The organism is Nocardioides zeicaulis (assembly GCF_042432345.1).
GTDB lineage: Bacteria > Actinomycetota > Actinomycetes > Propionibacteriales > Nocardioidaceae > Nocardioides > Nocardioides zeicaulis.
Window position 1 is genome coordinate 921,846 of record NZ_JBHLXH010000001.1, and the last position, 55,755, is coordinate 977,600.

Below are 55,755 nucleotides of genomic sequence, written 5' to 3' on the forward strand. Positions count from 1 at the left end.
TACGCCCGTCGACGGGCCCCGTCGGCCGGTCAGAACCAGTTCATCGGGTCGACGGCCTTGCCGTTGGCCATGACCGTGAAGTGGAGGTGGCAGCCGGTGGACCAGCCGGTGGAGCCCTCGTAGCCGATGACCTGTCCCTCCTGGACCTGGTCGCCGACGCCGACGGTGTAGCTGGTGGCGTGGTTGTAGATCGTCGCGACGCCGACGCCGGCCATCGCGCCGTTGTCGATGATCAGGCGGTGGCCATAGACGTCGCTCCAGTACGACGACACGACCCGGCCGGGCGCGGCGGCGCGCAGCGGGGTGCCGCAGCCGCCGCCGAAGTCGACGCCGTCGTGCAGTCCCCAGTAGTGGTAGATCGGGTGCTCGCGGTAGCCGAAGGGCGAGGTGACGTAGCCGTCGACCGGCTTGAGGAGCAGCCCCGTCGAGGACCCGCCGGCCTGCGAACGGGCGTGCGACCGGGCCTGGGCCCGCTGGCGGGCCAGGGCGCGGGCGGCGCGCCGCTTGAGCATCTCCTCGATCCGCTGCTGCTGGGTGAGGTGCTTGCGGAGCTTCTCGGCGTCGTGGGCGCGGGCCTTGCGGGCCTCGCCCTGGGCGTCGCGACGCTCGACGACGAGCTGGACGACGGAGTCCTTGGCGGCCTGCTCCTCGGCCGCGAGCTGCTGCATCAGCACGAGGTGGTCCGCGGCGGCCTGGCGCTTGGCAGCGACGTCGTCGCGGGCCGCGGCGACCTGGTCCTCCTGCACCTCGAGGAGCACCTCGGCGGCCTTCAGCTCGTCGTACGCGCGGGCCTCCTGGCCGACGATGACGTCGCGCACGCCGTCGCGGCGCGTGAGCTCCTCGGTCGACTCGGCGTCGATGAGGGAGGAGAAGGCGATCAGCTCGGGGTCGCCCTCGGAGTACATGTCGGCGACCGTCGAGGCAACCTTCTGGCGCTGGGCCTCGGCGTCGGCCTGGCCCTGCGTGAGCGCCGCCTCGGCGGCGGCGAGGTCGGCCTCGGCCTGCGCGAGCTCGGCCTGCATCTCCGCGTCGCGCTCCTGGGCCACCTCGACCTTGCCGCGGGCGGTGGCGAGCTCGGTCTTGGCGGTGACGAGCTGCTCCTTGGCGGCGTCGAGGCGGGCGGTCGCCCTGGACAGCTGCGCGCTCGACTCGTCGAGGTCGTGGCGGGCACCGCGGACCTGCTGCTGGACGTGCTTCTGCTTGTCCTTGAGGTCGTCGGCAGCCTGCGCGACGGCGAAGGAGGAGACGCCCAGCGCCGTCGCCAGGACCATGGAGGTGGCCAGGCGACGGTGAGCGGCACGGGGGAAGGGACGCACCGGGGAAGCCTTTGCGTTGGGGAAGCGGGGAAGGTTCGCCTCCCCCGGCCCACGGGCCGGCGAAGACGGGACGACGCTAACCCGCGCAGGTCAGACTTTGAGGTATTTCCGCGTCAGCACGAGTGTCGGGAGCAGCGTGAGCAGCGGACCGAGGACCGCCACCGACGCGGCGGCGAGCCAGAACTCCGGCATGCCGATCCACGGGACGAACTTCAGCCGGTTCTGCGAGAGCTCATCGATGCCGAAGTACATGAAGCCCGACAGCGCCCCGACGGCCAGCGCGACGCCGATGAGCGCGGTCACCAGCGCCTCGAGCAGGAACGGCAGCGCGATGTAGAGGGTCGAGGCACCCACCAGGCGCATGATGCCGATCTCCTTGCGCCGCGCGAAGGCGGCGAGTCGGATCGTGTTGGCCACCAGCAGCAGCGCTGCGAAGACGAGGAACGCCGCCGTGCCGAGCGCCACCCACTGCAGCATGTTGATCGACTCGAGGATCGGCGCCACCTGCTCGCGCATGTCGCGGACCTTCGACACGCCGTCGAGGCCCTTCACCGCGCTGGTGATGCCCTCGTACTCCTCGGGGTCGTGGAGCGTGATCCAGATCGTCTGCGGCATGTCCTCGGCGGTGATGGCCGGGTTGTCGCCGGAGAAGAGCTCGTCGCCGTAGAGCTCGCGCGCCTTGTCGAGGGCCTGCTCGCTGGACTCGAAGTGGTAGTCGGCCACCTCGGGGTTGTCCTCGACGACCGCCTCGATCTCGCTCTTCTGCGCGTCGGTGACGGCGTTGGGGCACACCGCGCTGCTGTCGTTGACGCGGCACAGGTAGACCGTGATCTGGAGCTGGTTGCCCCAGTGGTCGGCGGCCTTGGCCGCCTGCTGGTTGAACAGCACGCCGAGGCCGACGAGCGTCAGCGAGACGAACAGGGTGAGCACGACCGCGAGGTGCATCGACAGGTTGCGGCGCAGGCCCTGGCCGAGCTCGGAGGAGACGTAACGAAGCTGCATGAAGAGGTGGCTCTCGATCTGCTGTCGCGGGGGAAGGTCAGTTCTGGTGGCCGTAGACGCCCTGCGCCTGGTCGCGCACGACGTGGCCGTCCTCGAGCTCGATGACGCGCTTGCGCATCTGGTCGACGATGCCGGCGTCGTGGGTGGCCATGACGACCGTGGTGCCGGTGCGGTTGATGCGGTCGAGGAGCTTCATGATGCCGACCGAGGTGGTGGGGTCGAGGTTGCCGGTGGGCTCGTCGGCGATGAGGATCATCGGCCGGTTGACGAAGGCGCGGGCGACGGCGACGCGCTGCTGCTCGCCACCGGAGAGCTCGTCGGGCATCCGCTCGCCCTTGCCGCTGAGGCCGACCAGCTCCAGCGTCTCGGGGACGACGTCCTTGATCTCCTTGCGCGACTTGCCGATCACCTGCAGCGCGAAGGCGACGTTCTCGCTGACCGTCTTGTTGGGCAGCAGCCGGAAGTCCTGGAAGACCGTGCCGATGTCGCGGCGCAGCCGCGGCACCTTCCAGCTGGCCAGCCGGTTGATCTCCTTGCCGGCGACGTAGACGCGGCCCGCGGTGGGCCGGTACTCGCGGAGCACGAGGCGCAGGAAGGTGGACTTGCCCGAGCCGGAGGAGCCCACGAGGAAGACGAACTCGCCCTTCTCGACGTCGACGGAGACGTTGTCGAGCGCCGGGTGGGGGTGCCCGGGATAGCTCTTGGTGACCTTCTCGAAGCGAATCACGGCGTCGAGGCTACGTCAGGGGTGCACGGGATCTGGGAATCCCGGCCGCGCTGCAACCTGTGAGCCCGGTGACGCGTGTTGGCTGGGTGACGGCGTCCTCGCAGGGGCGCCCTGACAGGGGGACGTGCATGCGCGACGGGGCAGGGGCGGACTTCGCCGACTTCTACGCGGCGACGTGGTCGCGCACGCTGGCGGTGACGTACGCCCTCACCGGCGATCGCGGCGTCGCCGAGGAGCTGGCGCAGGAGGCCTACGTCAAAGCGTGGTCGCACTGGCGCACGGTGTCGGCCTACGAGCAGCCCGGCGCGTGGGTCCGGCAGGTCGCCACCCGCCTCTCGGTGAGCCGCTGGAGGCGCACGAGGGTGGCCGCGACCTGGCTGTCCAGCACCCGGCCGGAGCCCCCCGTCGAGCCTCACGACGAGACCACCACGGCCCTCGTCCGGGCGCTGCAGCAGATCCCCGAGGCCCAGCGCCGTGCTGTCGTCCTCCACCACCTCGCCGACCTCCCGGTCGACGAGGTCGCCCGCATCGAGCACTCCCCCGTCGGCACCATCAAGGCCCGGCTCTCCCGCGGACGCGCCGCCCTCGCCCTCCTGCTCACCGACGAGCCGAACGGAGCCCACACCCATGCCTGAGCACGAGCACCTCGACCGCGCCTTCGCCGCGCTGTCGGCCGACCTCGCCCACTCCCCTGCCCCCGGCGCCGCCGCCGCGATCGCCACGGCCCGACGCCAGCGGCGTACGCGGGTCGGTGCTGTCGCCCTCATCGCCGTCGTCGCGCTCGGCAGCGGGCTGACCTTGACCCAACCGCGACCCGACCCGGATGGCATCGCCGCCGACGGAGGGTCCGCGCCCCTCGACGCAGCCTCGCTCGAGGCGGCCACCGCGGGATGGCTGGACGGCTGGAGCCCCGAGCGGACGATGGACGAAAGCTTCAGCCGGTCGGGCTGCGACGCCATCGACGCCAGTCCCCTGTCCACCGAGGCGGGGAACACCGTGCTCTTCCTCGACGACGCGAGCGCCACCATCCGGATCGCGGGGTTCCCCGACGGCGCCGAGCTCGGCCGGTCGTGGGACTACACGGTCGGTCGCATCGCCGAGTGCGACGGGCTAGGGACGCCGGACCAGGTGCCGGTCGACGGTGTGTCCGTCCTCCACTGGCGCGTCGCGATGCCCGACGTCGAGGGCGCGAGGACCACCGACGTGTGGCTGGCGAGGGACGGCCGGCGCACGGGACTGGTCGAGGTCGTCACACCCGGACCGGCCGCGCCCGCCGACGCGGTGCGCGGCGTCGCCGAGGCGCTCCTGGCCGGCGTGCGGGACGGATGGACGGAGTCCGGCGCCCAGCCGACCACCCCCAGCCCGATGAGGGGCCGGCTGCCGGAGTGGCGTGACGTCGATCTCGTGGGAGCGCTCGCCGGCTGGCAGTCGCCGACGAGGCGCGCCGCGACGACCTCGCCCAACCTCCTGTGCCTCCACGACCGGCTGGACGGCCACGCGGCAGGCGTCTCCGCCGGCGGCTCCCCGCACGGGCTGTCCTACCGTGTGGCGGGCTACCTCGACCCCGCCGACGCACAGGCCAACGTCGGGCTCGTCCTCGACCAGCTGCGCGCCTGCACCTCGTCGGAGGTGGAGCTCCGGACCCTGCCCGGGGGCGTGCACCTCGCGACGTACGACACCGGCGGCCCGGAGCCCTTCAACGCGCTGTGGGTCGTCGCCGAGGGTGATCGAGCCGGCATGGTGGCCGTCGAGCGGGCGGACCGGCCGCTGCCGGCGGACGTGGCCGCGGACGTGTCGGACGCCATGCTGCAGATCCTTCGCACGCCCTGGGAGTGACTCGGCGAGGGGCGTGTCGGGTCGCAGGGCGTCCTCAGACGACCCGGGCCCGGTCAGCCCGGCATGGCCTCCACCGCGTCCTTGGCCTCCTTGAGACCGACGCCGGTGCGCTCGCGGTAGACCTTGATGGCCTGGACCTTCTTGCCGAGCCGCACCAGCTCCTGCACCTCCGCCAGCCACGCCTGCGCATCGGGCGCTGCCGCCACGCCTGCGGGGGCGACGGCGTACGACGAGTCGCCGCCGGCAGTCAGCGCGGCGAGGCGTGCCTCGAGGGTCGCGACCCGGCGCTCGAGCTCGTCGATACGGCGCCGGTCACCGCTGCTGTCGAGGGCACCGACGACCTCGGGCTTGCTGAAGAGTCCCATGGACCGGAGCCTACGGCGCGCTCCGCCCGGTGGTCCGTGTCAAATGGGTCGTCCCGGACGCCCGAGGGCAACCCGATTGATACGGACTACCCGGGGACGAGGACTCCCGGGGGGACGAGGATCAGGCCTCGACCTTTTCCGCCCCGCGGCGCCAGCGGATGCCGGCCTCCATGAAGTCGTCGAGGTCGCCGTCGAAGACCGAGGACGGGTTGCCCGACTCGTGGCCGGTGCGGAGGTCCTTGACGATCTGGTAGGGGTTGAGGACGTAGTTGCGCATCTGGTCGCCCCAGCTCGCGGCGACGTCGCCCTTGAGGTCCTTCTTGAGCGCGGCCTCCTCGGCCTTCTTCTTCGCGAGGAGCTTGGCCTTGAGCACGACCATCGCGGACGCCTTGTTCTGCAGCTGCGACTTCTCGTTCTGGCAGGACACGACGATGCCGGTGGGGATGTGGGTCAGGCGGACCGCGGAGTCGGTGGTGTTGACCGACTGACCGCCGGGACCGCCCGAGCGGAAGACGTCGACGCGCAGGTCGTTCTCGTCGACCTCGACCTCGTCGGTCTGCTCGAGGACCGGGACGACCTCGACCGCGGCGAAGGAGGTCTGGCGCCGGCCCTGGTTGTCGAACGGGCTGATCCGCACCAGGCGGTGGGTGCCGGCCTCGACCGACAGGGTGCCGTAGGCGTAGGGGGCGTGGATGGCGAACTCGGCGGACTTGATGCCCGCCTCCTCGGCGTAGGAGACGTCGTAGACCTCGACGCCGTACTTGTGCTGCTCGGCCCAACGCGTGTACATCCGCATCAGCATCTCGGCGAAGTCGGCGGCGTCCACGCCACCGGCGCCGGAGCGGATCGTCACGATCGCCTCGCGCTCGTCGTACTCGCCGTTGAGCAGGGTGCGGATCTCGAGCGACTCGACGGACTTCTTGATGCGGCCCAGCTCGGCCTCGGTCTCGGCGAGCGTGTCGGCGTCGCCCTCCTCCTGCGCCATCTCGACCATCAGGGAGAGGTCCTCGATGCGGGACTCGAGGCCGGTGTAGCGGTCGAGCTCGCCCTGGAGCGCGGAGAGGCGACCGGTGATCCGGGTCGCGCTCTCGACGTCGTCCCAGAGGTCGGGCGCGGCGACCTGCTCGCCGAGGTCGGCGATCTCCTCACGCATGCGGTCGATGTTGAGCACCGAGCCGATCGTCGCCATGGTCGCCTGGAGCTGCTTGATCTCTGCGTCGTAGTCGATGCCTGCCACGAGAGCCAAGCCTACGGGTTGACCCGTGGTGTCCGCTGATCGGCGGCGCGGACCGCAGGGCGCCGCACGACGAGCAACGGCGGACACCGCCGGGCCTGTGATTCCCGGTGGTGCCCGCCGCTGCGGACGGTGTGCCCCGCGTCAGCGGGTGCAGAGGACCTCGGGCGTGCCGACCGCGACGGTCGCGGCGGTCGGGGCCGCCGAGGTGGTGGCGTCGATCTTGAGGCGGAAGACGCCGGTGAGGTCGGTGGTCTCGTCCGCGACGATCGTGCCGACGGCCAGGGCGTGGTCGACGAGCGTGGTGCCGTCACCGCTGACCTTGACGGTGCCGATCGCGCCGGTGACGGACTCGTCGGTCAGCGCGTAGGTGGCGCGCATCGAGGTGCACTTGCGGCCGAGGGTGTACTCGATGCTCGACGGCGTGCCGGCGGTGGTGGTGGCGAGGCTGCTGCCGTAGTACTCCGCACCGATGTTGACCCCGGCGATGCCGACGTTGGTGGCGACCGCCTGGCGGTTCGCGAGCTTCTCCCAGCGGTAGACCTCGACCTGCACGGGCTTGCTGAGGCCCTTGGCGAAGCCGTTGGAGGCGGGCTTCAGGACGCGGTACTCACGCGAGCCGGGCGTCGACGGCTTGTCGGTGAGCTTGTAGGTGCCGTTGTTCTTGACCTTGGCCTCGCCGGTCGCGGTCCACTTCTTCTTGGTGCCCACCCGCTGCTGGAGGACGACCTTCTGGCCGGCGGCCTTCGGGGTCACGCGGCCCTTGACCTTGACCGTGGTCTCCTTGGCGATCGCGGTGTCGGTGCTGGCCTTCGCGGTCACGGAGTAGGCCGTCGCCTTCGCCTTGGCGTGCGCGGCCGGAGCAGCGGTGGAGGTCGCCGTGAAGGCGAGGGGGCTGAGGGCGAGGGCCGCGGTGGCGGCCCAGGTGAGGGTGCGGTTCATGGGAGTCCCCGTCGTCGTGTGGTCGGCCGTTGCGGCCCGTACGGACAGGGAGACGGAGGGACTGCCGGAAAAGTTGTCGCGGATCTAGCATCGCTCCATGAGGCTGGTCGAGCGGGACGAGCAGCTCCGCGCAGCGGCGGCGTACCTCGTCGACGCGGCCGCCGGCCACGGCCGCCTGGTGTACGTCGGCGGCGAGGCCGGGGTGGGGAAGACGAGCTTCGTCGAGACCGTGGCGGCGCAGGCCCACGCAGTCGTCGCGACCGGGTGGTGCGACGGGTCGGCGACCCCGCCGCCGCTCGGGCCGCTCACCGACATGCTGCCCGACCTGCCGGAGGGGTTGTGGCCAGCCGGCGCCTCGCGCTCGGAGGTGTTCGCGCGCCTCCTCTCCGCGCTGCGTGCGCCTGTCGACGGGGCGCCGTACCTGCTCCTGGTGGAGGACGCCCACTGGGCCGACGAGGCCACGCTCGACCTGGTACGGCACCTCGCCCGTCGCATCCACGCCTGCCGCGCGCTGGTGATGGTGACCTATCGGCCCGAGGACACGATCGACGGCGACGGGTTGAGGGTGCTGCTCGGCGACACCGCGTCGGCCGCCGGCACACGGCGCATCGACCTGTCACCACTCACCGCCGAGGGCGTCGCTGCGCTGGCCGCCGAGCACGGCACGACCGGGCGCGAGGCAGCCGAGCTGCACGCGGTGACGGGTGGCAACGCCTTCTTCGTCACGGAGGCCCTCGCCACGCGGGACGCGCTGCCCCGGACCGTCCGCGACGCCGTGCTGGCCCGGGTGGCGCGCCTCGACGAGGACGGCCGTCGTGCGCTGGAGGTGGTGGCCCTGGCCGGCTCGCGCGTGGAGGCCGCGCTCGTCGGCCGCCTGCTGCGAGGCGGTCTGTCCGCGCTGGACGTCCCGCTGGCGCGCGGCCTGCTGCGCCGGTCGGGCGACGACGTCCTCTTCCGGCACGAGCTCGCCCGCCTCGCCGTCCTCGACGAGGTCCCGCCCGGCCGGGCGGTGCACCTGCACCGCTGCCTCCTCGAGGCGCTGACGGCTCGCGACGTCGACCCCGCCCGGCTGGCGCACCACGCCGAGGCTGCCGGTGACGGTCCCGCCGTCCTCGAGCACGCGCGTGCGGCTGGAGCCGGCGCGTCCGCGCTGGGTGCCCACCGGGAGGCCGTACGCCAGTACGAACGGGCCGTCCAGCACGCGCACGACCTGCCCGTCGGCGAGCAGGCACGGCTCTTGTGGGACCTCGGCTACGAGTACTACCTGACCAACCGCATCGAGGAGTCCCTCGACGCGGTCGCCACGGCACGTGGCCTGTGGGACTCCCTCGGCGACACGGTCCGGGTGGGGGACGCGTGGCGGTGCGGGTCGCGGCTGCACTGGTTCGCCGGCCGCACCGACGAGGCTCGCCGCTGTGCCGACACCGCCGTCGAGCTCCTCGAGGGCACGGCGTCACCGGAGCAGGCGATGGCCCTGAGCAACCGCGCCGGGCTGTCGATGCTCGCGACGCAGCTGGCGCCGACCCGGGAGTGGGGTGCCCGGACGCTCGCGGTGCTCGACAGCCTGCCAGAGGGGACGGCCCAGGACGCGCGGGTGCACGCCCTCAACAACCTCGGGACGATCGAGGTCACCGCCGGCGACCTCGCCGAGGGCACCAGGATGCTCGAGCAGTCGCTCGCCGGCGCCCGCGCCGCCGACCTGCAGGAGCACGCAGCCCGCGCGTACTGCAACCTCATCTCGACCGCCGTCGCCCAGCGTCGGCACAGCGATGCGTTCCGATGGCTCGACGAGGGCCTGTCCTACTGCATGGACCGTGACCTCGACGCGTGGACGACCTACCTGCTCGCACTCCGGTCACGGCTCCACCTCGACCGGGGCTCCTGGACCGAGGCCCGCGCGGACGCCGTCGAGGTGCTGCGCGGCGGCACCAGCGCGGTCGGCTCCCTCGAGCCGCTGCTGGTCCTTGCGCAGCTGGACGTCCGGTCGGGCACCGGCTCCCCCGACGAGGCGTTCGCGCGCGCGCTGGAGATGGCCGAGTCGATGGGTGAGGCCCAGCGCGTCGGACCGACAGCGGCGGCGCGGTGCGAGGCAGCATGGATCCACGGTGACGACGAAGGGATCGCCGCAGTCACCGCCCGGGCGTGGCCGCACGTCGAGGCGGTGGACTGCCCCTGGCACCGCGGCCAGGTCGCCACCTGGCTGCCGCCCGACGTGGACGCCGGGCTCCCCCTGTCGGCGCCCTACGCCCTCGAGCGCGAGGGACGCTGGGAGGAGGCCGCCGCGCTGTGGGTCTCGCTCGGGTCACCCTTCGAGCAAGCGCTCGCGCTCGCCCGCAGCGGCCGCGTCGACCTCATCACGGAGGCGGTACGGCTCTTCGCCCGGCAGGGTGCGACGGCTGCCGCGGCCCGGGCACGTACGTCGTTGCAGGCGCTGGGCGCGCCCGTCCCGCGCACGACCCGCGCGAGCAGGCACCCCCACGGCCTGACCCCCCGGGAGCAGCAGGTGCACGAGCTGGTGGCACGCGGGATGAGCGACGCGGCCATCGCCGAGGAGCTGGTGATCTCCCGCCGCACCGCGGAGCACCACGTGGCGGCGGTGCTGGGGAAGCTCGGGGTCAGCCGGCGCCAGCTCACGGGCGCGGACCGGGGCTGAGGTGACCACCGACCCGTAGGTGCCCACGTTGTTCTGGGTAGTCACTACCGATGTCCGCCGCGGGCTCGAGGAGGTCCACTGGTCGGGTCAGCAAGAACTCGACCGGAAAGGTTCACTCCCATGCCGCTCTTCATGGACGTCCACTCGCTCGGCGAAGGCGTCACGATGGACGACGTCGCCAAGGCCCACCAGGCCGACCTGGCAACCCAGGGCCCGCACGACGTGAGCTACCAGCGCTACTGGGTCGACGAGGAGAAGGGCCAGATCTTCTGCCTCGTCGAGGCGCCCAGCGCCGACGCGGCCGCGACCGTCCATCGTGAGGCGCACGGCCTCGTCGCCGACCACATCTTCCAGGTCCAGGAAGGCGTCTGAGCGCTGCTCGACGGCCGGTCGACCCGTGCCGGCCGTCGAGCGACTCAGCGGACCAGCGCGCCGGCGTGCGGCGGCAGCGTCACCGTGCCGGCGTCGAGGCGCACCCCCGAGGGCGTCTCGAAGAGCACCTCGGCGGCGTCGACGTCGAGGCTGACCTCGGTCTCGCCGGCGTTGACGAGCAGCACGACGTCGCTGCGTCGCAGGGTGAACAGCCGGCCCTCGACCGACGCCGACAGCGAGGCGAACGACGGGTCGGTGAGCTGGGGCAGCTCGCGCCGCAGGCGTCCGAGGCGGCGGTAGCAGTCGAGCACGACCGCGTGCCGGCCCTGCCCGAGCTCGTCCCAGTCGAGCCGGGAGCGCTCGAACGTCGCGGGGTCCTGCGGGTCGAGCACGTCGTCGGGGTCCCAGCCCATCTGCTCGAACTCCGCGATGCGGCCCTCGGCGGTCGCCTTGCCGAGGTCGGGCTCGGGGTGGGAGGTGAAGAACGCGAACGGCGTCGAGGCCGCCCACTCCTCCCCCATGAACAGCATCGGCGTGAAGGGGCCGGCGAGGGTCAGCAGCGCGGCGCACGCGAGCTGGTCGTCGTCGAGGTGCTCGGCGAGCCGGTCGCCGCGGGCGCGGTTGCCGACCTGGTCGTGGTTCTGGTTGGCCACCACCAGCCGCCACGTCGGCATGTGCTCGGTGTCCACCGGGCGGCCGTGGTCGCGGCCGCGGAAGGAGGAGTACGTCCCGTCGTGGAAGAAGCCCTTCTCGCAGACCTTCGCGAGGGCCTCGAGCGGCTCGAAGTCGGCGTAGTAGCCGGTGGTCTCGCCGCTGAGCGCGACGTGGACGGCGTGGTGGAAGTCGTCGCTCCACTGCGCGTCGAGGCCGCGGCCGCCGCCCTCGCGGGGCGTGACCATGCGGGCGTCGTTGAGGTCGGACTCGGCGATGAGGGTGAGCGGGCGCCGCTGGTGGGCCGACAGCGCGGCGGTCTCGATCGCCATCTCCTCGAGCAGGTGCACCTCGGAGGTGTCGCTCAGCGCGTGCACGGCGTCGAGCCGCAGCGCGTCGACGTGGTAGTCCTCGAACCACATCCGCACGTTGTCGAGGATGTAGCGGCGCACCTCCGCCGACCCCTCGCCGTCGAGGTTGACCAGGTCGCCCCAGGTGTTGCGACCCTCCTTGAGGTACGGCCCGTACAGCGGCAGGTAGTTGCCCGACGGGCCGAGGTGGTTGTGGACGACGTCCTGCACGACACCGAGCCCGCGGGCGTGGCAGGCGTCGACGAAGCGGCGGTAGGCGTCGGGACCGCCGTAGGGCTCGGCGACCGCGAACCACGCGACGCCGTCGTAGCCCCAGTTGTGGGTGCCGTTGAAGGCGTTGACCGGCATCACCTCGACCAGGTCGACGCCCAGGTCGACGAGGTGGTCGAGCCGCTCGACGGCGGAGTCGAGGGTGCCGCCGGGGGTGAAGGTGCCCACGTGGAGCTCGTAGATGACGGACCCGGCGAGCTGGCGGCCGGTCCAGCCGGCGTCCTGCCACTCGTACGACGTCGTGGCGCGCCGCGACAGCCCGTGCACGCCGTCGGGCTGGCGGCGCGAGCGCGGGTCGGGCCGCGGGTCGGGGTCGTCGTCGAGGAGGTACCCGTAGTCGACCTCGCCCTCGGGCACCGGTTCGACCGGCGTCCACCACCCGTCGTCGCCGCGCGTCATCTCGAGCGTCTCCGACCCGAGGCGCAGCCGCACCCGCTCCGGGCGGGGCGCCCAGACGTCGAAGGGACCGCGCAGGGGCGACGGGGGCAGCGGGGTGGTCATGGTCAGTCCTTCCGGACCAGGAGGGCGACGGGGTGCACGGCGAGCAGGTCGGCGAGGCGGCCGTCGGTGTCGAGGCCGGTGAGCACGTCGTGCCAGCGGCCCTCGGGCAGGTCGAGCGTGGTGTCGGCCCAGCCGCCCGCGGCGGCGAGACCGACCGGCAGCCGGGTGGCGACGGTGACGGCCCCGCCGCGGTCGAAGGCGACGACGTGGTCGGCGCGCTCGCCCGTGGCGCCCACCGGCGCGTAGGTCGTGAACAGCTCGGGCCGGTCGCGGCGCACCGTGAGCGCCGTGCAGGTGACGTGGAGCTTGCTGGCGGCGTCGTCCTCGGAGGTGCCGGCCAGCACGGCCGCGCGGTGCTCGAAGTCGACCGGGCGCCGGTTGTCGGGGTCGACGAGGGAGGTCTCCCACAGCTCGCTGCCCTGGTAGACGTCGGGTACGCCGGGCATCGTGATCGCCAGGATCTTGGCGGCCAGCGAGTTGGCCTGCGCCGCGGCGTCGGTGCGGGAGGCGAGGTCGACGAGCACCGCACGGACCTCGTCGGAGGAGAACACCGCGTCGACCGCGGCGTGCACCGCGGCCTCGTAGTCCTCGTCGGGCTCGGTCCAGGTGGTGCGGTCGCCGGCCTCGCGCATCGCCTTCTCGGCGTAGCCGTGGAGGCGCTCGGGCAGGTCGGGCAGGTGGTCGGGCGTCCAGGCGCCCAGGACGGCCTGCCACAGCAGGGAGCCGAAGCCGGGATCAGGGACCGGCGCGAGGCGGAGCAGCTCGTCGAGCGAGCGCTCCCAGTGCCCCGGCTCCTCGGCGAGCACCGTGATGCGGGCACGGACGTCCTCGCCGCGCTTGGTGTCGTGGGTCGAGAGCGTCACCATCGCGTTGGGCCAGTCGCGCTGGCGGGCGGCCATCGCGTCGTGGAAGTCGTCGACCGAGACCGCGAACACCGACGGGTCGGCACCGACCTCGTTGAGCGAGGTCAGCCGCGACCAGCGGTAGAACGAGCAGTCCTCCACGCCCTTGGCCATCACCATGCCGGACGTCTGCTGGAAGCGGCGGGCGGGCTGGCTCCACTCGTCGTGGAGCACCGGCTCGAGGACGTCGTAGGTCGCCGCCAGGTCGGGACGCTCGTCGCGGGCGCGGGCGAAGGCCTGCTCGAGGTGCTCGCGCCCCTCGGGCAGGTAGGAGCGGTAGACCGGGAAGCAGGCCAGCAGCTCGGCGATCGCGTCGGCGACGGAGTCCTCGTCAGCGTCGTCGACCACTCGGGCGACCTCGCGGGTGATGCGGAGGACCTCGGAGTGCAGGATGCCGTCGGCGACCGCGCGCTTGTTGTCGTGGACCATCTGCTCCCAGTCGACGGACGTGCCGCGCAGCCGGTCCTCGAGGGCGGTCAGCGGTGCCTCGCCGGCGGGGTCGGTGAGCACGCGGTCGATGAGCGCGAGGGCGTCGTAGCCGGTCGTGCCGTCGGTGGCCCAGTCGGTCGGCAGGCTCTCGCCGGGCTCGAGGATCTTCTCGACCAGGACGTACGCGCCGCCGGTGAGGGCGGCGAGGTCGTCGAGGTAGCGCTTGGGGTCACGCAGGCCGTCGGGGTGGTCGACCCGCAGGCCGTCGACGAGGCCCTCGTCGAACCACCGCTTCACCTCGACGTGGGTCTGGGCGAAGACCTCGGGGTCCTCGACCCGCACCGCGGCGAGGGTGTTGACCGCGAAGAAGCGGCGGTAGTTGAGGTCGTCGTCGGCGGCGCGCCAGTTGACCAGCTCGTAGTGCTGCTCCTCGAGCGTGCTCGTGCCGGGCGCGAGCGGGAAGCGCTGGTCGTGGTAGCGCACCTCGGTCCGGGTCACCCGGATCGCACCCTCGTCGTCGTCGCCGATCACCGGGATCACGATCCGGCCGTCACCGGCCGCCCAGTCGACGTCGAAGGCGTTGGCGTGCTCGGAGGCGCGGCCGTGCTTGAGCACGTCCCACCACCACGGGTCCTCCTCGGGCGTGGCGACACCGACGTGGTTGGGCACGATGTCGACGAGGACGCCCATGCCGAGCCGCTTGGCCTCGGCCGACACCGCGGCCAGACCGGCCTCGCCGCCGCGCGCCTCGTCGAGGTGGTCGAAGGCCACCACGTCGTAGCCGTGGGTGCTGCCCGGCTCCGAGGCCAGCAGCGGCGACAGGTAGACCCAGTCGACGCCGAGGTCGTGGAGGTAGGGCAGGACCGCGGCCGCGTCGTGCAGCGTGAAGTCGGCGCTGACCTGCAGGCGGTAGGTGCTGTGCGGCGTACGACGCTCCGGTGCGGTCACGGCGCCTCGGTTCCCGGAGTCGTGGTCAGGGATGCGGCCACCGACTTGTCGGTCTCCTCGGCGGGCTGCTCGACGTGCTCGCGCAGCACCAGCGTGGAGCGCTCCCCCAGCGGCAGCGTGCTGCCGGCCGGACAGGTGCCGCGGTCGTCGGCGACGCCGCCGGTGTCGATGAGGACGTCCCACGCCTCGGCGTACTCCGCCGGGGGCAGGGTCACCTCGCACGCGCCGTCGGCGTTGAAGAACAGCAGGAAGTGGTCGTCGGTGATGTCCTTGCCGCGCGAGTCGCGGGTGTTGATCGCGTCGCCGTTGAGGTACATCCCGAGCGACTTCTGCCCGCTGTCCCAGTCGCCCTCCTCCATCGGCCGGCCGTCGGGGTGCAGCCAGACGATGTCGTCGAGGCCGTTCTCGTCGGCCTGGCCGGTGAAGAACTGGCGGCGGCGGAACGTGCGGTGCTCGCGGCGCAGGCGGGAGACGGCGGCGGTGAACTCGATGAGGCCGTGGTCGGCCTGGTCCCAGTGCACCCAGGTCAGCTCGTTGTCCTGGGCGTAGCCGTTGTTGTTGCCGTCCTGGGTGCGGCCGAGCTCGTCGCCGTGCAGCAGCATCGGCACGCCCTGGCTGAGCAGCAGCGTGGTGATGAAGTTGCGCTGCTCGCGCGAGCGCAGCGCGTTGACGTGCTCGTCGTCGGTCGGGCCCTCGACGCCGTGGTTCCACGAGCGGTTGTGGCTCTCGCCGTCGTTGTTGTCCTCGCCGTTGGCCTCGTTGTGCTTCTCGTTGTAGGACACGAGGTCGCGCAGGGTGAAGCCGTCGTGGGCGGTGACGAAGTTGATGCTCGCGAACGGCCGACGACCCGAGTTCTCGTAGAGGTCGGACGACCCGGCGACGCGAGAGGCGAACTCGCCGAGCGCCGGCTCGCCGCGCCAGAAGTCGCGCACGGTGTCGCGGTAGGCGCCGTTCCACTCCGTCCACTGGGGCGGGAAGCCGCCGACCTGGTAGCCGCCGGGGCCGATGTCCCAGGGCTCGGCGATGAGCTTGACCTGGCTCACCACCGGGTCCTGCTGCACGAGCTCGAAGAAGGTGGAGAGCTTGTCGACGTCGTAGAACTCGCGGGCCAGCGTCGAGGCGAGGTCGAAGCGGAAGCCGTCGACGTGCATCTCGGTCACCCAGTAGCGCAGCGAGTCCATGATCAGCTGCAGCGAGTGCGGGTGGCGGACGTTGAGCGAGTTCCCGGTGCCGGTGTAGTCCATGTAGTACTGCTGGTCGTCCTCGACCAGGCGGTAGTACGCGACGTTGTCGATGCCCTTCATCGACAGCGTCGGCCCGAGGTGGTTGCCCTCCGCGGTGTGGTTGTAGACGACGTCGAGGATGACCTCGATGCCCTCGGCGTGGAGCGCCTTGACCATCGCCTTGAACTCCTGCACCTGCTGGCCCAGGCCGTCGGTGGCGGCGTAGGACTCCTGCGGGGCGAAGAAGCCGATGGTGTTGTAGCCCCAGTAGTTGCGCAGGCCCTTCTGCACCAGCGCGTCGTCCTGGACGAACTGGTGCACCGGCATCAGCTCGATCGCGGTGACGCCGAGGCGGGTGAGGTGCTCGACGACGGCGGGGTGCGCGATGCCGGCGTAGGTGCCGCGCAGGTTCTCCGGGACGTCGGGATGGAGCTGCGTGAGGCCCTTGACGTGGGCCTCGTAGACGAGGGTGTCGTGGTACGGCACGCGCGGGCGGGCCTCGCCCTCCCAGTCGAAGAACGGGTTGATGACCACGCCGAGCATCACGTGCGGCAGCGAGTCGTCGTCGTTGGTGGCCTCGGGGTCCTCGAAGTCGTAGGAGAAGACCGAGGGGTCCCACTCGTACTCCCCGACCGTCGCCTTGGCGTAGGGGTCGAGCAGCAGCTTGTTGGGGTTGCAGCGCAGGCCGTTGGCGGGGTCCCACGGGCCGTGGACGCGGTAGCCGTAGCGCTGGCCGGGCTGCACGCCGGGCAGGTAGGCGTGCCAGACGAACGCGTCCACCTCGGTCAGCTCGACGCGGGTCTCGGTGCGGGTGCCGTCGGTGTCCTCGTCGATCAGGCACAGCTCCACGCGCTCGGCGACCTCGCTGAAGAGCGCGAAGTTGGTGCCGGTGCCGTCGTACGTCGCGCCGAGGGGGTAGGCCGATCCGGGCCAGGTCTCCGTCATGGCCTCGACGCTACTGGCAACCCGCCGGTATCGGTGGGGTCGTTCATCCGCCGGGGTGGGCGCCCGGTGACGACCGTCACGAGGAGCCGGTCAGGGCTGGACGGTGACCGCGGCGGTGCTGCTCGTGCCGACCGTCGGGCGCCCCGGGGATCCGGGGACCTTCAGCGGGAGGTCGAGGGGCGCGACCAGGCGGACGGTGACCGAGCGGGCGGCGGCGTCGACGCGGACCTGGACGTCGATGCCGGGGTAGCGTCGCTGGGCGCCGACGTCGACGAGGTAGCGCCGGACGGCCGCCTCGACCGTCGCCTCCTGCTGGAGCAGCCGCACGCCGTCGAGGCCCTGCTCGTAGATGCCGGTCGAGCCGAGGTCGGCGCCGCGCAGCGCGGCCCCGTCGGCGAGGGTGTCGAGGCCCTGGCGCTGGAGGTACGCCGACGAGGCGTCGATCACCGCGACGACCGCCATCAGCACGATCCCGGCCAGGCCGATGACCAGCAGCGTGACCTGCCCGGACTCGTCGCGGCGCCTCACGGGTCGTCCCCGCTCGGGGCGCTCTCGACGTACTGGCCGATGGGGACGGTGTGGCTGGCGTCGAGGGCGAACGTCGCCGCCTGACGCCCGAGGATCCGCGGGGAGAACGGCAGGCTCACCTGCGACTCGACCACGACGGTGACCACCGCCGTGCCCACGTGGCAGCTGCTGCCGCGCGGCACGCAGCTGAACCGCACGGTCGCCCGCTGGCCGTCCGTGCCCTCGTCGGCGAGCACCTGGGCGACCGCGGCGCGCGCCCGCGCCTCGCCGGTCGCGTCGTCGGGCGCGAGGGCGAACGCGCGACCGGCCGCCCGGGCGGCGGCGCTGGTGGCGAACGCGCCGCGCTGCACCTCGAAGACCGACAGCACGACCCAGACCAGCGGGACGAGGAGGATGATCGCGAGCCAGCTGAACTCGACGAGCGCCGAGCCGCGCTCGTCGCGCCGGCGGCGGTGAGGCGTCACGGCTGGGCCGCCTGCTCGGCCACCGCGTGGCCGGTGACCCGCAGGTGGACGGCCGGGCCCCCGAGGCCGAGGAGCGTCACGTCGGCCTCGACGACCGACTCGAAGCCCGCCGCGCCCCCCACCCTCACCGGGTGCACGTCGACGCGGCGCACGAAGTCGGCGGACAGGGCTCCGTCGACGAGCTCCTCGACCTTCGCCCGCCCGGCGCCGGCCGAGCTGCCGGCGACGGCGGCGTGCCGGGCCCCCTCCCCGGCCGCGGAGGCCAGGGTGTTGCGGACGTGGAGCACGAGGGCGAGCTGGAGGATGCCGATCACCATCGGCACCAGGAGCACCGTGACCAGCACGAAGTCGACCACGGCCGATCCGCGCTCCCCGCGACGGCCCGCGACGCGGTGGCCCACGACGGGTCCTAGCCGCTCACCATCGAGAAGGCCTGGGCGAGCAGCGCCTGCAGCTGGTCGCCGACGAACGGGGTGAGCGCCGCGACGACGATGGCGGTCATCAGGGTGACCATCACCCAGCCGGGGACGTCGCCGCGGTCGTCGCGACGCCGCACGCGCCTCGTGGTGGAGAGCTTCATGGTGGTGTCCTTTCGTGGGGTCACGGGTGCGGGCAGGGCTGGTGGGTCGGCGGCTGGCTCAGGGTGTGGTGAGCCGCAGGCCCAGCACGCCGGGGTAGAAGGCGAAGAGGATCGTCACCGGGAGCACGAAGAACACGACGGGCGCCATCATCGCGATCTCCTTGCGGGCCGCCGTCTCGATGAGCAGGCGCCGGCCGGCCTCGCGGACGTCGGCGGCCTGGGCGTGGAGCACGTCGGCGAGCGGCGTGCCGCGCTCCATGGCGACGGTGATGCCGGTGGCGAACCGGGCGACGATCGGCAGGCCGGTCGTGCGCGCCAGCGACTCGAACGCGGAGCCCACCGGCTCGCCGGTGCGGATCAGCCCGAGGACGCGGGCGAGGTCGCGCGAGAGCGCGCCGTTGCTGCGGCGTACGACCCGGTCGAGTGCGGCGACCGGGCTCTCCCCCGCCGCGACCGAGAGGGCGAGCAGCTCGGCGATCGTCGGGAACTCGGTCAAGACCTGGCGCTCGCGCTCCTTGACCTGCGAGCTGAGCCGGTTGTCGCGGGCGAAGACGCCCATCGCCAGGCCCAGCCCGCACAGCAGCAGCGCCGAGCCCGGGCTGCCGTGGCCGCCGAGCGCGCGCAGCAGCCCGAGGGCGGCTGCGGCGCCGAAGCCGACGAGGCCCCAGACGACCTGCTCGATGCGGAACTCGTGGACCGTCCGGTCGAGGCCGGCGCGCTCGAGCCGCCGGCGTACGGACGCGCTGCCGCCCAGCACCCGCTCGACGAGGTCGGCGCCGCGGCGCAGGACGGGGCCGAAGATGCCGGCGGCAGCGGAGGTCGGGGCCGCGACGCGCACGAGGGGACCCTGGTCGCGCTGGGGCAGGTCGCGGAGGTAGGGCAGGACGCGCTCGGACAGCTGCGGTCGGCGCAGCACGGCGACGCGCGCCACGACCAGGACCACGCTCGCACCGGCCACCGCCCCCAGCAGCGCGCCCCACACGGCCGTGCTCACGACAGGATCCGCTTCTCGACCGGCAGCCGGCCGATCCGCATCATCGCCCAGTAGGCCAGCACGCAGACCGCGAGGCCGATGCCGAGCACGACGACGCCGCCGGCGGAGGCGTACTGCCGGATCGCGGTCGTCTGGAACGACATGAGCAGCAGCACGATCCACGGCGCGGAGACCGCGAGCCGGGCGCCGTTGACGGTCCACGCCTGCCGCGACTCGAGCTCGGACCGGGTACGGGCGTCGTCGCGGAGGAACCCCGACAGGTTGCGCAGCAGCCGGCCCAGGTCGCCGCCGCCCACCTCTCGGGCCAGGCGCAGGCCCTCGACCACGCGGTCGCCGACGGGGTCGGCGAGCCGGTCCTTGAGCCGGTCGAGGCACTCACCGAAGCGCCCGGTGACCTGGTAGTCGAGGGCGAACTGCGCGAAGTCGGGGCGCAGCGCCTCCGGCCCGGTCGTCGCGAGCGCGGACACGGCGTCGGGCAGCGAGAGCCCGGCGCGCACGGCGCTGGCGAGGTTGTCGACGGCCTCGGGCCAGACCTCGGCGAAGTCGCGCAGCCGCCGCGCGGCCCGCTGCCGCAGCACGGCGATCGGGAGGTAGGCGGCCATCGCTGCGAACACGAGCGCGATCGGCGCCGTGCGTGACACCGCCTGGACCACCGCGAACGCGACGCCACCGAGCACCACGCACAGCACGAGCACGCTGGCCGGGGTCACGTCGGACAGGCCGGCCCTCCCGAGCAGCCGGCCGAGCGCGGTCGAGGTCGGCGCAGGGTCGCGCTCCTGGCGGGGCAGGGCGAAGGCCGACCACACCAGCAGCAGGCCCACCCCGACACCGAGCCCGACGAGGGCGCCCATCACGCCGCCCCTCCTGCGGCCAGCACCTCGTGCACGTCGATGCCGACGCGCTCGTAGCGCTCGGTGTGGGCGGGCACCCCGCCCGTACGTCGCAGCTCGGCGCCGTCGCGGACGAAGATCGGCTCCACCTCGATCACGTCGGCCTCGACCCGTCCGGGGACCGACACGATCTCGTTGACCCGTCGTACGCCGTCGGCCCCGAGCCCGAGGTGGACCACTAGGTCGACCGACGAGGCGACCGTGGGCACGACGAAGCGCGCCGAGATGTTGTCGCCCGCCAGCAGCGGGAGGGTGCACATCTTCACGAGTGCCTCGCGGGCGCTGTTGGCGTGGAGGGTGCACATGCCGGGCAGCCCGGAGTTGAGCGCGAGGAGCAGGTCGAGGCACTCGGCCGCCCGCACCTCGCCGACCAGGATCCGGCTCGGCCGCATCCGCAGCGCCTCCTTCACCAGGTCGCGCAGCACGATCTCGCCGGTCTGCTCGAGACCCGCCTGCCGGGTCTGCATCGCGACCCAGTCGGGGTGGCTGAAGCGGAGCTCGAACACCTCCTCCGCGCTCACCACTCGCTCGCCGCCCGGCACGGCGGCGGCGAGGCAGTTCAGCATGGTGGTCTTGCCGGCCTGCGTCCCTCCGGCGACCAGGATGTTGAGCCCCGCACGGACCGACGCCTCGAGGAAGCGCGCCGCCTGCGGCGTGAGGCTCCCGAGGGCGACGAGGTCGGGCAGGCGGTGGGCGCGCAGCAGGAACTTGCGGATGTTGACCGCGGTGAAGCCGCGGGAGATGCCCTCGAGCACCACGTGGAGGCGGTGGCCCTCGGGGAGCATCGCGTCGACGAACGGCGTGCTGATGTCCAGTCGGCGGCCGCTCGACTTGAGCATCCGCTCGACCAGCTCGGAGACCTGCGCCGTGTCGAGGCGCAGGTTGGTCAGCTCGTGGCGCCCGCGGCGGGCGATGAAGACCCGCTCGGGCGAGTTGATCCACACCTCCTCGACCTCCGGGTCGTCGAGGAACGGCTGGAGCGGCCCGAAGCCGGACACCCGGGCCAGCAGCTCGCCGACCATCGCGTCGCCGTCGGCTACCGGCGCCACCGCGCCGGTCAGGCTCAGCTGGTCGTGCTCGCGGACGACGTCCTCGGCGATGCGGCGTACGGCGAGGGCCTCGCGCTGCGGGTCGACGTCGTCGCGCCGCACGCGCTCGCGGACCTGCGCGTCGAGACGGCGCACGAGCTCGTCGTGGCTCGACCGGTCCGCGGACGGACGGTCGGCGATGAGGCGGTCGACGGCCATGACAGGTGCACCCACTTCCCGAGAACATGCACCCGGGACGCTACCCATCGCGACAGGCACGCAAACAGACCCCTGAGCGAGGTTGTGGACAACTCCGCTCAGCCGGCGCCGCGTCGGGGTAGTCCAGTGGCAGAACGCTGTCGGCGGGACCGTCCGACGACGGTTTTCCACTGGACTACCCCCGCACGACCACGGTTTTCCACTGGACTACACCAGCTGGCGAGCGGCCGCTGCGGGGGTAGTCCAGTGGCAGAACGCTGTCGGGGGGCTCGTACGTCGACAGTTCGCCACTGGACTACCGCCGCCGGGAGACGGTTTGCCACTGGACTACTCCGGCGGGACGACCGGGAGGCGGTGGACCAGCCCCGGCGAGCGACGACGAACACGCCCGCCGGGGAGGCTGGAGTCGTCAGTACGAGAACTGGCCGACGAGGGAGCGCATGGTCGAGGCCATCCGGGCCAGCTCGTCCGCAGCCTGGCTGGTGGAGCTCGCCGCGGCCTGGGTGTCGGAGGCGCTGCGCGCCACACCCGTCACGTTCATCGCGATGTCCGCCGACCCCGTCGCCGCCTCCGCCACGTTGCGGCTCATCTCGTTCGTCGTCGCGGTCTGCTCCTCCACCGCCGAGGCGATCGTGGCCTGCGTGTCGTTGATCTGACCGATGATCTCCGCGATCTCCGCGATCGCGTCCACCGCAGCCTGGGTGTCGGCCTGGATCGCCTCGATCCGGCGCCCGATGTCCTCGGTCGCCTTCCCCGTCTCCTGCGCCAGCTCCTTCACCTCGTTGGCCACGACGGCGAAGCCCTTGCCGGCCTCGCCGGCACGCGCCGCCTCGATGGTCGCGTTCAGCGCCAGCAGGTTGGTCTGCTCCGCGATCGAGTTGATCACCTTGATCACGTTGCCGACCTCGGCCGAGGAGTCGCCCAGCTTCGCGACCGTCGCGTTCGTGGACTCCGCCACCACCACGGCCTGCGCGGCCACCGACGCGGCGTTGGAGGCGTTCGCGGCGATCTCGCGGATCGAGGCCGACATCTCCTCGGTGCCCGTCGCGACCGTCTGCACGTTCCTGGACACCTGCTCGGCAGCCGCCGAGACCAGACCCGCCTGCGACGACGACTCCGCCGCCGACCCCGACATCTCACCCGAGACCGCCGACAGCTCCTCCGACGCCGACGCCAACGACTGCGCGTTCGCGTCCATCTGACCCATCGTCGAGGACAGCCGCGCCAGGGCCGCGTTGAGCGCCACGCCCATCCGACCCACCTCGTCGGCCGAGTCCACCTCGAGACGGCCGTCGAGGCGGCCCGCGGCGACGTCCTCGAGGACGGCCACCGTGCGCACCAGCGGACGCGACACCATGCGGCCGAGGGCGAGCGCGAGCCCGACGCCCAGGGCGCACGCCGCCACGACCAGGCCGAGGATGAGCAGGCGGGCCGAGGAGTAGGCGTCCTTGGACTGGCCGATGAGGTCCTCGGCGATCCCCTTCTCGGTGTCGATGACGGTGCCGATGTCGCTCATCAGCTGGTCACGCAGCGGGTCGAGCTCGTCGTGCTTGACCTCGGCGGCCTGGTCGAGCTTGCCGTCCGCCAGCAGCGGCAGCACCTTGTCGTCGCGGACCGAGCGGAACTGGGCGAGCGTGTCGTCGAACGCCGCGACGGCGTCCTCGCGGCCGGTGAGGTCGGTGGACTTGTAGGCGTCCCAGTTGTCGTTGACGTCCTTGGCCAGCGCGTCGAGCTCGCCCTGGAGCTCAGGCGTCATGCCGGCGGCCATCGCCTCCTCCAGCACCGCGGAGACCAGGGCCTCGTCGGTCCGGACGTCAGCCACCATCAGCGAGGCGTCGAAGCTGTCGGCGTAGAGCGTCTCGATCCGCGTCTCGCCACCGCTGACCTGCCGCAGGCCGATCAGGCCGACGACGGCCGCCAGCACCACGATCGGCACGTAGCCGAACAACAGCTTGCGTCCGGTCGGGAGGTCGCGGAACCGGCGGAGCACGCCACCACGCCGGGTGGTGGTCGTCGGGCCCTCGTGGGGCCGCACCGGCTCCGGGCGGGCGACGGGGGTCTCGGCGGACGTGGGGGCCTGAGCCAGGAGGGTCATGGGGTTCCTTCCAGGCCGCTCGCGCGCAGGAGCGGCCGTACGGGCGGCCCCGCGCGGGGCCGGTTCGACACCCCATGGGTCGGCTCGGCGCGCACGCGGCTGAGGAAGGTGGGCCCATGACGGGACCTTCGGCCCCCAGCCGTGCCCGAAGGTCCCGGCGACGCCTGGTCACGTCGGACCACGGGCGGGCAGGTCAGCACGACCCCGGCGCTGCCAGCGCTCACGCCATCGCGCGGCCGCCCGGGTCGTACGAGGGTGCCGGCTAGCTGCCGGTCTCGAGGCGGAAGCCGACGCCGCGGATCGCGACGACCTTCTCGCCGGCGTCGGCGGCCTCGAGCTTGCTGCGCAGGCGACCGATGGTCACGTCGAGCGTCTTGGTGGAGCCGTACCAGTTCTGGTCCCAGACCTGGTTCATCAGCGTCTCGCGAGGCACGACCTTGTCGTGGTGGGAGGCGAGGACCGCGAGGACGTCGAACTCCTTCGCGGTGAGCGCGATCTCCTTGTCGCCCAGGTGCACCCGGCGCGACGCGGCGTCGATCTTGAGGCCGGAGGAGGTGACGACGGTGGTGGTGTCCTCGGTGGTCGCGGAGCTGCGGCGCAGCAGCGCGCGCACGCGCGCGAGGAGCTCGGCGAGACCGAAGGGCTTGGCGAGGTAGTCGTCGGCGCCGACGTCGAGCCCGACGACCCGGTCGAGCTCGCCGGCGCGAGCGGTCACCATGATGATGCCGCCGCCGTAGCCGCCCGAACGCATCTGGCGACACACGTCGAGGCCGTCCATGTCGGGCAGGCCCAGGTCGAGGATCACGACGGCCGGCTGCTCACCCACGACGTAGCTGACCGCCTCGGCGCCGCCGGCGACGCGGGTGACCTCGTATCCCTCACGCTCCAGGGTGCGCATGAGAGGGACTGCGATGTCTTCCTCGTCCTCAACGACAAGCACGTCGTGCGTCATGACCGCGAGCATATAGAGATACCTACCGGGCAGTCGCGGTAATGCCCGTGTCGGTGACGTGCGAGACGTCCGACCGGGCAGGCTGGGCTGGGGCGCTCTCGCCGGGTCCGGCCACCACAGCACCGGCGGCCAGCAGCACGGCGACCGGGATGAGGGCGATGCGGGACATGTCCCAAGTCTCTGGTGGACCGCTCCACGCCAGACCCTCGGAGTCGCAACGCCGGGTAACAGTTTCCACGGATTCCGTCGTCGGGCGTGGATCAGGCGTCGAAGACGTCGCCCAGACGCGCCACGCGGTCGAGGACCTGCTCCATCGAGAGCTGCTCCAGCGCGAGGTCGTCCTCGGCCCCCTCCTCCACCTCCTCCCACGTCAGCGGGGTCGCGACGGTGGGACTGTCGCGCCCGCGCAGGGAGTACGGCGAGACGGTCGTCTTGGAGCCGCTGTTCTGCGACCAGTCGAGGAACACCTTGCCCGGGCGCTTCGCCTTGGTCATCACGCTCGTGACCAGGTCGGGGTGCTCCTTCTGCAGCGTCTCGGCGACCTCCTTGGCGAGCGCGGTGGTGCCGTCGCTGTCGAGGGTGCCGTCCACCGCTGCGTAGAGGTGGAGGCCCTTGCTGCCGCTCGTGACCGGCGTGCAGGTCAGGTCGCGCCCGGCGAGCGCGTCGCGGACCATCAGCGCGACCTGCGCGCACTCGTGCAGCCCCGCCGGCTCGCCCGGGTCGAGGTCGATCACCAGGCGGTCGGGGTGGCGCGGCGTGCCGTCCTCCTCGACCGTCCACTGGTGCACGTGCAGCTCGAGGGCCGCGAGGTTGGCCAGCCACGTCAGCGTGGCGAGGTCGTCGCAGATCGGGAACCGGATCGTCCCGTCGCCCTTGCCGCTGCGCGAGCCCGTGGTGGGCACCTCGGCGGTGCGGACCCACGACGGGGTGCCGGGCGGGATGTTCTTCTCGAAGAAGCTCGACCCCTCGACCCCGTGCGGCCACCGGATGCGGGTGACCGCGCGGTCGCGCAGGTGCGGCAGCAGCACGGGCGCCACGGCGGCGTAGTAGTGCAGCACCTCGCCCTTGGTGGTGCCGGTGCGGGGGTAGAGCACCTTGTCGAGGTTGCTGATCGTCAGCGTCCGGCCCTCGACGTCGACCTGCACCTCCTGCCCGCTGGGGCTCATGCCAGGTCCTCCGGGCTCAGGTCGTCGCGCACGCCCTGGAAGGACGGCTGCCGGAGCCGGTCGTACCCCAGTCCGTGGGTGTCGATGTCCACGACGACCCGCGGCTCGACCCAGAACGTCCCGCGCGCGTCCTCCCTGGGCACCTCGTCGGCGAAGGGCGAGGCGTCCGCGGCTAGGGGCTCGAGGAGCCGCGCCAGGCGGGTGCCGGTGGCGCCGGCGATGCCGCTGCCCACTCGCCCGCGGTAGCGCAGGCCGTCGGGGGTCATCTCGCCGACCAGCAGCGACGCGAGCCGGTCGGCAGTGCCGACCTGCGGGCGCCAGCCGCCGACCACGAACGAGCCCCGGTGGCGGTGGGCGAGCTTGCGCCAGTCGTCGCTGCGCGCCTCGAAGCGGTAGCGCGAGCCGCGGCGCTTGCTGACCACGCCCTCCAGCCCCTGCTGCAGCGTGGCGGCGAACAGCATGTCGCCGTCGTCGTAGGCCGCAGGGACCTGCCACTTCGACTCGCCCAGCGGCAGGCCCTCCAGCAGCGCGCGGCGCTCCTCCAGCGGGCGGTCGGTGAGGTCGTCGCCGTCGAGGCGCAGCAGGTCGAAGACCATCAGGGTCGCCGGCACCCTCGTCACCAGGCGCGCCACCTCCTGGCGGTTGCGGACGTGCATCCGGTGCTGGAGGACCCGGAAGTCGGGCACGCCGCGGTCGTTGAGCGCGATCACCTCGCCGTCGACGAGGAGGTCGCGCTCGCCGAGCGGCGGGGCGCTGAGGTCGGGCCAGGCCGGCGTGACGTCGTTGCCGTTGCGGCTGGTCATCCGCACCCGCCCATCGTGGGCGTCGACGAGCACGCGCACGCCGTCCCACTTCACCTCGTGGAGCCACTCCGCGCCGGTGGGCACGCGGTCGGCCTTGGTCGCGAGCATCGGGCGCACGGCGCCAGTCTGGCACCCGGCGCCGACAGCGTGCGGCACCCTCCGAGGGGAGACGGGCGTCCTCCCCCGCCGCTATCGTCGGGTCATGCGAGCGATCTGGAAGGGCGCGGTGTCCTTCGGGCTGGTCAGCGTCCCGGTCAAGCTGTACGCCGCCACCGAGAGCCACGACGTGTCCTTCCGGCAGGTCCACGCCAAGGACGGCGGCCGGATCAAGTACCAGCGCGTGTGCTCCCTCGACGGCGAGGAGGTGGCCTACGCCGACATCGCGAAGGGCTACGAGACCGAGGACGGCGAGATGGTCATCCTCACCGACGACGACATGGCCGAGCTGCCCTCGACGTCGTCGCGCGAGATCGCGGTGGAGAAGTTCGTGCCGCGCGAGCAGATCGACCCGCTGCTGTTCGAGAAGTCCTACTACCTCGAGCCCGAGGGCGCCGGCGCCAAGCCGTACGCCCTGCTGCGCCAGGCCCTCAAGGACGCCGACCGGATGGCCGTCGTGACCGTCGCGCTCCGCCAGCGCACCACGATCGCGGTGCTGCGCGTGCGCGAGACCGAGGCCGGCGAGGTCATCGTGCTCCAGACGATGATGTGGCCCGACGAGGTGCGCGTGCCCGACTTCAAGGTCGAGGTGGACGATGCCAAGCCGCAGGAGGTCAAGATGGCGCAGATGCTCGTCGAGACCCTGGCCGGCGACTTCGACGCCTCGGAGTTCGAGGACGACTACGCCGGCGCCGTCGAGGCCCTCGTGAAGTCGAAGATCGAGGGGGGCGAGATCAAGCGCACCCAGACCTCGACCAAGACCTCGGGCGAGGTCGTCGACCTGCTCGCCGCCCTCCAGCGCTCGGTCGCCGCGGCGAAGTCGGCGCGCGGCGAGGACGCCGACGCCGACGAGGACTCCGACGAGGACTCCGACGAGCCAGCGCCGGCGAAGAAGACGACGGCCAGGAAGTCGACGGCGAAGAAGGCGCCGGCCAAGAAGGCGGCTGCGAAGAAGACCGCGACCAAGAAGACCGCGGCGAAGAAGAGCACGACCAAGAAGACCGCGGCCAAGAAGGCCAGCTGACGTTCGAGTCGGCGCGAACGTCCCGGAACAGCACGCCGAGTCGGCGCGAACGTCCCGGCTCAGCGCACCGAGTCGGCGCGAGTGCTCCTCAGCGCGGGACACAAGAGCCGACTCGACGTGCTACCGCGGGACAGAAGAGCCGACTCGACGCGTTCCCACGGGACACAAGCGACGACTCGACGTGCTACCGCGGGACACTGGCGCCGAGTCGACGCTCCAGCGCGGGACGCATGCGCCGTGTCAGAGGCCGGCGAGGTCCTTGAGGTCGGCGAGGATGTCGTCGATCCGCGCGACGAGCGAGAGGTGGCCCTCGTCGGCGAAGAGGTGGGGTCGGGCGCCGGGGATGGAGGCCGCGAGCCACTGGCCGTGGGCGTAGGGCACCATCCGGTCGTGCTCGCCCTGCCAGATCGAGACGGGGACGCGGAGGTCGGCGACGTCGAAGCCCCACGGCGCGACGATCTGGAGGTTGTCGCCGACCATGCCGACCGGGCCCTGCTGCATCGCGCGGCGGAACGACTCCGCGACCGTCTCGGCGAAGTCGCCGGTGAGCGCACCCGCGTCGACCTCGTCGACCAGGTCGCCGAAGGCGGCGACGATGTCGTCGGCCGTGACCGCCCCGAGCTCGGCGGCCTGCTGCTCGGCGATCGGGCGGTAGACCTCGCGACCGGCCTCGACGGCCTCGAAGTCGCGCACGTTCTCCTCGCCCATCCCCGCGAGCCAGTCGAGCCCGGCGGCGTCGCGGGGCGCGACCCCGGCCAGGACGGAGACCGCGCGGCAGCGTCCGGGCATCGCCGCCCCGCAGGCCAGCGCCCGCGGACCACCGCCCGACCAGCCGAGGGTGACGAAGTCGCCGATGCCGAGGTGGTCGAGCAGCGCGGCGGTGTCGTCGGCGTCGGCCAGGACCGGCGCGACGAGGTGGTCCGGGCCGCCGCGGGGCGTGGAGTGGCCGTAGCCGGGTCGCGAGTACGTCACCAGCCGCAGGCCGGCGGAGGCCGCGGCGCCGAAGAGAGCGGGGTCCTCGACCGCCGCGCTCGGCGTGCCCGAGTGGTAGACGAGCGGGAAGCCGTCGGGGTCCCCGCCGACGAGGTGCTCCAGCGTGCGGCCGTCGTCGAGCGTGAGGTAGTCACCCATGCCCGCGATCATGGCACGCACCGCCGCACGTCCCGGGGCACCGATCAGCTCGCCCGCGCCGCGGTCAGCTCGCGCAGCCGGGTGCCGATCTCCGCCGCGACCGCCAGCGCCAGGTCGGCGGCGCCCTCGCCGTCGACCTCCGGGACGATGTGGTGGACGATGCCGTCGGCGAGCATGTCGACCGCCCGCACCCGCTGGCTGGTCGCCATCTCGGCGGCGTGCGAGACGTCGCCGTGGACGATCACGCTGGCGCCCTCGGGCGGCAGCGGGGAGAGCCAGGCGTGCTCGGTCGCCACGACCATCTGCGCGGGCAGCAGCGCGAGCGCTCCCCCGCCGCAGCCCTGGCCGATGACGACCGACAGCGTCGGCACCCGCATCGTGGTGAGCGTCGCGATGCAGCGCGCGATCTCCCCGGCGATCGCACGCTCCTCCGCCTCCGGGGAGAGCTCGGCGCCGGGGGTGTCGATGACGGTGACCAGCGGCAGCCCGAGCTCGTCGGCCAGCCGCATCCCGCGGCGGGCCTCGCGCAGCGCCCCGGGACCCATCAGGTGGCCGGGCGTCTGGCGCGATCGGTCCTGGCCCACCACGACGCACGGCTGGTCGTCGATGCGAGTGAGCGCAACGGTGACGGTGGAGTCGCGCTCCCCCTCGTCGGTGCCGCGCAGCCGGACGGTGCCGCTGGCCCCGTGGGCCAGCAGGTCGCGCAGGCCCATCCGGTCCGTGCGCCGGGTCTGCTCGATGCTGTCCCAGGCGGGGTGGTCGCCGAGCAGCCGCTTGGGCCGCTGCGGCAGGCCGCCGGCGCCGGGCGGGTCGACCAGCACGCCGAGGGCGAGGTCGACCAGCGCCGGGAGGTCCTCGGCCGCCGCCACGCCGTCGATGACCCCGCACGCGGCGAGGTGCTCGGCGACCTGGACGCCCGGGCGGAACGGTCGGCCGTTGAGTGCCTCGAAGACCTTGGGACCGAGGAATCCGACCAGCGCCCCTGGCTCGGCGACGGTCACGTGCCCGAGCGAGCCCCACGAGGCGTACACGCCGCCGGTGGTGGGGTGGCGCAGGTGCACGAGGTACGGCAGCCCGGCCGCACGGTGGTCCATCAGCGCACGCGAGATCTCCGCCATCAGCACGAAGGCGGGGGTGCCCTCCTGCATCCGGGTGCCGCCCGAGGAGGTGCTGGCCAGCAGCGGCAGGCCCTCGGCGGTGGCGCGGCGCACGGCCGCGATGATCCGGTCGGCGGCCGCCCGGCCGATCGACCCGGCGAGGAACGCGAACTCGTTGACGACGACCGCCACGGGGCGCCCGCGGACCTCGCCGCGCCCGGTGAGCACCGACTCGTCGGTGCCGGCCTTCTCGGCGGCGGCCTCGAGCACTGCGCGGTAGCCCGGCTCGGTGCCGCTGAGGTCGACGGGGGTGTCCCACGAGCTGAAGGTGCCCTCGTCGAGAACCAGGTCGAGCAGCTCGTGGGCGGTCCAGCGGCGGGTCCGCGTCGGGGTGCTCACGCCCCACCTCCCCCGACCCACGCGCGGATCTCGTCGGCGTGCTGGTCGAGCAGCGGGGGCGCGACGTGGTCGCGACGGGTGACCTCCGCACCCTCGCCGTCGAAGAAGCGCAGCGGCGGACCGGGGAGCGTGAGGTGGCCGAGGCTGGCGTGCTCCACGTCGAGCAGCAGGCCCTGGCTGGCGACCTGGTCCCACTCGTAGACCTCGTCGAGGGTGCGCACCTTGCCGGCCGGCACGCCGACCTCGGCCAGCCGGGCGAGCAGCGCCTCGGAGTCCCAGTCAGCGAAGGCGGCCTCGACGACCTCGATCACGCGGTCGCGGTGGGCGACGCGCTCGCCGTTGCTCGCCAGGCCCTCGGCGGCGGGGTCGAGGCCGAAGCCCTCGCAGAACCGCTTCCACAGCCCCTCGCTGCCGAGCGCGATCTGCACGGCGCCGTCGCGGCAGTGGAACAGGCCGTAGGGCGCGATCGAGGGGTGGTGGTTGCCCTGCGCGCGGCCGACCTCGCCGGCGACGGTCCAGCGGGTGCCCTGGAAGGCGTGGACCCCGACCACCGACGCGAGCAGCGAGGTACGCACGACCTGGCCCTTGCCGGTCCGCTCGCGCTCGTGGAGCGCGGCGAGGATGCCGTAGGCGCCGTACATGCCCGAGAGCAGGTCGGCGATCGGGACGCCGACGCGCTGCGGGTCGTCAGGGCCCGAACCGGTGAGCGACATGAGGCCGGCCTCGCCCTGGGCGATCTGGTCGTAGCCGGCGCGCCCGCCCTCGGGCCCGTCGTGGCCGAAGCCGGTGATCGACAGGACGACCAGGCGCGGGTTGAGCCGCATCAGCTCCTCGATGCCGAGGCCGAGGCGCTCGAGCACGCCGGTGCGGAAGTTCTCCACCAGCACGTCGGCGCGCTCGACGAGCCCGAGCAGGACGTCCTTGTCGGTCGCGTCCTTGAGGTCGAGGGCGATCGACTCCTTGTTGCGGTTGGTGCACAGGAAGTACGTCGACTGCCGGGCGTCGGGCTCGCCGACGAACGGCGGGCCCCAGCCGCGGGTGTCGTCGCCGCTGCCGGGCGCCTCCACCTTGATCACGCGGGCACCGAGGTCGCCGAGCATCTGCGTGCAGTGCGGCCCGGCGAGGGCGCGGGTGAGGTCGACGACGAGGAGGTCGGAGAGAGGTCCGGTCATGCTGTTCACCATCCGGGGAGGACGAGGGCTGCCCAGACGAGCAGCGGGCCGACAAGGGTGACGATCGTGGCGTAGCCGAGGATCTGCCTGTAGTAGGTGGTCTCCTCGATGTTGTCCGGCTTGTTGGCCAGCATCAGGGCGCCGTTGGTGCTGAACGGGCTGACGTCGACGATCGTGGAGCTGACCGCGAGGGCCGCGACGAAGAGGCCGGCGGAGATGCCGCCCTCGGCGACCAGCGGGATCGCGATCGGGATGATCACCGGAAGCAGCGCGGTGGAGGAGGCGAACGCCGACACGATGCCGCCGACGTAGCAGAGGATCAGCGCGCCGATGGCCGCGGCGCCGAGGCCGGCGGCCCACTTCCCGACGAACTCGGGCGAGCCCGCGGTGGTGAGGATCGTGGCGTACGTGCTGACGCCGGCGACGAGCAGGACGGTCGGCCAGGCGATCTGCTTGACCGTGTCCTTGTAGGCCTTCGGCGTGAGGATCGACAGCACGACCGCGGCCGTGATCGCGGCGAAGCCGATGTTCTTGTCGAAGACCAGGGCGACGACGGCGACCGCGACGAAGGCGAGCAGGGTGAGCGTGTGCTCGAGGCGGGTGCCGCTGTCCTCCGGGTTGGGCGTGCCGGTGGTGGGCGTCGCCCCGGTCGCCGAGGCGGCGCTGGAGCGGTCACGACGGGTGCTGCCACCGGGCGCCGCGGACCCGCCACCGGCCGCGACCGTGCCGCCGCCGGCGTGGACGAGCTCGCCGTCGGCGTCCATGCGCAGCGAGATCAGCTTCCGTCCGCCGAGCACGACGAAGAGGATCGCGGCCATGACGGTGTTGACCGCGAGGCTGGAGAAGAAGATCGTCAGGTGCGAGGCGCCGAGGCCGGCGTCCTCCATCACCGAGTTGGTGATCGTGCCGTAGATCGAGATCGGCGAGAAGCCGCCGGCCTGCGCGCCGTGCACGACGAACATGCCCATCATCAGCGGGCTGATGCCGTAGCGCCCGGCGAACCCGAGGGCGATCGGGCCGATGATCGCGCACGCCGCCGGGCTGGCCGCGCCGATCGCGGTGATGACCGCGGTGACGGCGAACATCACCCACGGGATGAGGGCGACGCGGCCGCCGACCGAGGAGACGGCGGTGCGGACGATGAGGTCGACCGTGCCGTTCTGCCGGGCGATGGCGAAGAGGTACGTCACCCCGATCAGGGTCAGGACGAGGTCGGCGCTGATGCCGGCGAGGATCTCCTTCTCGTCGAGGTCGAGCGAGTACATGCCGACGAGCCACGCGGCGACGTAGGCCAGCGCGCCCATGTTGATCGGCAGCAGCGTGCCGACGACGAACAAGGCGACCAGGGCGATGATCGCGATCCATTCCGGACCCATGTGAGACCTCCGAGCTGTGGGTCGAGCGCCAGCACCCGGGGCGGGGAGTGGCCCTGGTCACAATGCTGGATCAGTGGCCTAGCCAATAGCACAATGAGCCGATCGTCAATAGGCTGACCGCATGGCCGACTCCTTCCCGCCTCGCCTGATGCGCACCCGGCTCTACGAGCAGGTCGCCGGTCAGATCTCGGCGTGGATCGCCGCCAACGGCCTCGCCGCCGGCGACCGGCTGCCCCCGGAGCGCGAGCTCGCCCAGCGCCTCGGCGTCAGCCGCGCAACCCTCAGCCAGGCGCTGGTGGCGCTCGAGGTCGTCGGCGTGGTCGAGGTGCGTCACGGCGACGGCACGGTGGTCACCGAGCGCCAGCAGCAGACCACCCGGATCGTGGAGGCGATCCGCAGCCACGCCGACCGGCTGCCCGAGGTGATCGAGACCCGCGACGCGCTCGAGACCAAGATCGCCTCGCTCGCCGCGCTCCGCCGCACCGACGACGACCTCGCCCGCATCGACGACGCGCTGGCGTCGATGGAGGCCGACATCGAGGCGGGCGGTCGCGGGGTGGAGGGCGACGAGCGCTTCCACGGCGCCGTGACCGCTGCGTCGCACTCCCTGCTGCTGGCGCGGCTGATGGACGAGATCGGCGACCTGATCAAGGAGACCCGCATCGAGTCGCTCGGCCAGCCGGGCCGCCCGGCCGACTCCCTCGCCGGCCACCGCGCGATCGCCGAGGCCATCCGCGCCGGTGACCCCGAGGCCGCCTCCGAGGCGATGCACGCGCACGTCGCGATGGTCAGCGACGTCGCCCTGCTCCGCGAGCAGCCGTGACCGCAGGCGAGGCGGTCCTGGTCGTCGCGGCCGGGCTGGGGGCGGGCGTGCTCTCCTCCACCGTGGGCGTCGCCTCCCTGCTGAGCTTCCCGATCCTGGTCGGGCTCGGCCTGCCGCCGGTCGTGGCCAACGTCTCGAACACCCTCGGGCTGATCCCCGGCGGCGTCGGCGGCGTCCTCGGCTACCGGGCCGAGGTGCGCGAGGCCGGTCCGGTGGCGCGCGCCATCGTGCTGGTCTGCGCTCTCGGTGCCGTGGCGGGCGCCGCGCTCCTGCTGGGCCTGCCGCCCGGCGTCTTCGAGGCGGTCGTGCCGTTCCTCATCCTCTTCACCTGCGCGCTCGTCGGCGTCCAGCCGCGGGTCGCGGCCTGGCTGCGCGCCCGCCACGAGCGACGTCACGGCGAGCAGCCGGCCGAACGCCGCCACATGTCGCCCACCACCACGGCGTTCGCCACCCTCACCGGGGTCTACGGCGGCTACTTCGGTGCGGGCGCCGGCGTGATGATGGTCGCCGTCCTCGGCCTCGGCACCGACCTCGAGCTCCGGGTCGTCAACGGGCTCAAGACCCTCGCGCTGATGGTCGGCAACATCGTCGCCGGCGCGATCTTCGTCGTCGTCGCCCATCCCCGCTGGGACGTCGTGGTCCTGCTGGCCGCCGGCTCGCTGGTCGGCGGCTACGTCGGCGCCCGCATCGGCCGCCTGCTCCCCGACGCCGTCTTCCGCTGGGCGGTCGTCGCCGCCGGCGTCGTGGCCGCCGTCCTGCTGTTCTGAGCCGCCCGTCGAGCTGACGCATCTGCACACGGTGCGCACGCCGAGCTGACGCATCTGCACCAGCCGTGGCGTGCAGATGCGTCAGCTCGACCGCGTCGAAGCGTGCAGATGCGTCAGCTCGCGCGCGTCAGGCGAGCAGGCCGCGCACCACCCGGAGGCCGACCGAGAGGCGGGCCAGCTCGGCGGTGTCCTCGCGGCAGATCTCGCGCAGCGTCTTCTCGGCACGCGCGACCAGCTCCTGCTCGGAGTCCTCCCACGCCGCGACCCGCGACGGTGCGCTGTCGTCGGGGTTGGTCGACTCGAGCACCTGCGCGGTGAGCTGCTGGTGCACGCCGTAGAGGTCGTCGCGCACGGCGGCGCGCGCCATCGTCTGCCAGCGGTCGTCGCGCGGCAGCGCGAAGATCCGCTCGACGAGGGCGGGGAGGCCGAGCCGCTCGCCGAGGGCGAAGTGCACCCGCGCCACCTCGGCCGGGTCGAGCCCGAGCCGGTCCGCGGTCTCGACGATGCCGAGCAGGGCGTACGCCGGTGCGAGGACGGCGACGCGCGAGGCGAGGTCCTCCGGGACGCCCTGGTCGCTGAGCCGCTTCGCACGCGCGGCGTGGTCCTCGCTCTCGCGGCCGCTCATGATGCTCGGCAGCTCGGCCATCACCGCCTGCACGCGGCCGCGGAAGAACGCCACGGTCGCGGACGAGTCGAGGCCGGAACGGCGGTTGGTGACCAGCCAGCGCGAGGCCCGCTCGACCAGCGTGCGCATCTCGATCCGCATCCGGGTCTGGCGCTCGGCCGGGACCTGGTTGTCGAGGGCGGCGATCTCCTGGCGCAGCGGCAGCGAGCCGAAGATCTCGCGCGCCACGAAGTTCGCTCGAGTCAGGTCGGCGGCGCTCGCGCCGGTCTCCCCCGCGAGCCGCGGCCAGAAGGTCATGCCCGCGCCGTTGACGAGGTCGTTGACGACCTGGGTCACGATGATCTCGCGCCGCAGCGGGTGGTCCTCGATCGCCTGCTCGAGGTCGGGCTTCATGCGGCTGGGGAAGTACGCGAGCAGGTCCTCGCGCAGGTAGGGGTCGTCGGGCAGGTCGGACTCGATGAGCTCGTCGGCGAGCACGATCTTGGTCCAGGCCAGCAGCACCGACAGCTCGGGTGCCGACAGCGCCTGCTTGCGGTCGAGGCGACGGCGTACCTGACGGGTGCTGGGCAGGCCCTCGAGGTCGCGGTTGAGCACCCCGCGCCGCTCGAGCTCGCGCATCCAGTCCTCGTGGACGTGGAGCAGCGAGGGCGCGTGCGCCTCGGCGTTGGCGAGCGCGAGGTTCTGCTCGTAGTTGTCGCGCAGCACCAGCGCACCGACCTCGTCGGTCATCTCGGCGAGCAGCGCGTTGCGCGCGGCCTCGTCCATCCCGCCCGCGTGCACGACGCGGTCGAGCAGGATCTTGATGTTGACCTCGTGGTCGGAGGTGTCGACGCCGGCCGAGTTGTCGATGAAGTCGGTGTTCATCCGTCCGCCGTCGCCGCCCGCGCCGTAGCGGGCGTACTCGACGCGGCCGAGCTGGGTGAACCCGAGGTTGCCGCCCTCGCCGATGCAGCGGGCGCGGAGGTCCTCGCCGTTGACGCGGATGGCGTCGTTGGCCTTGTCGCCCGCGTCGGCGTCGGACTCCTCCGACGACTTCACGTAGGTGCCGATGCCGCCGTTCCAGAGCAGGTCGACGGGCGCGAGCAGGATCGCGCGCATCAGCTCGGCCGGCGTCATCGCGGTGACGTCGTCGGCCAGGCCGAGCGCCGTGCGTGCCTGCGGCGAGACCGGGATCGACTTCGCCGAGCGCGACCAGACGCCCCCGCCCTCGGAGATGAGCGAGGAGTCGTAGTCGCGCCAGCTCGAGCGCGGGAGCGCGAACAGGCGCTGGCGCTCGGCGTAGGACGACGCGGCGTCGGGCTGCGGGTCGATGAAGATGTCGCGGTGGTCGAAGGCCGCCACGAGGCGGGTGTGCTCGGAGCACAGCATGCCGTTGCCGAACACGTCGCCCGACATGTCGCCGATGCCGACGCACGTGAAGTCCTCGGCCTGGCAGTCGATGCCCATCTCGCGGAAGTGGCGCTGGACCGAGACCCAGGCGCCCTTCGCGGTGATGCCCATCGCCTTGTGGTCGTAGCCCACCGAGCCGCCGGAGGCGAAGGCGTCGCCGAGCCAGAAGCCGTAGTCCTTCGCGACGCCGTTGGCGATGTCGGAGAAGGTGGCAGTGCCCTTGTCGGCGGCCACGACGAGGTAGGAGTCGTCGCCGTCGTGGCGCACCACGTCGCGCGGCGGCACGGTCTCGCCCTCGACGAGGTTGTCGGTGATGTCGAGCAGGCCGGAGATGAACGTCTTGTAGCAGGCCACGCCCTCGGCCAGCCAGGCGTCGCGGTCGGCCGGGTCGGGCAGCTGCTTGCAGAAGAACGCGCCCTTCGCCCCGACCGGCACGATCACGGTGTTCTTCACCATCTGCGCCTTGACCAGGCCCAGCACCTCGGTGCGGAAGTCGTCGCGTCGGTCCGACCAGCGCAGGCCGCCGCGGGCGACCGCGCCGAAGCGCAGGTGCGAGCCCTCGACGCGCGGGCTGTAGACGAAGATCTCGTAGCGGGGGCGCGGCTCGGGCAGGTCGGGGATCACCGACGGCTCGAGCTTGAACGAGATGTAGGGGTGCAGCTCGCCCTCGGCCGTGCGCTGGAAGAAGTTGGTGCGGAGGGTGGCACGCACGAGCGTGCGGTAGGAGCGCAGGATGCGGTCGTGGTCGAGGCTGACCACGTCGTCGAGGGCCTTGGCCAGCTTCTCCTCGATCGCCTCCACCTTGGCCACCCGGGCCTCGGCGTCGGCGGTCAGCGAGCGGTCACCGCGACCCGGGTCGAAGCGCGCCTCGAAGAGCTCGACGAGCAGCCGGGTGATGTCGACGTTGCTGCGCAGCGCCTCCTCGATGTAGTCGAGGGCGAAGGGCGAGCCGCCCTGCCGCGCGTACTTGGCGTAGGCCCGGAGCACCGTCGCCTGCCGCCAGGTCAGCCCGGCGGCCAGGACCAGGTTGTTGAAGCCGTCGATCTCGTTGAAGCCGTCCCAGATCGCGCGCAGCGCCTCACCGAAGAGCGCCCGCTCGTGGGGCGGCAGCACACGGCCGTGGCGGATGCCGAACTCGTAGATGTACGACGGCCGCCCCAGGCCCTCGAGCTCGTAGGGGCGCTCGTCGACGACCTCGACGCCCATGGAGGTGAGCATCGGCAGCACGGTGCTCAGCGACAGCGGCTCACCGACGCGGAAGACCTTGAGCCGGGACTCCCCGCGGCGGTAGCGACCGTCGCGCTCGTCCTGGTCGAAGAGCGCGAGGTCGATGCCCTGCTCTCCCTCGATGGCCTCGATCCGGCCGAGGTCGGCCGACCCGCGCTGCGGGCTGTAGTCCTCCTTGTAGGCCTCGGGGAAGGCGTCGGACCAGGCCCGCGCGAGCTGCGAGCCGCGCTCCTCGCCGTAGTCGTTGACGACCGCGGCGACGAAGTCGTCTCGCCACGAGCGCGAGGCCTCGATGAGGCGGCGCTCGAGCTCGGCGACGTCGACGTCGGGGATGTGACTGCCCAGCGGCGGGTGGACCACGAAGTGCACCCGCGCGGTCGTCGACTCGTTGACCCGCGCGGTGAACTCGACGTGCTCGCCGCCCAGCTCGTCACGCAGGATGTCGGCGAACCGCTCGCGCACCGCGGTGCTGTAGCGGTCGCGCGGGAGGTAGACCAGGACCGAGACGTAGCGCCCGTAGGTGTCGCGCCGCACGAAGGCGCGCAGCTGCCGGCGCTCGCGGGCGAACATGACGTCCTGCGCGATCGGCGCGAGCTCGGCCGGCGAGGTGTGGAAGAGCTCGTCGCGGGGGTAGTTCTCGAGGGTGTCCATCAGCGCCTTGCCGGCGTGGCTGCGCGGGTCGAACCCGGCGCGGCGCATGACCTCGGTCGCCTTCTCGCGCAGCACCGGGATGCGGGTCACCGACTCGGTGTAGGCGGCGCTGGAGAACAGGCCGAGGAAGCGGCGCTCCCCCACGACCTCGCCGTCGGGGCCGAACGTCTTGATCCCGACGTAGTCGAGGTAGGCCGGGCGGTGCACGGTGGCGCGCGAGTTGGCCTTGGCCAGGACCAGCAGCGTCTTCTCCCGCGCCTTCGCCTTCACCAGCGGCGGCAGCTTGGCGAACGCCGACGACAGGTCCTGGTCGCTGCGCAGGATGCCGAGCCCGGACCCCGGGACGGCGCGCAGGCCGCACTCGTCGGGCGCGCCCTCCTCGGTCTCGAGGACGTACTCGCGGTAGCCGAGGAAGGTGAAGTGGTCGTCGGCCAGCCAGGTGAGGAAGTCGCGGCCCTGGCGCAGCTCCTCGACCGGCAGCGGCGGCGGGTCGGCGGCGAGCTCGTCGACGACCGCGAGGGCCTGCGCGTGCATCTTGGCCCAGTCCTCGACCGACTCCCGCACGTCGCGCAGCACCCGCTGCACGCCCTCGGTGACGTCGGCGGCCTCGGCGTCGTCGGTGCGGTCGATCTCGACGTGCATCCACGACTCGGCGCCGCTCTCGCCAGACTCGGCGCGGACGTCCTCGTCGAACGACCCGACCTGGCGCAGCGCGCCCGTGATGTCGCGCTCGACCAGGAGCTGCGGGTGGATGACGGTGTGCACGGTGTGCCCGAGCCGGGTGAGCTCCATGGTCACCGAGTCGACGAGGAACGGCATGTCGTCGGTGACCACCTCGACCACCGACCGACCCGCGGCCGACCAGCCGGACTCGGCGCTGGTGGGGGTGACCACGCGGACCGACGCGGTGCCCTGGGGTCGCGACCCGGCGAGCTCGTGGTGCGAGACGACGGCGCCCACCAGGTCCTCCGGGGAGCGCTCGGCCACCTCCTCCGGCGCGACGTGCCGGTAGTAGGCACGGAGCAGGTCGCCCCACTCGGGACGTACCTCCGCTGCCGCGTCGAGCTGGTGGTCCTTGGTCTCCTCGGGCGTCGCCACGCCCCGACCCTAGGACGCGCGCTGTGACCGTCACAACACGGGTCCCTACCGGCGCGTCACCTTCTCCGCTCGGCCATGATGGGGCCCTCACGAAGGGCAGATCCGGACCTGGTCGGCAGGCCGGACGACGACACGGACGCGGGTGGAGACATGAGCACGAGGCTCACCAAGAAGCTGACCTACGACGCCCCGGCGGAGGCCGTCGCGGCCATGCTCGACGACCCGGCCTTCCGCGAGGAGGTGCTGGCCCGGCAGAAGGTGAGGCGGGGCTCGGTCGACGTCGACGGCGACCACGTGCGCATCGAGCAGGTGCGCTCGGCCGGCGACATCCCCTCCTTCGCCCGGAAGTTCGTCGGCGAGGAGATCGTCATCGTCCAGACCGAGACCTGGACCTCGCCGACCGGCGCCGACGTCGAGCTCGCCATCCCGGGCAAGCCCGGCGAGGCCCGCGGGACCCTCGTCCTCCACGAGTCCGGCGGCACCACCACGGAGACGATCGACCTCGACCTCAGCGTCCGCATCCCGCTGGTGGGCGGCAAGATCGAGGCCATGGTCGCGGACCTGTTCTCCAGCGCCCTCGACGTGGAGCACCGGGTCGGCACGGAGTGGCTGGCCAGGTGAGCCTGCTGGCGGACGTCTACCTCGCCCTGGCCGGTGTCGTCGAGCGGCTCGACGAGCACGACGGGTGGTCGGCGACGGGCTGCAGCGGCTGGGCGGTCCGCGACCTCGTGCACCACATGGCTGACGACGCCGTGCGCGGGCTGGTCGCCGTGCACGTCCCGGGGTCCGGCGAGCCCGACCGGGACGCCGTGTCCTACTGGCGGGACTGGGGCAGTGACGCGGAGAAGGACGACGCGATGCGCCGGGCCACCCGCGCGGAGGCCTCGCTCAGGGGATGGACCCAGCTGCGCGAACGGCACCTCGAGGCGGCGGCGGCGACGGTCCGTGCGTACGACAGCCTCGCGCCAGACGCGGTGCTGACCACCCAGGGGCACACCCTCACGGCCGCCGACCTCGCCAGCACCTTGGCGGTCGAGGCGACGCTGCACCACGCCGACCTCGTGCTCCACCTCGAGGCGGCGCCGCCGACCGGTGCGGGCCTGGCCGAGGTGCGGCGCGTCGTGGAGTCGCTGCTCGGCCGGGAGCTGGCGGGGTGGACCGACGAGCGGGTCGCCCTCGTCGGCACGGGTCGTGCAGCGCCCACCGACGCCGAGCGGAGCGACCTGACGGGCGCGCGCGTGCCGGTCTTCACCTGACCCCGTCGGGCCCCGTCCGCAGCTGCTCCGGCTCGTCGTCGCGGCGGGCCCGGCCGTCTGCCTCCTCGGCGGCGAGCTCCTTGCTCCGCCGGCGCAGCACCAGCCCCAGCACCACGAAGGGCCCGAAGGCGAGCAGCAGCGTGAGCGCCTGCTCGTAGGGGTGCAGGGCGCCCATGTGGAGCGGGAGGACGGCCGCGGTCATGCGGCCATCCTCCCACCCGGGTCGTGCGGTGCTCAGCCCTGGTGCGGGTAGAGGTGCGTCGTCGGCGGGACGAACGTCTCCTTGATCGAGCGGGGCGAGGTCCAGCGCAGCAGGTTGACCGCGGCGCCCGCCTTGTCGTTGGTGCCCGACGCGCGGCCGCCGCCGAACGGCTGCTGGCCCACGACGGCGCCGGTCGGCTTGTCGTTGATGTAGAAGTTGCCGGCCGCGAAGCGCAGGGTCTTGCGCGCCCACGCGATGGCGGAGCGGTCCTGGGCGATGATCGCGCCGGTGAGGGCGTACGGCGCGAACGACTCCATCTGCGCCACGACGTCCTCGAACTGGTCGTCGTCGTAGACGTGGACGGCCAGGATCGGGCCGAAGTACTCCTCGGAAAACATCTGGTCGGTCGGGTCGGAGGACTCGACGATCGTGGGACGCACGAACCAGCCCACCGAGTCGTCGGTCTGGCCACCGGCGAGCAGCGTGAGGTGGTCGGTGGCCTCCACGCGGGCGATCGCCTTCTGGTGCTTGGCGAACGCGCGGTCGTCGATCACCGCGCCCATGAAGTTCGACAGGTCGGTGACGTCACCCATGGTGAGCGCCTCGGTGTCGGCGATGAGCTGGTCCTTGATCTTCGCCCACACCGAGCGCGGCACGTAGGCGCGCGAGGCCGCCGAGCACTTCTGGCCCTGGAACTCGAACGCGCCCCGGATCATCGCCACGCGCAGCACGTCGGGGTCGGCCGACGGGTGCGCGACGATGAAGTCCTTGCCGCCGGTCTCGCCGACGATGCGCGGGTAGGTGCGGTAGCCGGCGATGTTCTCGCCGATCGTGCGCCACAGGTGCTGGAAGGTCGGCGTGGAGCCGGTGAAGTGGATGCCGGCCAGGTCGGGGTGCGTGAGCGCCACCTGGGACACGTCGATGCCGTCGCCGGGCAGCATGTTGATGACGCCGGGCGGCATGCCGGCCTCCTCCAGCAGCTCCATCGTCAGCGACGCGGCGAGCTGCTGGGTCGGCGACGGCTTCCAGATGACCGTGTTGCCCATCAGTGCCGGCGCGGTGGGCAGGTTGCCGGCGATCGCGGTGAAGTTGAACGGCGTGATCGCGTAGACGAAGCCCTCGAGCGGACGGTGGTCGGTGCGGTTCCAGATGCCGGGGCTGTTGGCGATCGGCTGGTCGGTGAGGATCTGCTTGGCGTAGTGGACGTTGAAGCGCCAGAAGTCGATGAGCTCGCACGCGGCGTCGATCTCGGCCTGGAACGCCGTCTTCGACTGCCCGAGCATGGTCGCTGCGTTGAGCCGCTGGCGCCACGGGCCGGCGAGCAGGTCGGCGGCCTTGAGGATGATCGCGCACCGCTCGTCGAACGGCATCGCGCGCCAGTCGGGGGCAGCCGCGGTGGCCGCCGCGACGGCGTCCTCGGCGTCCTTCGTGCTCGCACCGTGGAAGGTGCCGAGGACGTGCTGGTGGTCGTGCGGCTGGACGACCCGGGTCTCGGGACCTCCACCCGTGCGTCGCTCGCCGCCGATGACGGCGGACAGGTCGTGCTGCTGGCCCTCGAGCCGGGCCAGCTCGACGACGAGTGCCTCGCGCTCCGGGGTGCCGGGCGCGTAGGTCAGGTTCGGCTCGTTGGTGGGAGCCGGAGGGAAGGTGATGGCGTCCATGCGGCCGATCGTCTCAGAGACGCACGCACCCCTCAAAGCGAGGTCAGCAGGTCACCGATCTCCTGGGTGGCCCACCACGCCAGGTCGTCGTCTGGGTCGGCGTCGTCGTGGTCGTCGACGTGCACCGCGACCACCTCGCGCCACGCCACCGGTCCTTCGAGGGCTGGGGTCTCGGCGACCACCACGACCCGGCGGCGCTGCCCGTTCGACAGGCCCCCGACGAGCTCGGCCGAGACGTCCGCCGCGGTCATCAGCGCGGCGTACTCCTGCTCCTCGGCGTCGCCCTCCGCCACGACGGCGTCGTCGTGGGTCGGTCCCGTTGCGCCCCACTCCTGTGCCAGGCGGGGCAAGGTGCTGGGCAGGTAGCGCCGGGTCATGGGCGGGGTCCCTTCCCGGTGGTGGCCGGCGGCGTCCGCCTGGAACCCCCGCGGCCGCGGGGTGCGCGGGGTGCGGTGTCGGAGGCGACGTCGCGCAGCTCCTCGAGCGCCTCGAGGACGCACTGGCCGAGGGTGTCGGCGTCGGGAACGGCGTCGCGGTCGGCGGTGATGCCGTAGAAGACGCCGCCGTCGTAGGACGTCACGCCGATCGCCAGCGGGTGGTCGGGCAGCAGGGGGTGCACGGGGTAGGACTCGAGCATCCGGGCCCCGTCGGCGTAGAGCGGGAACTGCGGGCCGGGCACGTTGGTGATCGAGACGTGGAAGCCGTGGCGCAGCTCGGCGACCGCGAGGCGCGAGCCGAGGGCGTGGAACGTCGTCGGCGCGAAGCCGGCGATCCCCGAGAGCCGTCGGGCCGAGACGGCTCGGCCGTTGTCGCCGTGGGCCTTGAGGTCGTAGCTCACCTGGTGGAGCCGCATGAGCGGGCTCGGCTCGCTGATCGGCAGGTGCACCAGGTGACCGGTGATCTGGGTGCCGAGCGAGGTCGCCTCGAGCTCGTCGTCGATGACCGACATCGGGACGATGGCCTTGATCGTGCGCAGCCCGGCCATCGACTCCGCCCGCGCCATCAGCCAGCCCCGGAGTCCCCCGGCGACCACCGCGAGGATCACGTCGTTGACGGTGCCGCCCCGCGCCTCGCGGATCGCCCGGTGGTCGGCCAGCTCGGTGCGCACGGCGACGAAGCGCCGCTGCTGGGACAGGCGGCGGTGGACCGGCGAGGAGTGGACCGGGCCACGGCCGGCGAGCGCGTTGGCCACCTCGGCGACCCGCGCTCCCGTCGCCGTGGCACGACGGGTGAGCGCCTCTGCGTTGGCGCGGGTGGTCCGCCAGACCGTCGACGGGCTCTCCACGCTGTCGGTCAGGGCGTCGAGGGCCAGGCCCAGCGGCCCGGGGGCGCGGCGCGGGCGCCAGTCGTCGTCGTGGCCGAGCGTGGACCGGTGCGGTGAGGTGTCGAGCAGGACCTGCCCGATGTCGACCGTCTCGCGACCGTCGACGAGGATCTGGTGGCTCTTGGTCAGCAGCGCGACGTGGCCGCGCTCGAGGCCCTCGACGAAGTAGCACTCCCACAGGGGGCGGGTGCGGTCGAGCGGGCGGGAGGCGATGCGGGCCACGAGCTCGCGCAGCTGGTCCATGCTGCCGGGGCGCGGCAGGGCCGAGCGGCGTACGTGGAAGCCGAGGTCGAAGTGCTCGTCGTCGACCCACACCGGGTTGGCCAGGCGCCCCGGCACCAGCTGGAGACGCTGGCGGTAGCGCGGGACGAAGGCGATCCGGTCGGCGATGAGCTGCACCAGGCGGTCGTGGTCGAACCCGGAGTCGCCCGGGTCGAAGACCTCCAGCGTGGCGTTGTGCAGGGGCGTCGTCGGTGACTCGGCCGCCAGGATCGCCAGGTCCCGCGGCCGCAGCCGCTCACCCACCCACGTGCTCGCTTCGCTCGGCGCGCGGGCCGGGCACGGTCACCCTGTGGTGGACGTCTCGCTCGCTGCGCTCGCGCATGGTGCCCTCTCGTCGTCGTCTTGGCTCTCGTGGGATTCTGGCAGAGCCGGTGCGCCGTCGTGCGACCTGACCGCCGGTCACCGACCCGTGCCCCAAGGAGTACCACCGATGTCTCGTCGCGGCCTGTCCCGCCTCACGCCCCTCGCCCTCGTGCTCGCCCTCGGCCTCAGCGCCTGCGGCGGGAGCGCGGACGACGACACCTCGTCCACCCCGGCCGGGTCGGGCTCGTCGAGCAGCGAGGCGGTGGCGGTCACCGTGACCCGCGACGGCGACACCTTCACCCCCAACGGCGAGCGCGTCGAGCTGGCCGTCGGCCAGACGCTCGACCTGACGATCACCTCCGACGTCGCCGGCGAGTTCCACGTGCACAGCACGCCCGAGCAGGAGATCGAGTACGACGCCGGCACCTCCGAGCACGAGATCACCATCGACCGTCCCGGCGTCGTCGAGGTCGAGAGCCACGAGCCCGCGTCGGTCGTGCTCCAGCTCGAGGTCCGCTGAGCGTGCCGGGCACGATCTCGGCCCACGGGCTCGGCGGGGCGAAGGACCTGCCGATCCCCTCCGAGCTGGCGATCGCGGGTGCCGTCGCGGCGCTCGTGGTCTCGTTCACCGTCCTGGCCGTCGCGTGGCGCGAGCCGCGCTACGACCCGGCCACCAGCGGCCGCCCTGCCCCCGCGTGGCTCGACCGGCTGGTCTCCTCGCGCGCGCTCGCGGTCGTGGCCCGCGTCGCGGGCATGGTGTTCTTCCTCTACGTCGGGGCCGCCGCGGTCTTCGGCAAGGACACCCTGGTCAACCCGTTCCTCGGCACGTTCTACGCCCTGCTCTGGGTCGGCATCGTGCCGGCCTCGCTCCTCCTCGGTCGGTTCTTCCGGGCCATCAGCCCCGCGCGCACCATCGCGATGCTGCTCGCGAAGGTCTCCGGCGTGCCCGAGGGCGAGGGCATGCGGGACTACCCCGAGCGCCTCGGCTACTGGCCGGCCGCCGCCGGGCTGTTCGCCTTCGTCTGGCTCGAGCTGGTCTACCCCCACTCCACCGACGTCGGCCCCGTCCGGCTGTGGTGCGCGCTCTACCTGGCGATCATGCTCATCGGCTCCGCCGTGTGGGGCACGCGCTTCCTCGAGCGGGCCGACCCCTTCGAGGTCTACTCCTCGCTCGTGGCGAAGCTGTCGGTCTGGGGTCGGCGCGACGGCCGCCTCGTGCTGCGCAGCCCGCTGGCGAACCTCGACACCCTCGTCGCCCGCCCCGGCCTGGTCGCCGTGGTCGGCGTGCTGTTCGGCAGCACCGCGTTCGACTCCTTCCGCGAGTCGACCCCGTGGCTGCGGGCCGTGCAGTCGATGTCGGTCTCGCGGGTGCTGCCCGACACGCTCGGCCTGGTGGTCTTCTCGGGCGGCGTGATCGCGATCCTCGCGGTCGCCACCATGGCCACCGGGGTCACCAGCGACACGCCCCGGCGGGCGCTGCCGGACCTGTTCGCGCACTCCATCGTGCCGATCATCGTGGGCTACATCGCGGCCCACTACCTGACGTTCCTGTTCGAGTACGGCCAGCTCGTCGTGATCCAGCTCAGCGACCCGTTCACGCGGGGCGACGACTACCTCCGCACCGGCGACCTGCAGGTCAGCTACTGGATCTCGTCCCACCCGACGGCGCTCGCGGTCGTCAAGGTGCTCGCGGTCGTGACCGGGCACGTGCTCGGCGTGGTCGCGGCCCACGACCGGGCCATCAAGCTGCTGCCGCGCCGCCACCAGCTGACCGGTCAGCTGCCGCTGCTGGTCGCGATGGTGGCGTTCACCGCGGGAGGTCTGTACCTGCTGTTCGCGGCGTGACGCGGGCGACCGGTCCGTAGGGCCAGCCCGGCGGCGCCTCGCGGACGACCTCGACCGACTCGCAGGTGCCGAACGGGTCCACCACGTCGAGCGGGTCACGGGTCCCGACGAAGACGACGCGGTCGGCGCCGCCCTGCTCCTGGCCACCGTCGTCGCAGCGGATCTTGTCGGGCTGGCCGTCGGCGAGCACGTAGACGGTGTCGTTGCCCTGCTCGGTGAAGACCTTGTCGGCGCCCGGGCCGAGGAAGACGGTGTCGTCGCCCTCGTCGCCCTTGACGAGCCAGTCGTTGCCGTCGCCGTCGATCAGCACGTCGTTGCCGGGGCCACCCTGGATGGCACCGTCGTCGCCGGGTCCGGCGTCGATCCAGTCGTCGCCGGCCCCGCCGACCTGCTTGTCGGAGCCCTCGCCGCCGACCAGGCGGTCGTTGCCGTCGTTGCCGCCGAGGGTGTCGTTGCCGTTCTCGCCGTAGACCACGTCGTCGCCGACGTTGGCGCTGAGCACGTCGTCGCCCTCGCCGCCGTAGACGGTGTCGTCGCCCTGACCGCCGTCGATGCGGTCGTTGCCCAGACCTCCGGTGACCGAGTCGCGGCCGGGCTGGGCGGTGATCCAGTCGTTGCCGTCGCCGCCGTCGAGAACGTCGTTGCCCGCTCCGCCGTAGATGACGTCGTCGGAGCCGTTGCCGACCACGCGGTCGCGGCCGCCGAGGGCCATGATGTGGTTCGGCCGCTCGTTGCCGACGATCGTGTCGTCGCCGGTCGTGCCGGAGGGCACCCGAGCAGAGGCGAGGGCCGGCATGGCGGCCAGGGACAGGGTGAGCAGCGCACAGGCGCACGCGCGAGCAGGTGAGGTCACCGAGGGTTCTCCTTCGTGCGGATCCCTCACTTTACGACGAGTCTTGACCCAACGTAAAAGATTCGTGACAGCGTTCTAGACGTTGCGGCGCCCTGCTCGCCCTCCGGCGCGCCACCGGCCCCCGCTCCGCGGGAACGGCGGACGACCGGCTCGCCTCCCGGCCCCGGGCCCGGCGGGACCGCCCAGCGTGGCGGGGAAGACGGCATCGGTGAGCGCCCCGAGGCTCCGCGCGAGCGAGCCCTCCCCCGCCTCGACGACCGGATGGCCGGTGAGCAGGGCGCGGTCGGTCGCGGACACGTCATCGGGCAGGAAGTGGAGGCCGGCGACCAGGCTGAAGCCCTCGACCATGCCCGCGATGTCCTTCTCCGACCACCCGATCGTGCCGCGCATCCGGTTGACCGCCACCCGCACCGGCACGCCCTCGACCCGGTCGCGCAGCTCCACCAGCGCCCGGGCCAGCCGGGCCAGGCCCACGGGGTCGGCGCTGCCGACCACGACCACCTCGTCGGCCTGCTCCAGCGCGGCCAGCGTCAGCGTGTTGCGCGCCGGCCGCCCGCCGAAGTCGGACCCGGCGTCGTCCTCGATGCTGAACCCGGTGTCGACCACCACCTCGCCGAGGCCGCGCGCCGCCTCGAGCAGCTGCTCGACGTGCGCGGGGCGCACCTCGCGCCACCGGTCGGCGCGTGGGAGGCCGGTGACGACCGCCAGGTGGGCGCCCAAGGCGCGGCAGGTGGAGGCGAAGCGGTCCTCCAGCTGGTCCGCGCCGGCCAGCCGCGACGCCGAGAGCAGCCCTGACACCTCGTCGAGGATCCCCAGCTGCTGGGCCACCGCGCCGCCGTAGGGATCGAGGTCGACGAGCACGGCGTCGGTGCCGCGGCGGGCCACCTCGGCGGCCAGGTTGGTCGCGACCGTGGTACGCCCCGGGGCGCCCGTCGGGCCCCACACCACGACGACCCGGCCGGCCCGGGGGGACGGTCCGGCCGGCGCAGCCTTCAGGGGTGACGCCGCGCGGGGCCGGGTGTCGAGGACGTCCTCCACGCTGGACACGACCGCCGGCAGCGAGGCGAGCTCCCCCGCGCCGACCACGGCGGTGATGCCGAGGCGGTGGGCGTGCTCGCGGACGTCGAGGTCGTCGGATCGCGCCCCGGTGACCGCCACCGGGCGCACGGCGTGGCGGCGCAGGTGGGCGACCACCGACGGGTCGAGGCCGGGCGCGTCGAGGGCGAGGACCGCCACGTCGGCCTGTCCGCTGGTCACCGCGGCGAGCAGGTCGTCGACGTCGACGCACCGCTTGAGCACGACGACACCCGGGTGCGCCTCGAGGTCGGCCAGCGCGGGCGCCTCCCAGCCCTCGCCGGCCGCGAGCAGCAGGACGCAGAGCACGCTCACGCCCGCCCGACGACGCGGACGCGGTCGTCGCCGCTCGCGGCGAGCACCTCCGCGAGGGGTCCGTCGTCTGCCGTGGGCACCTCCAGCACCAGCTGGCGCGAGGTGGCGGTGGCGAACGAGTCGGACACGACGGGTGCGTCGAGGACCAGGACGTCCTCCAGCACCAGCTCGGCACCGGCGCGACGCCCGCGGTCCTCGCCGACGACCCACACGTCGACGCGCGAGCCCCTCACCAGGTCGGTCGGGACGTCCTCGGTGGCCACGGCCAGCGACACCGCGACGGCCTCCTCGGTCGGCTCCGGCCCGAGCGCCGCCGCGGGGACGAGCTCGCCGGAGGCGAGCGGGCGGCTGAGCGTCAGGTCGGCCGGCAGCTCGGACTCCACCGGGAGGTAGCGCGCGCGGTCGGAGGCGTCGTCGAAGCGCACCCGGGTGGCGACCAGGTCGTCGGCGGTGAGCGTCTCGCCGGCCACCAGGTCGGAGGAGGCCGACCAGACGGGCGTCATGTCGTCGGCGCCGGCCATGATCCGGGCGCCCGCGACGACCGACCCGGCGACGAGCACGACCCCGACCCACAGGCGCGGGTCGCGCCAGCCGGGCGAGCCGGTGCGGGTGGCGACGGGGACGTCGGCATGAGGGGTCGACTGGGGCTGTTTCCGAGACACACCCGGCATCATTGCCTGCTCGCGGCCGGTCTACACCTCGCTCTCCACAGGCCCCCTCCGCCGCGCTCCCCTCCACAGGACGGCCGCGCCTGCCGCGCGCGGCCGTCGCGGGCGGTGGCACGATGGGTGCCATGCCCGACGACCCCCGCTTCCTGACGCTGGCCGACGTCGCCGAGGTGCTCAACACCTCCAGCGCCCAGGTCTACGCCCTCGTCCGTCGCGGTGACCTCCCCGCGATCAAGATCGGCGGTCGCGGCCAGTGGCGGGTGGAGCGGGCGCAGCTCGAGGACTTCATCCAGAGGATGTACGCCGAGACCCGCCAGTTCGTCGACCAGCACCCGTTCGTCGAGAGCGAGCAGGGAGACCGGGTGGAGTGAGGCGCGGCTCCGACCCGGTGGCTGACGAGGGTCGGGGTTGACTACCCGACCTTGCCGTCGAGCTCGACCTCGACGACCTGCTGGTCGCCCCCGCGCAGGACCGACATCTCGACGGTCTCACCGGGCAGGTGGGTGCGGATCGCCACGATGAGGGCGATCCCGTCGTTGACCGGCTGGTCGTCGACCGCGACGATCACGTCGTCCTTCTGCAGGCCGGCACGGTCGGCGGGGGTGTCGGGCATGACCTCGGTGATGGTCGCGCCGCCGGCGTCGGGCTGACCGCCGGTCTGCACCTGGGCGCCGATGACGGGGTACTCCGCGCGGCCGGTGCGCAGGATCTGGTCGACCGTGGTGCGCACCTGCTCGATCGGGATGGCGAAGCCCACGCCGATGTTGCCCGCCTCCGTCGAGGCGCCGCCGGTCGTGGCGATGGCGGAGTTCACGCCCACGACCTCGCCGGCGAGGTTGACCAGCGGTCCGCCCGAGTTGCCCGGGTTGATCGCGGCGTCGGTCTGGACGGCGTTGATGTAGGACGAGTCGTCGTCGGACTCCCCCGACGTCGTCACGGGCCGGTCGAGCGCGCTGACGATGCCGGAGGTCACGGTCTGGCTCAGCCCGAGCGGGGCGCCGAAGGCGACGACCGGGTCACCGACGTGGAGGGCCTGCGAGGCGCCGAGCGCGGCCGGCTCGAGGGCGTCCGCTCCGTCGACGTCGAGCACGGCGAGGTCGTAGACCGAGCTGCGGCCGACGATCGTCGCGTCGTGGCGGCGACCGTCGCTGTCGATGACGACGATCGGGCCGTCGTCGGAGGCCGCCGAGGCCACGACGTGGTTGTTGGTGACGACGTGGCCCTCGCGGTCGAGGACGAACCCGGAGCCGGTGGCGCCGCCCGCCTGGCCGTCGTACTCGGCCACGATCTGGACCGTGCTGGGCAGCAGCGCCTGCGCGACGGCGGGCACCGAGCCGTTGTCGGCGTCGAGCGGTGCGGCAGCGCGGGTGCGGACCCCCTGGAGGCCGTTGTCGACCGTGCCGGGAGGCGAGGCGAGCTGGTCCTGGATCGCCCCGCCGGCGAGGCCGCCGAGGAGGCCGACGACGAGCGCCAGCGCGGCGACCGAGGGCCAGACCCACAGCGGGAGCCTGCGGACCGGCGGGCGCGAGACGTGCTGGCCGTACGGTCCGGGCTGGCCGGGCTGGCCGAACCCCGGGCCGGGGTAGGGCCCGGGCCCGAAGCCCGACGGGCCCGGCACCGGGCCGGGGCCGGCGTAGGGCGGGGGCGGGCCGATGGGCAGGGTCTCGGGAGCCGACTCGTGGACCTGGTCCCGGCCGTCGTCCCGGACCTCCTCCCGGGCGGCCCGGTCGTCCTCCGCGCCGTGGGCGTCCTCGTGGTCGGCAGCGCGCGCGTCCGGCACGGGTGCGCCGTACGGTCGGCCCTCGGGCTGGACCGAGCGGGCCTGCTCCGGGTCGGCCGGCTCGGCGGGGCTGTCGGACGCCTCGGATGCCGCTGACGGCGTGTCCGACGAGGGCGACGCGTCGCGCGGGGGCTCACCCGCGCGCCACCCCGCGAGAGGCTGCGTGGGCTCGTCGGGGTGCTCGTCGGGGTGCTGCTCGTCGGGCGTGTGCTCGTCGGTCACGGAGCAATCTTCTCCCGGATCGCCACGAGCCGCTCGGCGAGGGGCGTCCGGGAGGGTCCGACCGGGGTGCGGGTCGACCGGTCGTCGGTCGAGACGACCGGGGTGACCGACCCGGTGGGCCGGCTCAGGTCGGTGACGGGCGGGCGCGGCTCGCCCCCGGGGCCTCCGGCGACGCCGAGGGCGAGGACGCCCACGACGCACGCACCGGCAGCGCCACCACCGATGGCCACCAGGCCACGTCGGCTGCGCGAGGACACGGTCGGGAACGGCTCGGGGGTCAGGCTCGAGCAGCCGCCGAGGAGCGACGACTTCAGGTCGCGCGAGCACGACGACGGCCCCATCGACAGGCGGGCGAGCTGGGTCTTGACCCTGCCCTCCTGCTCGACGAGGTCACGGCAGGCGTGGCAGGCGTGGACGTGGTCCCAGCAGCGCTCCTCCTCCTCGGGGGCGAGCCGCCCGTCGAGGAGCGCGCTGACCCGGGAGCCGAGGTGGGTCACCACGAGACCGCCCCCTCGGTGCGAGCCGGCACCGGGCCGGAGTAGCGCTGCCGGCCCGCGCCCGGCTCGCGGTGGGCGAGCGCCTTGCGCAGCATGGTGCGGCCGCGGTGGATCCGGGAGCGCACGGTGCCGAGCTTGGCGCCCATGATCGCCGCGATCTCCTCGTAGCTGAGGCCCTCGACGTCGCACAGCACGACGGCCGCGCGGAAGTCGGGCGGCAGGGTGGCGAGCGCAGTCTCGATGTCGTCGTCGAAGGTCTGGTCGGCGAGCGCCAGCTCGGGGCCCGCGGTGGTGCTGGTCAGGCGGGCGGCGCGCTCGTCGGACAGGGCGTCGAACCGGATCCGCTGCTTGCGGCGGGCCCCGTCGAGGAAGAGGTTGGTGGTGATGCGGTGCAGCCAGCCCTCGAAGGTGCCGGGCGTGTAGGTGTCGAGCGAGCGGAAGACCCGGACGAAGACCTCCTGCGTGAGGTCCTCGGCGTCGGGCCGGTTGCCGGTGAGCCGGTAGGCCAGGCGGAAGACCCGGTCGGAGTGCCGCTCGACGATCTCGTCCCACGACGGGACGGCGTCCTGCTCACCGGTCGTGGCCTCGGCCTGCTCTCCCACGGGAGCCCCCTGGCTCGTCGTCCTCTTCGACCGTAGCTGCACCGGTTCGCTGTCCTTCCTGACGCTAGGCATCGCGCCTGAGAGTTCGCTGTGAACTCCGTGCGCTCCGACCAAGAACTTCTCGGTAGGAACCTCTGCCTCCAACGTGCGACCCGTGCTGTGTGTTCCCGGCCACGTCCAAGCCGCGCGGCGCGATAGAGTCGCCACGCTCGAGCCGGGCGCGCCACGCCCTCGGCCGGCGCCGACCCAGGAGGCCCCCATCACCACGCCGATCAAGCCCGCGAGCTGGTCCTACGCCGAGACGTTCGTGGCCGAGGACGAGATCCTGGCCGCGGCGCGCAGCCGTGCCGAGGAGGTCGGCGTGACGCCCGTCGGTCCCGGTGCGGGTGCGGCGCTGCGCTTCCTGGCCTCGGTGCTCGACGCCCGCGCCGTCGTGGAGATCGGCACGGGCACCGGGGTGTCCGGGCTGTGGATGCTGCGCGGCATGCGCGCCGACGGCGTGCTGACCACGGTCGACATCGAGGCCGAGCACCAGCGGCTCGCCAAGGAGACCTTCACCGAGGCGGGCATCCCCGCCAACCGTGCCCGCACCATCGCCGGTGCGGGGCTCGACGTGCTCCCCCGCCTGACCGACGGCCACTACGACCTGGTCTTCTGCGACGGCGACAAGCGTGAGTACGCGGCGTACCTCAAGGAGGCGCTGCGGCTGCTGCGCCCCGGCGGGGTGGTGGTCTTCGACAACGCGCTGTGGCACGACCGCGTCGCCGACCCGGCCCAGCGCGACGAGGAGACCGTCACCATCCGCGACCTCGGCCGCACCATCCTCGAGCACGAGGCGCTCGTGCCGGTGCTGCTGCCCGTCGGCGACGGCCTGCTGGCCGCCAAGAAGGAGTGGTCGCCCGAGGCCTGAGCCTCGTCAGCGGTCCTCGGTCAGCCGGGGAGCCGCGAGGAAGCCGGCGCGGCCCTCGGCGACGGCCACCACGTCGCAGGCCTCGACCAGGACCGGGGGCGCGCCGACGATCCGCGAGCCGGGCGCGTCGGCGGCGGTCTCGGTGAAGGCACGCTGGAACTCCGCGCGCGCCTCGTCGGAGGCGAAGACGTAGGTGCCCTCGAACCACTCCCCCGGCACGGTCCGCCAGGCCTTGAACCGCAGGCCCGCCATCTGGGTGAAGCGGGCGTGGGAGGTGTCGGCGACGTAGGCCGCGAGCTCCTCCGACGCCCCGGCGGGGGCGTCGACGAGGGACCAGCGGATGCTCAGCCCGAGCATCAGGAGATCCCGGCGAGCGGGTCCTCCGAGCCGAGCCACGACAGCAGCAGGCGCGGACCCCAGCCGCTGGGGCCGGCGGTCCACTCGTGGCGGTCGACCGGGGACTCGGCCGCGGAGGCGAAGTCGATGTGGGCCCAGGGCACGTCGCCGGCGAAGTGCTGGAGGAACAGCGCGGCCGTGATCGCACCGGCGCCGCCGGCCGCGTTGTCGCCGTCGGCGATCTTCGAGGACACCTTCTCCTCGTAGTCCTCGACCAGCGGCATCCGCCACACGTGCTCGCCCGACGCCACGGAGGCGGCCTCGAGGTGCTCGGCGAAGGCCTCGTGGTTGGCGAAGTAGCCGCCGGTCCACTGGCCCAGCGCGACCTTCATCGCGCCGGTGAGGGTGGCGACGTCGAGCAGGACGGTCGGCGCGAGCCTGGCGACGGCGTACGCCATCGCGTCGGCGAGGACGAGCCGCCCCTCGGCGTCGGTGTTGTTGACCTCGGAGGTGCGTCCGCCGAAGTGGGTGACCACGTCGCCGGGGCGCATCGCGGATCCGCTCACCGCGTTCTCCGCGGCGGGGACCAGGCCGACGACGCGCACCGGGCAGTCGACGTCGCGCAGCGCGGCCATCGTGGCGATCACGGCGGCGCCGCCGCTCATGTCGCGCTTCATCGTCAGCATCGACTCGGCGGGCTTGATGTCGAGGCCGCCGCTGTCGAAGGTGATGCCCTTGCCGACGAGCACGACGGTGGGCTGGTGCTTGGCCGAGCGCCTGCCGGCGGACCTCGGGGTGTAGTCCATGCGGATGAGCCGCGGCGGGCTGACCGAGCCGCCGCCGACGGCGAGGATGCCGCCGAAGCCCTCCGCGGCGAGCTGCTGCTCGTCCCAGACGGTCACCTCGAGGCCGACGGCCTCGCCGACCTCGACGGCCTGCTCGGCGAGCCAGGCGGGGTTCTTGAGGTTGGACGGGACCGTGGCCAGGGTGCGCGAGCGCCAGCCGGCTCCGCCGAGCGCGATCGCGCGGGCGAGCTCGTCGTCAGCGCCGTCGTCGGCCACCCCGGCCAGCACGATGCGGGCGACGGGGTGGGTCTCGGGGCCGGCGGAGCGCCAGTGGAAGGAGAACGAGGCCAGCATGGCGCCGACGACGACGGCACCGAGGCCGTCCTCGGGGGCGATCGCGGCCAGCGAGGTGACGACGCTGGCGCGGTCCTTCGTGGCGCGGGCCAGGGCGGCGCCGGCGCGCCGGAAGTCGGTCACCGACCCCTCGCCGACGCCGACCAGCAGGACGAGCGCCACGCCGTCGGTCTGCGACGGGGCCACGGGCACCGTGGTCACCTCGCCCGGACGACCGGTGGCGCGCGTGGCCTCGAGGGCCGCGAGCAGGTCGAGGCCGAGCGCCTCGGACGCCTCGTCGGCGCCCGGGCCGAGCAGCGGCCCGTGGGGGTCGGCGACCACCGGGAACGCCCAGACCTCGGCGCCGCCGATCTGGTGCGGGAGCGCGGGGCTGAGCGCGAACTCGGGTGGGGAGACCTGGGTGGGCAGCTGCACTGACGTGGCCACGATCAGCCGACGACGTCCTTGAGGGCGTCCCCGAGAGCTGCTGCCTCCTCGGCGTTCAGCTCCACGACCAGCCGTCCACCGCCCTCGAGCGGGACGCGCATGACGATGCCGCGGCCCTCCTTGGTCACCTCGAGCGGTCCGTCGCCCGTGCGGGGCTTCATGGCGGCCATGGGCGCACCTCTTCCTGTTCAGCCATCAACGCGTCGATGGTGGCTCTTCACATGCGAATCGAGGCGGCTGAGACGTGCTGGCCACCTCGATCGGCGTCGTACGGACCCCAGTATCCCCCATGCGCCGCGTGATCGGCACCACAGGGCGCACGATCGGTGGAAGCGCGTCGGGCAGACTGCCCCCATGACGACCCCCTCGACGTCCGCCTCGACCTCCCCCTCGACCTCCCCGACCACCCCCACCGGCGACGCCCCCGTCCTGCTCGACGTGGTCGACGCGGTGGCCACGATCACCCTCAACCGGCCCGGCGCGATGAACGGGCTCGACGTCGCCACCAAGGAGCTCCTGCTCGCGACGGTGCTGCAGGTCGCCGAGGACCCCGAGGTGCGCTGCGTCGTCCTCACCGGCTCCGGACGGGCCTTCTGCGTGGGCCAGGACCTCAAGGAGCACCTGGCGGGCCTGAGGGGCGAGGCCGACGTGCCGCTGTCGGACACGGTCGAGCGCCACTACAACCCGATCGTCCACGCCCTCGCCACCATGGCGAAGCC

General features: G+C 72.9%; 53 protein-coding genes (1 of these 53 cut by a window edge). 14 read left to right on the forward strand and 39 right to left on the reverse strand.

Annotation, left to right across the window (positions count from 1 at the left end; translation table 11 throughout):
• Positions 1–29 precede the first annotated feature (29 nt).
• The 3 genes from ACFFJG_RS04600 to ftsE form a co-directional block, all read right to left on the reverse strand.
• On the reverse strand, positions 30–1,316 hold the full coding sequence (locus tag ACFFJG_RS04600) for a M23 family metallopeptidase (protein ID WP_378517422.1): 1,287 nt from the start codon (positions 1,314–1,316) through the stop codon (positions 30–32).
• Positions 1,317–1,406: 90 nt separating this feature from the next.
• Positions 1,407–2,318 carry a permease-like cell division protein FtsX gene (ftsX, locus tag ACFFJG_RS04605; RefSeq protein WP_378517423.1) on the reverse strand — a complete coding sequence of 304 codons (912 nt, stop codon included), beginning with the start codon at positions 2,316–2,318 and terminating at the stop codon, positions 1,407–1,409.
• A 37-nt stretch (positions 2,319–2,355) separates the two neighbouring features.
• A complete protein-coding gene (ftsE, locus tag ACFFJG_RS04610; protein WP_378517424.1) occupies positions 2,356–3,045 on the reverse strand; it encodes a cell division ATP-binding protein FtsE in 690 nt (229 codons plus the stop codon).
• A 128-nt stretch (positions 3,046–3,173) separates the two neighbouring features.
• Between ftsE and ACFFJG_RS04615 the strand changes: the two genes are divergently transcribed.
• Together ACFFJG_RS04615 and ACFFJG_RS04620 are read left to right on the forward strand one after the other, a co-directional pair.
• Complete coding sequence (locus ACFFJG_RS04615) at positions 3,174–3,680, forward strand: SigE family RNA polymerase sigma factor (protein WP_378517425.1); 507 nt, start codon at positions 3,174–3,176, stop codon at positions 3,678–3,680.
• Positions 3,673–4,881, forward strand: coding sequence for a hypothetical protein (locus tag ACFFJG_RS04620; RefSeq protein ID WP_378517426.1), 1,209 nt, complete (start codon positions 3,673–3,675; stop codon positions 4,879–4,881). Before ACFFJG_RS04615 ends, ACFFJG_RS04620 begins: the two co-directional genes overlap by 8 nt.
• A 53-nt stretch (positions 4,882–4,934) precedes the next feature.
• Here ACFFJG_RS04620 and ACFFJG_RS04625 read toward each other — a convergent pair whose 3' ends face one another.
• From ACFFJG_RS04625 to ACFFJG_RS04635, 3 genes are all read right to left on the reverse strand, one after another.
• Positions 4,935–5,246, reverse strand: a complete 312-nt coding sequence (locus ACFFJG_RS04625; RefSeq protein WP_378517427.1) for a ribosomal protein L7/L12 — start codon at positions 5,244–5,246, stop codon at positions 4,935–4,937.
• A 121-nt stretch (positions 5,247–5,367) separates the two neighbouring features.
• Complete coding sequence (gene prfB / locus ACFFJG_RS04630) at positions 5,368–6,483, reverse strand: peptide chain release factor 2 (protein WP_378517428.1); 1,116 nt, start codon at positions 6,481–6,483, stop codon at positions 5,368–5,370.
• A gap of 141 nt (positions 6,484–6,624) precedes the next feature.
• Positions 6,625–7,422: an NPCBM/NEW2 domain-containing protein gene (locus ACFFJG_RS04635; RefSeq protein ID WP_378517429.1), complete on the reverse strand. Its 798-nt coding sequence runs from the start codon at positions 7,420–7,422 to the stop codon at positions 6,625–6,627.
• 97 nt (positions 7,423–7,519) lie between these two features.
• Here ACFFJG_RS04635 and ACFFJG_RS04640 point away from each other — a divergent pair, with 97 nt between their 5' ends.
• Both ACFFJG_RS04640 and ACFFJG_RS04645 read left to right on the forward strand, forming a co-directional pair.
• Positions 7,520–10,075 carry an ATP-binding protein gene (locus ACFFJG_RS04640; RefSeq protein ID WP_378517430.1) on the forward strand — a complete coding sequence of 852 codons (2,556 nt, stop codon included), beginning with the start codon at positions 7,520–7,522 and terminating at the stop codon, positions 10,073–10,075.
• A gap of 120 nt (positions 10,076–10,195) precedes the next feature.
• Positions 10,196–10,447, forward strand: a complete 252-nt coding sequence (locus tag ACFFJG_RS04645) for a DUF4242 domain-containing protein (RefSeq protein WP_378517431.1) — start codon at positions 10,196–10,198, stop codon at positions 10,445–10,447.
• Positions 10,448–10,491: 44 nt separating this feature from the next.
• On the opposite strand, the gene treZ is transcribed toward ACFFJG_RS04645, so the two are convergent.
• The 15 genes from treZ to ligD (ACFFJG_RS04720) form a co-directional block, all read right to left on the reverse strand.
• On the reverse strand, positions 10,492–12,240 hold the full coding sequence (gene treZ, locus ACFFJG_RS04650; protein ID WP_378517432.1) for a malto-oligosyltrehalose trehalohydrolase: 1,749 nt from the start codon (positions 12,238–12,240) through the stop codon (positions 10,492–10,494).
• Positions 12,241–12,242: 2 nt separating this feature from the next.
• Positions 12,243–14,519: a malto-oligosyltrehalose synthase gene (gene treY / locus ACFFJG_RS04655; RefSeq protein WP_378517433.1), complete on the reverse strand. Its 2,277-nt coding sequence runs from the start codon at positions 14,517–14,519 to the stop codon at positions 12,243–12,245.
• Positions 14,516–16,687: a glycogen debranching protein GlgX gene (gene glgX, locus ACFFJG_RS04660; RefSeq protein ID WP_378517434.1), complete on the reverse strand. Its 2,172-nt coding sequence runs from the start codon at positions 16,685–16,687 to the stop codon at positions 14,516–14,518. The genes treY and glgX overlap by 4 nt, the downstream gene beginning before the upstream one ends.
• Positions 16,688–16,777: 90 nt before the next feature.
• Positions 16,778–17,215 (reverse strand): Tad domain-containing protein, encoded by a 438-nt coding sequence (locus tag ACFFJG_RS04665; protein ID WP_378517435.1) that lies wholly within the window; start codon positions 17,213–17,215, stop codon positions 16,778–16,780.
• Positions 17,212–17,679, reverse strand: coding sequence for a hypothetical protein (locus ACFFJG_RS04670; RefSeq protein WP_378517436.1), 468 nt, complete (start codon positions 17,677–17,679; stop codon positions 17,212–17,214). The genes ACFFJG_RS04665 and ACFFJG_RS04670 overlap by 4 nt, the downstream gene beginning before the upstream one ends.
• Positions 17,676–18,080 carry a TadE family protein gene (locus ACFFJG_RS04675; RefSeq protein WP_378517437.1) on the reverse strand — a complete coding sequence of 135 codons (405 nt, stop codon included), beginning with the start codon at positions 18,078–18,080 and terminating at the stop codon, positions 17,676–17,678. The genes ACFFJG_RS04670 and ACFFJG_RS04675 overlap by 4 nt, the downstream gene beginning before the upstream one ends.
• 8 nt (positions 18,081–18,088) lie before the next feature.
• Positions 18,089–18,259, reverse strand: a complete 171-nt coding sequence (locus ACFFJG_RS04680; RefSeq protein ID WP_378517438.1) for a hypothetical protein — start codon at positions 18,257–18,259, stop codon at positions 18,089–18,091.
• A 58-nt stretch (positions 18,260–18,317) separates the two neighbouring features.
• Complete coding sequence (locus tag ACFFJG_RS04685) at positions 18,318–19,253, reverse strand: type II secretion system F family protein (protein WP_378517439.1); 936 nt, start codon at positions 19,251–19,253, stop codon at positions 18,318–18,320.
• Entirely contained in the window at positions 19,250–20,104 is an 855-nt protein-coding gene (locus ACFFJG_RS04690) for a type II secretion system F family protein (RefSeq protein ID WP_378517440.1), read from the reverse strand. The genes ACFFJG_RS04685 and ACFFJG_RS04690 overlap by 4 nt, the downstream gene beginning before the upstream one ends.
• The gene (locus tag ACFFJG_RS04695) at positions 20,104–21,405 is read right to left on the reverse strand and encodes a TadA family conjugal transfer-associated ATPase (protein ID WP_378517441.1); all 1,302 of its coding nucleotides are present in this window, start codon (positions 21,403–21,405) and stop codon (positions 20,104–20,106) included. The genes ACFFJG_RS04690 and ACFFJG_RS04695 overlap by 1 nt, the downstream gene beginning before the upstream one ends.
• A gap of 394 nt (positions 21,406–21,799) precedes the next feature.
• Positions 21,800–23,485, reverse strand: coding sequence for a methyl-accepting chemotaxis protein (locus ACFFJG_RS04700; RefSeq protein ID WP_378517442.1), 1,686 nt, complete (start codon positions 23,483–23,485; stop codon positions 21,800–21,802).
• 262 nt (positions 23,486–23,747) lie between these two features.
• Positions 23,748–24,449 carry a response regulator transcription factor gene (locus ACFFJG_RS04705; protein WP_378517443.1) on the reverse strand — a complete coding sequence of 234 codons (702 nt, stop codon included), beginning with the start codon at positions 24,447–24,449 and terminating at the stop codon, positions 23,748–23,750.
• 10 nt (positions 24,450–24,459) lie between these two features.
• Complete coding sequence (locus tag ACFFJG_RS04710; protein ID WP_378517444.1) at positions 24,460–24,606, reverse strand: hypothetical protein; 147 nt, start codon at positions 24,604–24,606, stop codon at positions 24,460–24,462.
• A gap of 91 nt (positions 24,607–24,697) precedes the next feature.
• Entirely contained in the window at positions 24,698–25,603 is a 906-nt protein-coding gene (ligD, locus tag ACFFJG_RS04715; protein WP_378517445.1) for a non-homologous end-joining DNA ligase, read from the reverse strand.
• Positions 25,600–26,514, reverse strand: coding sequence for a non-homologous end-joining DNA ligase (ligD, locus tag ACFFJG_RS04720; RefSeq protein WP_378519450.1), 915 nt, complete (start codon positions 26,512–26,514; stop codon positions 25,600–25,602). Before ligD (ACFFJG_RS04720) ends, ligD (ACFFJG_RS04715) begins: the two co-directional genes overlap by 4 nt.
• Before the next feature lie 94 nt (positions 26,515–26,608).
• On the opposite strand from ligD (ACFFJG_RS04720), the gene ku reads away from it, so the two are divergent.
• Entirely contained in the window at positions 26,609–27,586 is a 978-nt protein-coding gene (gene ku / locus ACFFJG_RS04725) for a non-homologous end joining protein Ku (protein WP_378517446.1), read from the forward strand.
• 240 nt (positions 27,587–27,826) lie between these two features.
• Here the strand turns inward: ku and ACFFJG_RS04730 are convergent, their stop codons facing one another.
• Genes ACFFJG_RS04730 through ACFFJG_RS04745 form a run of 4 tightly spaced genes read right to left on the reverse strand, consistent with a single transcriptional unit; the run spans position 27,827 to position 32,761 of the window.
• Positions 27,827–28,717 (reverse strand): alpha/beta fold hydrolase, encoded by an 891-nt coding sequence (locus tag ACFFJG_RS04730; RefSeq protein ID WP_378517447.1) that lies wholly within the window; start codon positions 28,715–28,717, stop codon positions 27,827–27,829.
• A 44-nt stretch (positions 28,718–28,761) separates the two neighbouring features.
• On the reverse strand, positions 28,762–30,213 hold the full coding sequence (locus tag ACFFJG_RS04735; protein WP_378517448.1) for a carboxyl transferase domain-containing protein: 1,452 nt from the start codon (positions 30,211–30,213) through the stop codon (positions 28,762–28,764).
• Positions 30,210–31,385, reverse strand: coding sequence for a CaiB/BaiF CoA transferase family protein (locus tag ACFFJG_RS04740; protein ID WP_378517449.1), 1,176 nt, complete (start codon positions 31,383–31,385; stop codon positions 30,210–30,212). Before ACFFJG_RS04740 ends, ACFFJG_RS04735 begins: the two co-directional genes overlap by 4 nt.
• Positions 31,386–31,390: 5 nt before the next feature.
• Positions 31,391–32,761, reverse strand: coding sequence for an SLC13 family permease (locus tag ACFFJG_RS04745; RefSeq protein WP_378517450.1), 1,371 nt, complete (start codon positions 32,759–32,761; stop codon positions 31,391–31,393).
• A 121-nt stretch (positions 32,762–32,882) separates the two neighbouring features.
• Between ACFFJG_RS04745 and ACFFJG_RS04750 the strand changes: the two genes are divergently transcribed.
• Together ACFFJG_RS04750 and ACFFJG_RS04755 are read left to right on the forward strand one after the other, a co-directional pair.
• On the forward strand, positions 32,883–33,584 hold the full coding sequence (locus tag ACFFJG_RS04750) for a FadR/GntR family transcriptional regulator (protein ID WP_378517451.1): 702 nt from the start codon (positions 32,883–32,885) through the stop codon (positions 33,582–33,584).
• Positions 33,581–34,351: a sulfite exporter TauE/SafE family protein gene (locus tag ACFFJG_RS04755; protein ID WP_378517452.1), complete on the forward strand. Its 771-nt coding sequence runs from the start codon at positions 33,581–33,583 to the stop codon at positions 34,349–34,351. Before ACFFJG_RS04750 ends, ACFFJG_RS04755 begins: the two co-directional genes overlap by 4 nt.
• 127 nt (positions 34,352–34,478) lie before the next feature.
• Here ACFFJG_RS04755 and ACFFJG_RS04760 read toward each other — a convergent pair whose 3' ends face one another.
• Complete coding sequence (locus tag ACFFJG_RS04760; RefSeq protein WP_378517453.1) at positions 34,479–39,341, reverse strand: NAD-glutamate dehydrogenase; 4,863 nt, start codon at positions 39,339–39,341, stop codon at positions 34,479–34,481.
• 150 nt (positions 39,342–39,491) lie between these two features.
• On the opposite strand from ACFFJG_RS04760, the gene ACFFJG_RS04765 reads away from it, so the two are divergent.
• Both ACFFJG_RS04765 and ACFFJG_RS04770 read left to right on the forward strand, forming a co-directional pair.
• Entirely contained in the window at positions 39,492–39,962 is a 471-nt protein-coding gene (locus ACFFJG_RS04765; RefSeq protein WP_378517454.1) for a DUF2505 domain-containing protein, read from the forward strand.
• Positions 39,959–40,597 carry a maleylpyruvate isomerase N-terminal domain-containing protein gene (locus ACFFJG_RS04770; protein ID WP_378517455.1) on the forward strand — a complete coding sequence of 213 codons (639 nt, stop codon included), beginning with the start codon at positions 39,959–39,961 and terminating at the stop codon, positions 40,595–40,597. Before ACFFJG_RS04765 ends, ACFFJG_RS04770 begins: the two co-directional genes overlap by 4 nt.
• Here the strand turns inward: ACFFJG_RS04770 and ACFFJG_RS04775 are convergent.
• The 4 genes from ACFFJG_RS04775 to ACFFJG_RS04790 are packed head-to-tail and all read right to left on the reverse strand — an operon-like array spanning position 40,590 to position 44,309.
• A complete protein-coding gene (locus ACFFJG_RS04775) occupies positions 40,590–40,799 on the reverse strand; it encodes a hypothetical protein (protein WP_378517456.1) in 210 nt (69 codons plus the stop codon). The two genes, ACFFJG_RS04770 and ACFFJG_RS04775, sit on opposite strands and share 8 nt — an antisense overlap.
• 32 nt (positions 40,800–40,831) lie before the next feature.
• Entirely contained in the window at positions 40,832–42,460 is a 1,629-nt protein-coding gene (gene pruA, locus ACFFJG_RS04780) for an L-glutamate gamma-semialdehyde dehydrogenase (RefSeq protein WP_378517457.1), read from the reverse strand.
• Positions 42,461–42,492: 32 nt separating this feature from the next.
• Positions 42,493–42,837: a DUF6912 family protein gene (locus tag ACFFJG_RS04785; RefSeq protein ID WP_378517458.1), complete on the reverse strand. Its 345-nt coding sequence runs from the start codon at positions 42,835–42,837 to the stop codon at positions 42,493–42,495.
• Positions 42,834–44,309, reverse strand: a complete 1,476-nt coding sequence (locus ACFFJG_RS04790) for a WS/DGAT/MGAT family O-acyltransferase (protein ID WP_378517459.1) — start codon at positions 44,307–44,309, stop codon at positions 42,834–42,836. Before ACFFJG_RS04790 ends, ACFFJG_RS04785 begins: the two co-directional genes overlap by 4 nt.
• Before the next feature lie 187 nt (positions 44,310–44,496).
• On the opposite strand from ACFFJG_RS04790, the gene ACFFJG_RS04795 reads away from it, so the two are divergent.
• Together ACFFJG_RS04795 and ACFFJG_RS04800 are read left to right on the forward strand one after the other, a co-directional pair.
• A complete protein-coding gene (locus ACFFJG_RS04795) occupies positions 44,497–44,889 on the forward strand; it encodes a hypothetical protein (RefSeq protein ID WP_378517460.1) in 393 nt (130 codons plus the stop codon).
• 2 nt (positions 44,890–44,891) lie between these two features.
• Positions 44,892–46,214, forward strand: coding sequence for a hypothetical protein (locus ACFFJG_RS04800; protein WP_378517461.1), 1,323 nt, complete (start codon positions 44,892–44,894; stop codon positions 46,212–46,214).
• Here ACFFJG_RS04800 and ACFFJG_RS04805 read toward each other — a convergent pair.
• The 3 genes from ACFFJG_RS04805 to ACFFJG_RS04815 all read right to left on the reverse strand — a co-directional run bounded on the left by ACFFJG_RS04805 (position 46,177) and on the right by ACFFJG_RS04815 (position 49,118).
• The gene (locus tag ACFFJG_RS04805) at positions 46,177–47,067 is read right to left on the reverse strand and encodes a calcium-binding protein (RefSeq protein ID WP_378517462.1); all 891 of its coding nucleotides are present in this window, start codon (positions 47,065–47,067) and stop codon (positions 46,177–46,179) included. The genes ACFFJG_RS04800 and ACFFJG_RS04805 overlap by 38 nt on opposite strands.
• A 75-nt stretch (positions 47,068–47,142) precedes the next feature.
• Positions 47,143–48,456 (reverse strand): CpaE/TadZ family protein, encoded by a 1,314-nt coding sequence (locus tag ACFFJG_RS04810; RefSeq protein ID WP_378517463.1) that lies wholly within the window; start codon positions 48,454–48,456, stop codon positions 47,143–47,145.
• A complete protein-coding gene (locus ACFFJG_RS04815; protein ID WP_378517464.1) occupies positions 48,453–49,118 on the reverse strand; it encodes a CpaB family protein in 666 nt (221 codons plus the stop codon). The genes ACFFJG_RS04810 and ACFFJG_RS04815 overlap by 4 nt, the downstream gene beginning before the upstream one ends.
• Positions 49,119–49,249: 131 nt before the next feature.
• Here ACFFJG_RS04815 and ACFFJG_RS04820 point away from each other — a divergent pair, with 131 nt between their 5' ends.
• Positions 49,250–49,495 carry a helix-turn-helix domain-containing protein gene (locus ACFFJG_RS04820; protein WP_378517465.1) on the forward strand — a complete coding sequence of 82 codons (246 nt, stop codon included), beginning with the start codon at positions 49,250–49,252 and terminating at the stop codon, positions 49,493–49,495.
• A 41-nt stretch (positions 49,496–49,536) separates the two neighbouring features.
• Here the strand turns inward: ACFFJG_RS04820 and ACFFJG_RS04825 are convergent, their stop codons facing one another.
• From ACFFJG_RS04825 to sigE, 3 genes are read right to left on the reverse strand one after another with little or no spacing between them, the layout of a single operon-like run.
• The gene (locus tag ACFFJG_RS04825) at positions 49,537–51,126 is read right to left on the reverse strand and encodes a S1C family serine protease (RefSeq protein ID WP_378517466.1); all 1,590 of its coding nucleotides are present in this window, start codon (positions 51,124–51,126) and stop codon (positions 49,537–49,539) included.
• Complete coding sequence (locus tag ACFFJG_RS04830) at positions 51,123–51,626, reverse strand: anti-sigma factor (RefSeq protein ID WP_378517467.1); 504 nt, start codon at positions 51,624–51,626, stop codon at positions 51,123–51,125. Before ACFFJG_RS04830 ends, ACFFJG_RS04825 begins: the two co-directional genes overlap by 4 nt.
• Positions 51,620–52,297: an RNA polymerase sigma factor SigE gene (sigE, locus tag ACFFJG_RS04835; RefSeq protein ID WP_378517468.1), complete on the reverse strand. Its 678-nt coding sequence runs from the start codon at positions 52,295–52,297 to the stop codon at positions 51,620–51,622. The genes ACFFJG_RS04830 and sigE overlap by 7 nt, the downstream gene beginning before the upstream one ends.
• Positions 52,298–52,496: 199 nt before the next feature.
• Here sigE and ACFFJG_RS04840 point away from each other — a divergent pair, with 199 nt between their 5' ends.
• Entirely contained in the window at positions 52,497–53,135 is a 639-nt protein-coding gene (locus ACFFJG_RS04840) for an O-methyltransferase (protein WP_378519451.1), read from the forward strand.
• Between the two features lie 6 nt (positions 53,136–53,141).
• Here ACFFJG_RS04840 and ACFFJG_RS04845 read toward each other — a convergent pair whose 3' ends face one another.
• Genes ACFFJG_RS04845 through ACFFJG_RS04855 form a run of 3 tightly spaced genes read right to left on the reverse strand, consistent with a single transcriptional unit; the run spans position 53,142 to position 55,206 of the window.
• The gene (locus tag ACFFJG_RS04845; RefSeq protein ID WP_378517469.1) at positions 53,142–53,492 is read right to left on the reverse strand and encodes a hypothetical protein; all 351 of its coding nucleotides are present in this window, start codon (positions 53,490–53,492) and stop codon (positions 53,142–53,144) included.
• A complete protein-coding gene (locus tag ACFFJG_RS04850) occupies positions 53,492–55,036 on the reverse strand; it encodes a leucyl aminopeptidase family protein (protein ID WP_378517470.1) in 1,545 nt (514 codons plus the stop codon). The genes ACFFJG_RS04845 and ACFFJG_RS04850 overlap by 1 nt, the downstream gene beginning before the upstream one ends.
• Positions 55,037–55,038: 2 nt before the next feature.
• Complete coding sequence (locus ACFFJG_RS04855) at positions 55,039–55,206, reverse strand: DUF3117 domain-containing protein (RefSeq protein WP_121138412.1); 168 nt, start codon at positions 55,204–55,206, stop codon at positions 55,039–55,041.
• 184 nt (positions 55,207–55,390) lie between these two features.
• Here ACFFJG_RS04855 and ACFFJG_RS04860 point away from each other — a divergent pair, with 184 nt between their 5' ends.
• Positions 55,391–55,755 carry the beginning of an enoyl-CoA hydratase/isomerase family protein gene (locus ACFFJG_RS04860; RefSeq protein WP_378517471.1) on the forward strand. Its footprint extends 487 nt past the window's final position, so 365 of the gene's 852 nt are visible here — the first part of the coding sequence; the start codon lies at positions 55,391–55,393; its stop codon lies off the right edge, out of view.

Bases quoted from the DNA above. Each gene is read 5' to 3' on its own strand.
- ftsX (WP_378517423.1), bottom strand. From the start codon at position 2,318: ATGCAGCTTCGTTACGTCTCCTCCGAGCTCGGCCAGGGCCTGCGCCGC.
- ACFFJG_RS04615 (WP_378517425.1), top strand. From the start codon at position 3,174: ATGCGCGACGGGGCAGGGGCGGACTTCGCCGACTTCTACGCGGCGACG.
- ACFFJG_RS04620 (WP_378517426.1), top strand. From the start codon at position 3,673: ATGCCTGAGCACGAGCACCTCGACCGCGCCTTCGCCGCGCTGTCGGCC.
- ACFFJG_RS04625 (WP_378517427.1), bottom strand. From the start codon at position 5,246: ATGGGACTCTTCAGCAAGCCCGAGGTCGTCGGTGCCCTCGACAGCAGC.
- ACFFJG_RS04635 (WP_378517429.1), bottom strand. From the start codon at position 7,422: ATGAACCGCACCCTCACCTGGGCCGCCACCGCGGCCCTCGCCCTCAGC.
- ACFFJG_RS04640 (WP_378517430.1), top strand. From the start codon at position 7,520: ATGAGGCTGGTCGAGCGGGACGAGCAGCTCCGCGCAGCGGCGGCGTAC.
- ACFFJG_RS04645 (WP_378517431.1), top strand. From the start codon at position 10,196: ATGCCGCTCTTCATGGACGTCCACTCGCTCGGCGAAGGCGTCACGATG.
- treZ (WP_378517432.1), bottom strand. From the start codon at position 12,240: ATGACCACCCCGCTGCCCCCGTCGCCCCTGCGCGGTCCCTTCGACGTC.
- glgX (WP_378517434.1), bottom strand. From the start codon at position 16,687: ATGACGGAGACCTGGCCCGGATCGGCCTACCCCCTCGGCGCGACGTAC.
- ACFFJG_RS04680 (WP_378517438.1), bottom strand. From the start codon at position 18,259: ATGAAGCTCTCCACCACGAGGCGCGTGCGGCGTCGCGACGACCGCGGC.
- ACFFJG_RS04690 (WP_378517440.1), bottom strand. From the start codon at position 20,104: ATGGGCGCCCTCGTCGGGCTCGGTGTCGGGGTGGGCCTGCTGCTGGTG.
- ACFFJG_RS04700 (WP_378517442.1), bottom strand. From the start codon at position 23,485: ATGACCCTCCTGGCTCAGGCCCCCACGTCCGCCGAGACCCCCGTCGCC.
- ACFFJG_RS04705 (WP_378517443.1), bottom strand. From the start codon at position 24,449: ATGCTCGCGGTCATGACGCACGACGTGCTTGTCGTTGAGGACGAGGAA.
- ACFFJG_RS04710 (WP_378517444.1), bottom strand. From the start codon at position 24,606: ATGTCCCGCATCGCCCTCATCCCGGTCGCCGTGCTGCTGGCCGCCGGT.
- ligD (WP_378517445.1), bottom strand. From the start codon at position 25,603: ATGAGCCCCAGCGGGCAGGAGGTGCAGGTCGACGTCGAGGGCCGGACG.
- ligD (WP_378519450.1), bottom strand. From the start codon at position 26,514: ATGCTCGCGACCAAGGCCGACCGCGTGCCCACCGGCGCGGAGTGGCTC.
- ku (WP_378517446.1), top strand. From the start codon at position 26,609: ATGCGAGCGATCTGGAAGGGCGCGGTGTCCTTCGGGCTGGTCAGCGTC.
- ACFFJG_RS04730 (WP_378517447.1), bottom strand. From the start codon at position 28,717: ATGGGTGACTACCTCACGCTCGACGACGGCCGCACGCTGGAGCACCTC.
- ACFFJG_RS04740 (WP_378517449.1), bottom strand. From the start codon at position 31,385: ATGACCGGACCTCTCTCCGACCTCCTCGTCGTCGACCTCACCCGCGCC.
- ACFFJG_RS04745 (WP_378517450.1), bottom strand. From the start codon at position 32,761: ATGGGTCCGGAATGGATCGCGATCATCGCCCTGGTCGCCTTGTTCGTC.
- ACFFJG_RS04750 (WP_378517451.1), top strand. From the start codon at position 32,883: ATGGCCGACTCCTTCCCGCCTCGCCTGATGCGCACCCGGCTCTACGAG.
- ACFFJG_RS04765 (WP_378517454.1), top strand. From the start codon at position 39,492: ATGAGCACGAGGCTCACCAAGAAGCTGACCTACGACGCCCCGGCGGAG.
- ACFFJG_RS04775 (WP_378517456.1), bottom strand. From the start codon at position 40,799: ATGACCGCGGCCGTCCTCCCGCTCCACATGGGCGCCCTGCACCCCTAC.
- pruA (WP_378517457.1), bottom strand. From the start codon at position 42,460: ATGGACGCCATCACCTTCCCTCCGGCTCCCACCAACGAGCCGAACCTG.
- ACFFJG_RS04785 (WP_378517458.1), bottom strand. From the start codon at position 42,837: ATGACCCGGCGCTACCTGCCCAGCACCTTGCCCCGCCTGGCACAGGAG.
- ACFFJG_RS04795 (WP_378517460.1), top strand. From the start codon at position 44,497: ATGTCTCGTCGCGGCCTGTCCCGCCTCACGCCCCTCGCCCTCGTGCTC.
- ACFFJG_RS04820 (WP_378517465.1), top strand. From the start codon at position 49,250: ATGCCCGACGACCCCCGCTTCCTGACGCTGGCCGACGTCGCCGAGGTG.
- sigE (WP_378517468.1), bottom strand. From the start codon at position 52,297: ATGCCTAGCGTCAGGAAGGACAGCGAACCGGTGCAGCTACGGTCGAAG.
- ACFFJG_RS04845 (WP_378517469.1), bottom strand. From the start codon at position 53,492: ATGCTCGGGCTGAGCATCCGCTGGTCCCTCGTCGACGCCCCCGCCGGG.
- ACFFJG_RS04855 (WP_121138412.1), bottom strand. From the start codon at position 55,206: ATGGCCGCCATGAAGCCCCGCACGGGCGACGGACCGCTCGAGGTGACC.